Here is a 54,440-nt window from a genome sequence, read left to right as displayed (position 1 = left end):
TATTCCCCACTGCTGCCTCCCGTAGGAGTCTGGGCCGTGTCTCAGTCCCAGTGTGGCTGATCATCCTCTCAGACCAGCTAAAGATCGTCGCCTTGGTGAGCTTTTACCTCACCAACAAGCTAATCTTACGCGGGCTCATCTCAGGGCGATAAATCTTTGGTCCGAAGACATTATACGGTATTAGCTCAAATTTCTCTGAGTTATTCCGTACCCCAAGGCAGATTCCCACGCGTTACGCACCCGTGCGCCACTAGACCCGAAGGTCTCGTTCGACTTGCATGTGTTAAGCATGCCGCCAGCGTTCGTTCTGAGCCAGGATCAAACTCTCAAGTTTGAGTAACCAACATGCCTGACGCGGAAAACCGCTGATCAGACAAGCCGGAACTTCAAGGAGCCGTTCCTGCACAAATCTTTTTACGTAATGGATACGTGAAGGACATGTACGTGAATTAATAAGGCGAACCTTATCAAGCCACTGGAACGACTTGGCTTACCGGAAGATTGCGGCCTTGAATTCCGCATTTCCGGGCGCCGTCGCCCACATGTCCCTTCATCTACATTCTAACAATGTCAAAGAGCCATCCAACAAAAGAAGCGGACACCGATGGTTCCCCGATCTCTTACTAACCGGGGGACTGGTTGTCCGTTTATGTTGGCGACCAACGTGGAAGCGCTGAACGCTCAGCGCCGCGTCGGTGAGAAGGCATATATGGCTGGCTTCTGATTCCGTCAACACACTTTTGCAATTTTATTTCAAAAATTTTTGCAAAGTTGCGCTAGGGCGGTTGCTGCAATCAGGGCGCGCCGAGCCAATAGCGCCAAAAACCGGGATTTTGCTTAGCATATGGCAGATGAAGAGAGCATGAAGCACGGCGATAAAGAGCAAAATGCCGCGCCAACACCAGCCGTTGAGAGCGATGCGACGTTCGGCGCCAAGGTGCGCTCTGCCGTTTTCTGGCGCTCAGGCAGCCAGATTCTCGCGCAAATCATCACCTGGGGTTCGACTCTGGCGGTGATTCGAATCCTCGATCCGTCAGACTATGGCCTGTTCGCCATGACCCAGACGGTGATGGTGTTTCTCGCCTTTCTGAACGGTTACTGGTTTGCGGGGTCATTAATCCAGTCGCATACAGTAACCCAAAAGGAGGTTCGCCAGGCCTTTGGCTTGCTGATCCTGCTCAATTTCGCGCTGGCGCTGGTACAGATTGTCGGCGCGCCGCTGGTTGCTGCCTATTATCGACAGCCCTTTATCACCGACATGCTGCGGGTGCAGGCGCTGATCTATCTCGCCACTCCCTTCATGGTGGTGCCCGAGGTACTGATGAGTCGCCAGCTCGATTTCCGGCGGCAAGCTTTTGCCAATCTTGCCGCGGCGATTGCCGGTGCCGCTACCGCATTGGCCTGTGCTCTCAGCGGCTGGGGTGTATGGACATTGGTCGCCGCACCGATCGCCCTGTTCTGGACCCGTGCCGCTGGGTTGATGCTGGCGGCCAAGCTTTGGGTCTGGCCCAGCTTCGATTTTCGCGGCACCCGCAAGATGCTCGGATTTGGCTCGACGCTGTTGGCCAGTCACTTCTTCTGGATCATCCACAGCCAATCGGACATTTTCATCGCCGGGCGTCTTCTCGACCCCCATGCCCTCGGCCTTTATGCCGAAGCCCTGTTCCTCGCCCAGGTGTTCGCCGCCAAATTCGTGCCGCCGCTCAACGAGGTCGCCTTCCCTGCCTATGCTCGACTACAGCAGGAGCCGGCCAAGCTGAGCTGGGCCTTCCTCAAGTCCATGCGGCTGATTCTGATGATCAGCTGCCCGCTTTATCTCGGCCTGTGTGTCACTGCCGAACCGCTGGTCTATATTTTGTTTGGCGAGAAATGGCTTGGCATGGTGCCGTTCATCCAGTTGCTCAGTCTCGCCATGCCGTTCATGACCTTCCAGATCCTGTTTGCCCCGGCCACCAACGCGCTGGGTGCTCCGAATATCACTCTGCGCGCCTCGATCTTCGGCGCCGTCATCATGCCCAGCGCCTTCGCCATCGGCATTCAGTTTGGCGCCATTGGTCTCGCCGCAGCGTGGCTGATAGCGTTCCCGATCTTTGCTCTGTTCACCTGCTGGCAGGCACAATCGCTGATCGGCTTTACCCTACATGGCCTGTTGCAAGCACTATGGCCGGGCCTATCGGCTTCGATTGCAATGGCAGCGCTGGTCTATCTGGTGAATCACTTTATCCTTGTCGGGCTGGCAAATAGCGGCATCGACATGCTGGCGCGGCTGGTGGTGATGGTGGCAAGCGGCGGCACGGCCTATGTGTTGCTGCTCAGGATATTGGCGCCGACCAGCCTCAGCGAGATGATCCGGCTGGTGATTCGCCGGCGCGCCCCTGAAGCAGTCGAGGCGATGGCTGAGAAAAGATCGGAGAAGAATGGCGAGCACAATGTCTCACCGCAGCACGCCAGATCTTAAGCGCCCAACCTGGCCAGCAGCGCCGCAGTCGCCTCGTCGACCAGCTGCCACACTTCGGCAAAGGCGCCCGCATTTCCGCCATAGGGGTCAGGCACATCACGCCGCGATTCGTGCGGATGATAGTCAAGCAACAGCGACAGGCTGGCCTTTGCCCCGGCAGGTTGTATCCGCTGCAGCTCGGCAAGGTTGTCGCGATCCAGTGCAACAATCCGGTCGAATCGGGCAAAGTCGGATGGCATGACCTGCCGTGCTCGCTGGGCGGTAATATCGATCCCTGCAGCAGCGGCTATGGCCACAGATCCCGGATCGGGCGGACGTCCGACATGCCAGCGCCCGGTACCGGCCGAATCGATGATCATATTCACCCCTTCATTCTCCGCATGGCTACGCATTGCAGCTTCAGCGAGCGGGGAGCGGCAGATATTGCCGAGGCAAACGAACAGGATCGATGATGAATCGGATTTTTTGGCGACCATTGCTGTCATCATAATCAGGCAGTGGCCAAAGGTGAACTGGTTTTCAACTTGCGCTTGTCCGCCGACCTGCTAGCCAGAAAGAAAAATTCGAGGGGAAAGACTGATGGCTGACATGGACGCGACCCGGGAATCCGGGAGTGAAGCGAAGGTCAGTGCCTCATCCTATAGCTGGTATGTGCTCGGCATCCTGTTTCTCGTCTATGTGCTGAATTTCATTGACCGCCAGATCATCTCGATCTTGGCCAACGACATCAAGGCGGATCTCGGCCTGACCGATGCCGATCTCGGGTTTCTCTATGGCACTGCCTTTGCCGTTTTCTACGCCCTGTTTGGCATTCCGTTCGGCAAACTGGCCGATAGCTGGAACCGCACATGGCTGATGACGCTGGGCCTGTCGCTATGGTCGGCGATGACCGCTTTCTCCGGACTGGCGCAAAATGGCGTGATGCTGGCCGCGGCCCGGCTTGGTGTCGGCATAGGCGAGGCTACAGCCAGCCCTTCCGCCTACTCACTGATATCCGACTGGTTCCCGAAACAGATGCGCGCCACGGCCCTGGCGATCTACTCTGCCGGGCTGTATCTCGGCGGCGGCATATCGCTGGCCATTGGCGGGGTCATTGTCGAGCAGTGGAACGCCGCCTATCCCGGCGGTGGGGCGCTGGGCCTGGTCGGCTGGCAAGTGGCATTCATGGCGGTCGGAATACCGGGGCTGCTGCTTGCTGTCTGGGTGTATTCGCTGCGTGAACCAGTACGCGGCGCCATTGATGGGATTCCGGCAAAACCGGTCGATAAGCCTTTTGCCGGATTTCTGCGCGAACTGTTCGCGATCATCCCTCCCTTCACGCTGCTATCGGCAGCCCGGGTGGGCGGTCGCACACTGACAGTCAATCTGTTTGCGGCCGCAGCAATTGCGCTGATCGCCTTTGGACTGATCCGTGCCACCGGCTCGGTGTTGCAATGGATCGCTGTCGGTATTGGCTATTATGCTATCGTCTCCTGGGCTGATACGCTGCGCACGCGCGATGCCCCTACCTTCAAACTGATCTGGGGCACGCCAGCCTTTCTCTACACCATATTGGGCTATGGCTGTGTCGCCTTCATCTCCTATTCGATTTCCTTCTGGGCCGCGCCCTATGCCGAGCGGGTGCTCGGCGAATCGAAGAGTGTCATCGGATTGATCATCGGCGGCGGCGGCGCGCTGGGCGGATTTCTCGGGGTGATTATCGGAGGGCGGATCTCGGACTGGCTGCGTGAGCGTAATCCATCCGGACGCGTTCTGGTGATTGCCTTTGGTCTTTTGGCGCCGGTTATCCCGATCCTCATTGCCTTCACAACCACCAATGTGCCGCTATTCTACGCCCTGAATTTCGTCAATTCGCTGTTGGGCAGTTCCGCGCTGGGTGCCGCTGCCGCCACAACCCAGGATCTTGTGCTGCCGCGAATGCGCGGCGTGGCGACAGCGACTTTCTTTCTGGCAACCACGCTATTCGCGCTGGCGCTTGGTCCCTATATGGCCGGCTATGTTTCGACAGTGGCGGCCAGCCTTTCGACTGGCATATTATCGGTGCTGATCGTGGCACCATTGGGCACGGTTATGCTGATCCTGGCCTATCGCGCCATACCCATCGCCGAAGAGCAGCTGGTGGAACGCGCCAAATCGGCTGGTGAAGTTATCTGATCCTGGCCAGACGATCACGCCTGTCAGCGGCCAACGCTGTGATATTCGAGGCCGGCACCGCGCGCTTCATCCGGATTGTAGATATTACGCAGATCGATAAGTAAAGGCTGCGCAGCAATTCGGGCGATATGTGCAAGATCGAGCGCGCGAAAGGCATCCCATTCGGTGACGATAACCACAGCATCGGCGTCGGTTGCCGCTTCATAGCTCGATGCGGCCATGGTCACCTCGGGCATCAGAGCGGCTGCGATTTCCATGCCCTCGGGATCGAAAGCGGTAATCTCGGCACCGGCATCGAGAAGCGCCTGAACAATTGCCAGCGAAGGCGCATCGCGCATATCATCGGTATTCGGTTTGAAGGTCAGGCCCAGAAGCGCAACCTTGCGCCCGCGCGCCTTGCCGCCAAGAGCATCGATCACTTTGCGCCCCATGGCGCGCTTGCGATTGTCATTGACCTTGACCACCGACTCGACGATGCGCATCGGGCTGTCATGGTCCTCGCTGGTTTTGAGCAGCGCCAGCGTATCCTTGGGGAAACATGAACCGCCATAGCCGGGGCCAGCATGGAGAAACTTCGCGCCGATGCGGTTATCCAGCCCGATCCCGCGAGACACATCCTGTACATCGGCACCAACTTTTTCGCACAGATCAGCGATCTCGTTGATGAAGGTGATCTTGGTCGCGAGAAACGCATTGGCAGCATATTTGATCAGTTCGGCGGTGCGACGACCGGTGAACAGAATCGGGGCCTCATTAAGGAACAGGGGGCGATACACTTCACGCATGATCCCCTTGGCCTCTTCGTCCTCGCAGCCGATAACGATACGATCCGGGCGCTTGAAATCGTTGATTGCAGCGCCCTCGCGCAGGAATTCCGGATTGGAAACGACCCAGCTTTGTACCGTGGAATTGGTTTCCGAAAGAATACGCTCGACTTCATCGCCAGTGCCCACCGGAACCGTCGACTTGTTGACGATCACCGTCGGCTTTTTCAGATTCTCGCCAATCTCCCTGGCAGCGGCGTGGACATAGCTGAGATCTGCATGACCATCACCACGGCGTGAGGGTGTCCCCACGGCGATAAAGATTGCATCGGCATCGCCAACCGAGACCCCGAGGTCAGTGGAGAAGCTCAACCGGCCTTCCGTCATGTTGCGTTCGACAAGGGCATCCAGGCCGGGCTCGTAAATTGGCATCCGGCCTTCACGCAAACCCGCTATCTTGGCTTCGTCCTTGTCGACACAGACAACACTATGGCCGAAATCGGAGAAGCAGGCCCCGGATACCAGCCCGACATAGCCCGATCCGATCATCGCGATTTTCATTAACAATCCCCCAGCATGAATGACGGCGAACAACCTGTCGTCACGCTATAGTCACGCTGCGCAAACAAAAAAAGGGCCGGTCCGAAGACCAGCCCCTTCTTTTCCGACAAGGCGGAGAAAATCACATGCCGGAGCCAGGTCCGTAGGTGATTTCAACGCGACGGTTCTGCAGTTCGCGAACACCGTCTTCGGTCTGTACCCGCGGCATCGATTCACCGAATGCTTCGCTCGAGATCGCACCATCGGGAATACCCCGCGAGGTGAGATAGGCGCGAACCGATTCGTTACGACGCTGCGACAGGCCAACATTGTAGCTCTGCGAACCCGAACGGTCGGCGTGGCCGGCCAGCATGATCGGAACACTGTCACAATTGCCATAGGCTGCAACCGCATTGTCCAGAATGGTGGCTGCTTCCGGTGTGATGTTCGACTGGTCAAAGTCGAAGAACACAATGTACGGCCCCTTCTCGCATACCGGCGGCGGAGGCGGCGGCGGCGGAGGTGGCGGCGGCGGAGGCGGGGGTGGCGGCGGAGGCGGTGGCGGCGGAGGTGGCGGAGGAGCTTCTTCCTGACCACCAAAGTTGTAGATCAGGCTGCCGAGCAGGCTGTGGGTGCGGATGCGACCGTCAAGCTGACGACCAGCGCGATCCACGACCGACAGAGCATCGGAGTTGAAATACCGATATTTGAAACCGACATCCCAGCTATCCGAGATCGGAGCACGGACACCTGCCAGCAACTGCCAGGCAAAGCCGGTGTCCGAGTCGTCGAGACCCGGGCCGCCATCAGCGGTCTGGGCGGTGTATTCAGCGTCGGTGCGCGCGATACCGACACCACCGCCGACAAAGCCCTGCAGGCCGTCATCTTCACCGAAGTCGAGAAGACCGTTCAGCATGAATGCAAGAACGTTGGTGTCACCAGCAACGCCGGGGAACCGGCCACCGGTTACCGGGACGGGGAAGTCACCGACAGGGAAACCGGAATTGCCGCTCAGGAGGTTGGGATCAGCTTCGCGGAAGCTGACTTCACCTTCAAGACGAAACGGGCCGAAATCATAGCCGACATAGCCACCAAAATCGTAACCTGTGTCGTGCTCGGCAATTACGCCGTCATTAACGATACCGACATCGTATCCGATATCCTCAATAATGGTAACACCACCATCAACGCCAACATACCACTGGCCGTCACGTGCATAGGCAGGTGCGGACAGGGCGGTCGATGCCAGTGCCAGTCCAATGACCAACTTGCGCATGTACTTTCCCCTTTGCGGACTAAATGCAAAACTCAGGCACAGTTTCTAACGCGATGGCTGGCAGCGCGCAAGCCGACAATTTCGTGAAGTGTTGCAAAAATGTCGCCATTTCCATGTTTTGGCAGGAAAACATGGCCATGTGCTCTATGTAAAAACATGGTTCACCATTCTGGTCACCCCAATTGCAGAAAACCGAGTCTTTCAAGCGTTTCACTCAGCGCCACAACCGCAGCCCGCGCCTCGCTGTCGACGGTAGCGCCACCCTGCGGTGCAGAAAAACCCTCAGCATCCTGCCAGCTTCCATCGCGATACACCGTTCGCGTCTGGCTGGCGATGATGTAGAGCAACTGGCCTTCGCGGGGTAACAGATAAATCCAGTCATTTTCCAGAAACGCTGCAATCTGGCCCTGTCTTTCGGCCCATATGCCGCTTGCCGTGGCGGATATCAGCCAGCTCTGCCCTGGTTGCGGGGTAAGGGAATCGGGAATGTCCGCCACATCCTCCACCGCAGCGCCCATAAGCAGATCGATTCGTGCCAGCGCCTCATTGTGCGCCACCTCCTTGTGCGCCTGCCCGGGGTAAAGCAGCGGCAGGCCATGGCGCGATGTTTTGCCTCCAGACGTTCCGATCTCGGCCATGATGTTTTCTCCTTGTCATGATGTCCCGTGACGAGTCTTTGCGACTGATGCCTTGGTGCTTTTGCAAACAATCAACCAATGGTGCAGCGCGCCGATTCGGAAACGGCAAAGTCGCCAATATGCTGCACCGAAACCACAAGGGCACCATTTGCAGCAGCGCGCAAATCTGCCATCTGGTCTGCTTCCAGCGACATTTCAGCGCGGTTGCTGTCGAATATGGCCAGCAGCGGCTCGCCATTGACTGCATCATCGTCTGCAAAGCTGATGCGATAGCGCTCCTCCGACTCGGCCATCGCGCCAGCCGGACCATCGGTCCATGCAGGACGATGGCGATCGCGACGGGTCCATTGCAATGTCAGGTCACCAGCAGCGTTGAAAACCGCGTCAAGATGAACCGGGGACAGTGGTTTCAGCGCGCGTGGCTCACCCTGGACTTGCAATAATGCAGGTTCGCTGGCGGCAGGACTTGTGGCGGCGAAATAAGACGCCCCATCCACAGCAAAACTGCTGCTTTCAACTGGCATGAGCGCTCTATCGAGAAGGATCAGCCGCGCTCCGGCCACATGGCCATCATGAGCGCCCCTCCCATCGCCCAAAGCGCGGTAGATTTCCGATAGTCTGTAGCGTCCGTCACCCAGCCATTGCACCTTGCAGAACTGGATCAGCTCATCATCCAGAATAGCGATGTTAACACCCGCATCAATGCTGGCGGCATCGATCGATTCAAGCTGCGGATCGGCAGCGCCAAAATCGACATCGACACTGACTGCTGATTCGAAATAAAGACCGCTCGCGGCTGGGAGATCATTGAGCGCCAGGCCCATGGCCGCCGGGCTGCGAATGCGCCCGAGTGGATGCAGCAGACCACCATCCTGTGTCGCGCGGAAAATATCAGCATGCCGCCAGCCGCTCCCCGCATCCACAGTACCATCTGCAGCTACAGGCCATGCTGCCGCAAGCAGCCGACGTTGCGTTGCAGGCTGGTTCGGCAGGCCGGGCAGATCGTGTAGTGCCCAGCCAATATCAGAAGCCGGATAATCGGGCGGACGAATACTGCGTCCGGCACCAAGGGAACCGCCATGCAGCAACCACGCACCGCCGTTGCTGCGAACAAGGTCGAGGCGGCAGGCTATGGTCGACCCATTGCCAGGAGCGATATTCTCCAACCCCCACCGCGCTATGCGCCACAGGCCAAGGCTGTCTGCCAACCGCACCATCGTGCCCGGTCGCAAAGCTGGGTCGACCCTGGCAAGATACAATGTCCGCTCGCCCAGCTGTGCGAGCTGGTCCAGATAGAGCCGCTGCACGACATTCTGGGCATTCGTGACCGACAATGCTGCAGGGAGGTCGACCTGCCTGGCCTTCACATTGCCGCCACTGCCACTGATCATCGACACCGAGCGCCTGAGTCCTGCCTGATAGTCACGCTCGGGCTCATAATAACGCAGGATCAGACTGGCAGGATGGCGGTGCGTACCGGTGCGTATTTCGCATCGCAGCTATATCACTGCATTTTCCAGCGGCGCCGGCGAATCACAATTTTCTGATGATGCGCTTTTGTAACCTTATAGCGTTACGATGTCAACTCTTTTTATCCTATTTGGATATAAGTGCCGAAAGGTCGGCATTTCCGGCCACCTGCTCGGCAACATAATCAGACGCCTTTTCTGCCTGTTCACGCCCCAGATGCCAGTCGAGAATCTGCATGCCCTCGATAATCGGCGGCTGCAGCAATATATCGGTCTCGCTCAGCATCGAGCGCGAGGCGATACGGCTGGCGACCACCATTGAGCGCGACATGATATCGACAATTGACGGGAAATCATCGGGCGCTGGACGGCGCAGCAGCACATCCCATGCCAGCCGCCCGCGTGAGCGCAGCGCCTTATAGCCCGCCTCGATGCGCCAGGCGGCATTGGCATCGCCCAGACTGACAACGATATTCGGTCCGGGCTTGATCTCCCGCATCACCGTTACCGGGATATTGTCGAGCACCCCGCCATCGATGAGAATATTGCCGTCACTATCGATAAAGGGTGGCAATATGGTGGGCAGCGATCCGCTCGCCCGTACAGCTTCCCATAAGGGGCCATGGCGATGCACAAACAGGTCATTGGTCGAAAGATTGGTGGAAATGGCAAAAAACCCAATTGGCTGATCGGCAATGTCCTTGCGTGAATAGCGCACTGCCAATTCGTGATCGAATACAGCCGGATCGAGCAGTGAATGGACCGGAACAGTGAATCGCTTCATCGCCTTTGCGGTGATGAACATTGCCTCCATCTGGTCCAGAGTCTCCTCGACACTAAGCCCCTGGGCGATGGCCCCGCCCATCGCCGCGCCAGCACTGGTGCCGCCGATATAATCGATCGGCACGCCCGCCTGACGCAGACCCTGCACAATGCCAAGATGCGCGCAGCCCAGCGCCCCGCCACCGGCCAACACCAGCCCAATCGCATTACCGGTCAGAAACCGTGCGAGCCGACCCAGATCGGCATCGCTGTCGAGCGCGACATGATGGTGCAGATGCGGTGTGCGCCCTGCCAGCCAGTCGAGACTGCCGCCAATTGGAGCATCGCTTGCACCACGCAGGAACACCAGGGTCCGGCTATCGGCATCGATGGCTGCCATGGCGGCTTGCTCATTGTCGCTCGGCGCCGGGTCTGCCGCTGCCGGATCGGCAAAAAGTAGCAGCGCATCGGCATTGCGTGTCACCCGTGCCGACCATGCCGCATCGCCGCTGGCATCGATCAGCAGCCATTCACCGGCGGCTTCACGACTGTTGAGCCATTGCTGATAGTCGCCGTCGCCCGATATCGTCACATCCTGCTGATGCACCACATACACGCCCGGACTGTCGCCAATTATCGCGCGCATCTGCAGCGCCAGCCGCTGCAGCAGATCATCGGGGATGCGACTGTTACCCGCATTGAGGCAAGCGATTACCCGCGGGGTGCGGGTCGCCATGGACGGGGTCTTTGCGGTAACATCGGCGAGCCGCTTGGACACCGCTTTCAACAGCGCCGTGGTGATCTCGGGATGTTCGTTCGCAGCGCGATCATAAGCGGCGCGGTCGAGCGCGAGCACCTGGCTGTCACGGCTGGCCTGAAGCGAGGCCGTACGTGTGCCGCCGGCGAAAAAAGCCAGTTCGCCCACCGGCTCGCCCGATTCGATATGCGCGACGATTTTCTGCTGCCCGGCATCATCGGTGATGATGACGCGGAACCGGCCGGTGGCCACAAAATAGAGGGTATCTGCCGGATCGCCCTGACGCACCAGATAATCGCCGCCCTCGATGATATGGCGTTCGGCGGCTTCGGCCAAGGCATCAAGCGCCGCTGGAGACAGATCGGCGAATAACCGGCTGCTTTGCCAGATAGCCGTATCGTCTTGCCCTGAATCCGCCATCACGCACTCCCCATCCATTCCAGCATTGGCTCCGCCCTACTTGGGCAAGGCGGGAATCGGCGCGACCTGATTGCTAAACCATCTAACTGGCTTGGGGCGCAGCGACAATGACCGTTTGAATTTCAACGCAAATATAACTGCTGCAAGGCGATTGCGCAGCGGCGACCCGAGCGCTCAGAAACCGGCGACGATGCCGATATCCGGCTTCACTTCACCGCCGACCATTGCGACATAGGCATCGCGCACCGCCTCGGCCCCGTGATGCGTCTCCAGCGTAATCAGATCGCTGGCGCTTTCGGCAAAGCCGTTCCAGCGTATCGCCAGCGCCTGGGCAAAGCCCGCTGGCCCGAGTTCGTCGATCACCGCCTGTGCCGCAGTCGGCGCAAAAAACAGCATCGGCTCCGGCCCGGCGAGATTTTTCGCGCCGCTACGGGCATCGACATGCGTCGCGCCCACCAGCATCGAATAGCGTAAATTGTCGCGCCAATGGCTGTGCAGTCGCTTCAGTACCGTGCCATTGCCGGCAAAATCGACAGTCACCACCGGGCGCCCCGAATCAAGGCTTTCCAGCTCATCATAGGGCAGCACCTGATCATACAGGCCGGTCTGCTGGACAAAGTCGGCATTGCCCGGCGAGGTCAGCCCGATGCGGGTGACACCGGGGCTGGAAGCACGCAGCACATGCGCCAGCGCCAGCGCGGTTTTCGACGAGGCGCTGGTGAGGATCGCTGCACCGGCACCGTAAAATGCATTGCGGCGAAACTGGTCCTCGATCAGGAAGCTGGTCATGAACAACGGCTCGAAAACGGCGCGGCCGCCTTCGAAATCACCATCATGCGCCGGATCATTCGCCAGCCGGCGATAGCGATTATAGACATCGGCCAGTCCCTGGCGGTGTTCGACCGCGTCCATGAATCCACCCCTGCCTATTTCTGCGGGAGTCAGCACAACATGGCTGGCCATTGGCCAATAGCCGTAAAGCCGCTCGCCCTCGGATATGTCGGGATGCTGCGAGACACTCACCCGCGCATGGCCCCAGACCGGCACAATACCCTGGCTGTCATCTCCGGCAGGGAAGAAACGCCAATAGCCCATAGTCTCGCCCATAGCGGCGTAGGTGATATTGTTCGCTGTAATCGCAAAGGTCTCAATGGTGCAGAGAATCTGGCCTTCACCAATGTCGGGCAGTGCCTGCTCGCTGATGGTGGCGCGATTGATATCGGCCTTGTCGACATGGATGGCGATATTCTGACTCATGACCCTGCTCCTCTTGCTGTGACTTTCTTCCCTGTCATGAAGCGCGCTGCCAAACAAGCAGCAAGCCGATGCAAACCGGGCAAAATGCTTGCCAATCGCGACTTTGCTGTTAGGCAATGGCAAATTTTGCGCGATGCCCGGGTCGCATCGCAGGGGAGAGAAACAAGGTGAGTGCGAGCAATAACGCAGAACTGAGCTTTGCCGAGCGACTGATCGAACCGGTCACCAACATATCGGACTTTATCTGGGTCGGCACCTGGAATGGCCAGGAAGTCATACCCTTCCCGCCCATGGCGCTGATGCTGCTCGGGGCAGGGCTGTATCTTATGATCGGGCTGAAACTGTTCCCGATCCGCCAGCTGGTTTCCTCCTTTGCCGGCCTGTTTCGCAAAAGCGCTGGCGGAGCCGGCGAAATCTCCCCCTTTGCCGCTCTGTCCACCGCCCTTTCTGGCCAGGTCGGCACCGGCAACCTGGCCGGTGTCGCCACTGCCATCGCGCTGGGCGGTCCCGGTGCCATCTTCTGGATGTGGGTTACCGCCTTTGTCGGCATGGCACTGGCCTTTGCCGAGGGCGCGCTATCGATCCGGTTCCGCGAAAAGACCGAAGAGGGCACTTATCGCGGTGGCCCGATGAGCTACATCACCATCGGCCTCGGCCCGAAATGGACCTGGCTTGCGGTGTTCTTCTGCATCGGTACGCTGTTTTCCGCCCTGGTGACCGGCAATGGCATTCAGGCCAATTCGGTGGCGGATTCGATCCAGGAACTCACCGGCCTTGACGAGTGGATAGGCGGCCTGATTGTCGCAGCGGCGGTGTTCATTGTCATCATCGGCGGCATCAAATCCATCGGTTCGGTGGCGGAAAAAATTATCCCCAGCATGGCGGTGCTCTATATCCTGATGGCGCTGACCGCGCTGATCCTGAACGTCAGCAGCATTCCGCAAGCCTTTGGCTGGATCATCGACGGGGCCTTCAACCCACAGGCGGCAACTGGCGGCTTTGCCGGGGCGGCGATGATCATGGCGATCCGCTGGGGCGTGGCGCGTGGGCTGTTCTCCAATGAGGCGGGACAGGGGTCGACTCCGATCGCCCATGCGGTTGCCCAGACCAATGACCCGGCGATGCAGGGCCGGTTCGCGATGATGGGTACCTTTATCGACACCATCATTATCTGCACGATGACGGCGCTGGTGATCCTGACAGTGAAGGGCGACTTCACCCATATCGATGCCACCGGCGCGACGATTGCCGTCGATCATGCATGGCAGTCCGATCTGGAGGGCTTTCTGATGACTTCGGGTGCTTTTGCCCAAGCCTTCCCGTTCACTGTGGGCAGTATCCCCATCGGCACATTTATCGCCTCGCTGGCGCTGATCCTGTTCGTGTTCACCACGTTGCTCACCTGGAGCTATTATGGCGAGCGGGCGATCACCTATATTTACGACCTTGTGCCGGGCTCGAGCATGAGAGGCGAGAAGATACTGCACATGATCTGGCGGATCGTGTGGTGCCTGGTGATCTTTATTGCGTCATTCCAGGATCTCGATCTGGTCTGGCGTCTCGGCGATATCTCCAATGCCGCAATGACCTTCCCCAACCTTGTCGGCCTGCTCGCACTATCCGGCGTGGTGTTCGCGCTGGCGAAGGGCAATCGCACCGCCGGCACGGATCATGGGCGCGAGACACCGGCGGAGCTGTCCGAAGAAATACACGGCGCACCCGGCGGGCATTGAGCCCCTATAGCCAATGAGCGAAAGCACTTCCCCATGCTGAAACGGCTCTACCAATGGACGCTCGACAAGGCGGCGCATGAGCAAGCGCCGCGATGGCTCGCGGCGGTCAGCTTCATCGAGTCCAGCTTCTTCCCGATCCCGCCCGATGTGATGCTGGCACCCATGTGTCTCGCCAGACCAGACCGTGCGCTATACTATGCCTTTATCTGTACCCTGGCTTCTGTGGCCGGTGCGTTGCTCGGCTATGCCATCGGCTTTTTCCTGTTCGAAACGGTCGGCCAGCCGATACTCGGCTTTTATGGACTGAATGAGAAATTCGCCGTCTTCTCGTCTGATTTCAACGAGCAGGGCTGGATCATTGTATTGCTCGCCGGCTTCACCCCTTTGCCGTTCAAGGTCATCACCATCGCTGCAGGGGCGACGGCAATGCCGCTCTATGTGCTGCTCGGCGCATCCATTATCGCCCGCTCGGCGCGCTTCTTTGTCGTCGCCATATTGCTCAAACGCTTCGGGCCGCCGATGAAAACATGGATCGATAACAATTTTGCACTGGCAACCACTATGGTCGGAGTGCTGTTTGTCGGTGGCTTTGTCGCACTGCGCTATCTTTTCTGACCTGGCGTTTGTGGCGAGGCATCAGTCTGTCGCAAAAATCCGGCGATCATCGGCAAAGCATTTGAATTCCAGTCCATTACCGCTTGGATCGGTGATGAAGAAGGTTCCCTGCTCGCCCGCCTGGCCGGCAAAACGCAGCCGGGGCCTGATGAGATACTCGATACCGGCAGCATCGAGCCGCTGCACCAGCCTATCCCAGTCGGCGCGCTTCAGGATCACCCCGAAATGGAACACCGGCACTGCATCGCCATCGACCGCATTGGTGCCGCCATTGCCCGACTCCATTGCAGGGTCGTGATGGGCAACGATCTGGTGCCCATACAGGCTGAAATCGATCCAGCTTTCCGAAGAGCGTCCTTCGCTGCAACCCAGCAGACCAACATAAAATTGCCGTGCGGCTCCCAGATCATGCACCGGAAAGGCGAGATGAAACGGGCGTAGCACCGGGTTACCATCACTCATGGCTTTGCCAGCTCGAAACAGGTCTCATAGTCGAGATTGGGGCTCTTGCCTTTGGCCTCCAGCGCCGCCGCCTCGGCCGCGATCTGGGCCTTGAGCGTGCCCAGTGTCACATCGATCTCGGTCCCCGACTTACCCTCTGCGCGCAGGCTGTCACGCGCCCGGCTGTCGAGTACCATTGCCAGGGTTTTCAGGTCTCTCGCTGTCGAAGACAGGCCTTCACGGGCGAAGACTTCATCATAGGCCAGCGACAATATAGCGGCGCATTGCGGCAGACTCGGCGGCGGCGGAGGCGGCACTTCGGCATCGAGCCGCATCAGGCATGGCGTCATGACCGCATCTATGGTCGAATCGGGATCCTTGCTTCGCTTGGCCGCATCCTGAAATGCCACAACCTGCTCGACCAGAAGGGCGCGAACCATTTCCTTGCTGCGTCCGGTATCGGCTACCAGCGCTGCACCAAGATCGATGAAAAACTCCCGACCGCGCGGTTCCATGCCCGGATAGGCCAGTGCCGAAGCAACGCCACGCTCCTGCTGCCCGGCGATGATGGCAAAGGCAGCGGCACAGCGTATATCGCCTTTCTGCTCCAGACTCAGCGGCGGCGGCTCCTCTGTGTCATCGGTCTCAGGAGAGGATTCAATGGTCACCGGCTGGGCCATCAGACTGAGGGGCAGGGCGAGCGTAAGGGCAAATTGGATAGGCAACATGGATTGCTCACTATCGGCACCCAAGCTGAATGTCATGTGAAATGGAATGGCCATAACACCGGATCGCAACACCACAACCGATTGCCAGCGGCTCGCTTTGGCGGCATAGCGACAGCCATGCAGTCCGTGATACGGTTCTTTAACCGGTTTCCCGCCTTGATAGCCCTTGCCCTTGGTGCCCTGGCAGCTCTCGGTTTTGCGCCCTGGCATGTCTGGCCGCTGACCCTTGCCGGGCTGATCGGGCTGCTGCATATGCTCAGCCGGATGCCGGCATCTGCAGCATCGAATCTCACCTATTGGCGCATCGGTTTCGCCTTTGGCCTCGGGCATTTCTTCGTGATGCTGTTATGGATTCCCGAGACCTTCCATTTTCAGGACGCGATGCCGGTCTGGTATGGCTGGCCGGCACTGGCACTGCTCAGCGCGTTTCTCGCCTGCTATCCCGCCATTGCCATCCGCAGCGCATTGTGGATCGGCGGTGACCGGCCATTGCCATTGACTGTCGCCATGGCAGGCTGCTGGGCGATTGCCGAAATGCTGCGCGCCATATTGTTCACCGGCTTTGCCTGGAACCCGATCGGTATCGCCATGGTCGATGCCGCCTTGCCGGCGCGCTGGATCGGCAGCTATGGCCTGTCGGCGCTGCTGGTGCTGACTGCTGGCGGGCTATGGCTGTTGCTGCAACGCCAATGGCGCAGCGGAACGGCGATCTTTGTGCCGCTGGTGCTGCTCTGGACAGGGTCGTGGCTGATGCTCAGCGGGAAATTGCCGTTCGCCGAACCTGCAGATTATGGCACCGATATCCGCCTCACCGTGGTGCAAAACAATATCGGCCAGGATGTCGACTGGACCGATCCCATCGTGCTGGCGCGCAACCGCGAATCGCTGCTGCGCCTTTCGCGCGATATTGCACCGGACGATCCGCGCCCGCGCATCCTGTTCTGGAGCGAAGGCGTGGTCAACGATCCGCTTGAGGACGGCTATCCTGAATATTTCGCAGCGCCCAATGAAGCACGCGCCTGGCGTTCGCTGTTCACCAGTCCGTTACGGCCGCAGGACCTGCTGATTACCGGCGGGGTGAAATTCGAGTTCGATGACCGGCCACGCCTCAAATCGGCACGCAACAGCGTGTTCGCGATTGACGGGATGGGACGCATGGTAGCGAGCTATGACAAGTTTCACCTCGTGCCCTATGGCGAATATCTGCCTTTCGCATCCTTGCTCGGGCCATTGGGCCTCGACAAGCTGACCGAAGGCACGGTGCCCTACACACCGGGCCCGGGACCGCGCAGCCTGAACCTCGGCCCATTCGGCAAAGTTGGCATACAGGTTTGCTACGAGATTATCTTTTCCGGCGAGACCATTGACCGCAACGACCGTCCGGACTTCATGTTCAACCCCAGCACAGATGACTGGTTCGGTCGCCTTGGTCCGCCGCAGCAGCTCGAACAGGCACGGCTGCGCGCCATTGAGGAGAATCTGCCGGTCATTCGGGCAACGCCAACCGGAATCTCGGCGGTCATCGACCGCCATGGTGCGGTGCGCGCCAGCATCGCCTGGCACGAAGAAGGGCGCATCGATACCGCGCTGCCGCCGGCGGGCGAACCGACGCTGTTCAGCCGCCTCGGTTACATTGCTCCGGCATCACTCTCGCTGCTGCTGTTGCTGATCGCTGTTGCCTTGCGCAGACGCCATCGTTAAAGGCGCATATAACGTTTCCTTTATATCTTTTCTGCCCGTCAGCAAGGCGGGCTTTGAAAGGCAGGCATATCGATGCGCAACAGCTATCTCTTCACCTCCGAATCCGTCTCTGAAGGCCATCCCGACAAGGTTTCCGACCAGATTTCCGACGCTATTGTCGATCTGTTCCTGTCCAAGGATCCGGAGGCGCGCGTGGCTTGCGAGACGCTGACCACAACCCAGCGTGTGGTGCTGGCAGGCGAGATTCGCGGCAATGGCATCATGAACAGCCAGGGTGAATGGGAAGGCGGTGTCCAGCAGGAGATCGAAGACGCCGTGCGCCAGACGGTGAAAGAGATTGGCTATGAACAGGATGGCTTTCACTGGGAAACACTGACCTTCGAAAACCATCTGCACGGTCAGTCGGCGGAAATCGCCCAGGGCGTTGATGCCGGTGAAGACAAGGATGAAGGCGCGGGCGACCAGGGCATCATGTTCGGCTATGCCTGTGACGAAACCCCGGACCTGATGCCGGCGACACTCGATTACAGCCACAAGATCCTCGAACAACTCGCGGCTGATCGCAAATCGGGGGCCGCGCCGTTTCTCGAACCCGACAGCAAGAGCCAGGTAACCCTGCGCTATGTCGACGGCAAGCCGGTCGAGTGCACGGCGCTGGTGATCTCGACCCAGCATGCGCCTGAATATTATTTCCACAAGGGCGAGGGCAATGAGGCCAAATATGCCGAATTGCGCAAACATGTCCTTGCCGTTGCCGCCAAAGTCATGCCCGACGGCTTCATCACCGAGAACACCGCGATTCACGTCAACCCGACCGGTCGCTTCGAGATTGGCGGCCCCGATGGCGATGCCGGATTGACCGGACGCAAGATCATCGTCGATACCTATGGCGGCGCCTCGCCCCATGGCGGCGGTGCGTTCAGCGGTAAGGACCCGACAAAGGTCGACCGCTCGGCTGCTTACATCACCCGCTATCTGGCCAAGAATGTGGTTGCCGCAGGGCTGGCCAAGCGCTGCACTATCCAGCTTTCCTACGCCATCGGCGTGGCCGAGCCGCTCTCCGTTTACGTCGATCTCGACGGCACCGCGGCAGACGGCGTCGACGAGGCCAAGCTGGAGGCAGTGCTGCCAACGCTGGTGCGGTTGACGCCGCGCGGCATCCGAGAACATCTGGGCCTGAATGCGCCAATTTATCGCGCATCGGCAGCCTATGGCCATTTCGGACGCACCCCCGAGGGCGCGCTTTTCCCATGGGAACGGACCGATCTGGTTGATCAGCTGAAAGCGGCCCTCTAAGTACAGCGGCACGAAAGGGGAAAGGGCCGGATATGCAACAGCCCACTCCCTTCCCTGCAGAACGGCCAACACAACCCCCGGCGCAACGTATTGTTGAACTCGACGCGCTGCGTGGCGTCGCCATACTCGGTATCATCGTGATGAATGTGCTGTTCTTCACCATGCCGACCATCGCCTATTTCAACCCGCGCGTCTGGGGTGGTATGGACTTGGCCAATCAGGCGGTATGGCTGCTGAGCTTCGTGCTGATCGAAGACAAGATGCGCAATCTCTTCGCCATGCTGTTCGGCGCCGGTGTGCTGATCATGCTGGGCAAGCTGCCGGGCCATGATAAGCCGGACGCGACACTCTCCCGCCATGTCGCGCGTATGCTCTGGCTGCTGGTTATCGGCCTCGCCCATGCGATCCTGCTCGCCAATAATGATATTTTGCGCGTCTATGCTGTGGCCGGGCTCATATTGCCGTTATTGGCCGGTCTATCGGTGCGCTGGCTGATAGCACTGGCAGTCATATGCATGGGGCTGCATCTCGCAGGAGGGGCCTATTATGCGCTGCCTTGGCTCGAGCTTTACTGGGACAGCGAAGCCCCGGCGCGCGCCGAGAGGCTGGCCCCGGCAGAGACGCTGTTCGGCGCCGACCCTGCACGGCTGGAGCGCGAACTGGGCCGTCAGGCCGGACCCTATATATCCGTCATCATGCACCGGGCAGGCAATATTTCGGGCATATTCGGCTATGTCGCTGCGGCGCTACCGACGACATTGGCGGCGATGCTCAGCGGAATGGCGCTGCTCAAATCCGGCTTTCTGAGCGGTCAATGGCAGAGGCGAGACTATGCCAAAGCGATGCTATGGGCCGGTCTGGTTGGCCTGCTGCCTCTATCGGCACTTGGCTATAGCACCGTTGTCAGCGGCTATCATGCCGTGGTGGTGGCCGGCAATGCGCTGGTCTGGTCTGCGCCGTTCGATCTGTCGCTGGCAATCGGCTGGGCAGCGTTGCTCATCCAGCTGGTGCAGCACAATATAGACGCCCCACTCACCGTCAGGGTCATTGCCGCCGGTCGTATGGCACTGACCAACTATCTGATGACCAGCCTGGTGCTGGGTTTCGTGTTTTTCGGTTTCGGCCTCGGCCTGTTCGGCAGCGTCAGCCGCATCGGTGCAATGGCAGTTGCCCTGGCGATGATGATTCTGATCCTCGCCTGGTCGCGGCCATGGCTGCAACGCTTCGGCCAGGGGCCGATGGAGTGGCTGTGGCGCGCCCTTGTCCGCAGAAGCATCGGGCATGGCGTAACGCGCTAGCAGCACCCTTGCGCTGCCGCCGATCTCGCCATATGCGGCAATGCAATGACCGACAGCAGCAAAACCCCCGAGGCCCGGCGCGACCCGGCCAGCATCCGCCGTCTCTACGGCCGCAGCCAGGGGCACAAGCTGCGCGTGGGTCAGCAAAAGCTGGTCGATGAGCTATTGCCGGTCCTCTCACTGCCCGAAACCGGACCGGTAACGGCAAAAACACTGTTCGGCGATGATCGCGCGCTGCATTTCGAAATCGGCTTTGGTGCTGGTGAGCATCTGGCTTATCGCGCAGATTTGCTGCCTGACCATGGCTTTATCGGTGCCGAGCCATTCGTAAACGGCGTAGTCGGCGCTTTGCAGCATATCCGCGACGGCAATCTCACAAATGTCCGCCTGCATATGGGCAATGCTCTCGACGCCCTTGAGCGGCTGCCCGATGCCAGCTTGCGCTTTGTCTATCTGCTGCATCCCGACCCATGGCCCAAGGCGCGCCACGCCAAGCGACGAATGATGAATCACGGGCCGCTCGATATCATTGCTGCAAAGTTGCAGCTCGGCGGCGAGTTTCGTTTCGGTACTGATCATCCGATCTATCTGCGCCATGCCATGATGGTGATGCGGCAGCGATCGGAATTCAAATGGCTGTGCGACAGTGCTGCGGATTTTGCCAATCGCCCGGGCGGATGGCCGGAAACCCGCTATGAAGCCAAGGCCAGGCGCAAGGGGCATGAGGTGTGGTACTTCCGCTATATGCGGCGTTAGCTTCACCCCGCCTCTTGTCAGAGGCTGCTTCTATGCCGCTTGCCTTGAATGGCGCGCATAACCTATTACACCACCATGCCACTGTCCCCGAACCTCGGTTTTCTCACTCCTGAGCGGCTGCAAGACGATGAAAAGCAGCGGCTGGCAGCGCTGCAAAGCTACAATATTCTCGGCAGTCCGCCCGAGCGCATGTTCGATGACCTGATTGATCTCGCCCGGCTGATTGCCGATGTGCCAATTGCCTATATCTCGCTGATCGACAGCGATCGCCAGTGGTTCAAGGCAGCGCATGGCCTGCCCGTCCCCGAAACGCCGCGCGACATTGCCTTTTGCGACCATGCCATTCGCAGCAAGGATGTCATGGTCGTTCTCGACGCGCATGAGGATCCGCGGTTCTGCGACAGTCCACTGGTCACCGGCCCACCGCATATCCGCTTCTATGCCGGTGCGCCGATCATTACTCCCGAAGGCTATGCCGTCGGCACGATCTGCCTCTCCGACACCAAGGCGCACCCCGATTTTACCGGCCAGCAGGAACTGGCGGCGCTGGCACGACAGGCGGCGGCATTGCTCGAACTGCGTCGTTCACTTAGCCAGCAGGCGGTTGCCGCGCGCATGGCGAGCGATCAACGCGACCGGCTGTGGGACAATTCGCTCGACATGATGCTGATCTCGCGCCCCGATGGCCAGCTGGTCGCCGGCAATCCGGCCTGGGAGGAGATGTTCGGGCCGATAGCCGAAGATGGCAGCGCCAATATCATCGATTATCTCGCCCCTGGTGAGGACCGCAGCCCGACACCGATGGTCAATGGCCAAAAGGATATTCAGGTCGAGCGCGAGATGGTCAACCGCAAAGGCGACACCGTCTATGCCAGCTGGAACCTGGCACGCGAAGATGACATGATCTTCGGCATTGCCCGCGATATTACCCGTGCGCGCGAAGCCGAAGCACAGCTGGTCCATGTCCAGCGCATGGAGTCGGTGGGTCAGCTCACCGGCGGCATCGCCCATGATTTCAACAATCTGCTTACCATTGTGCTGGGCAATCTCGACGTGGCCGAACGCCGCCTCGCCAAGGGTGAAAAGGACCGGGCACTGGCCGCGATCACCAACGCCAGGGGCGGCGCCAACCGCGCCGCCAGCCTGACCCAGCGCCTGCTGGCCTTTGCCCGTCGCCAGTCGCTCAGCCCGGTGCAGATCAATGCCCGCGAACTGATCGACGGGCTGATGCCGCTGGCCCGGCAAGCACTGGATGACCGCATTTCCTTGACGCTCAACATTGCCGAAACCTTGCCTGCAATCCGCATCGACCCGGGCCAGCTGGAAAATGCGATCCTCAATCTGATCGTCAACGCTCGCGATGCCATGGCCGATAATGACCAGGGCAAGGGCGAGATCGCGCTGCACGCCAGCGAGCGGACGATTGATGAGCGCGAAGCCGAATCGCTCCATTCCAATGCGCATGCCGGGCATTTTCTGAGGCTGTGCGTTTCTGATAATGGCTCAGGCATAGCACCCGAAATTGCCAAGCGGATTTTCGAGCCCTTCTTCACCACCAAGCCGTCGGGGAAGGGCACCGGACTGGGACTGTCGCAAGTGCATGGCTTCATCGCCCAGTCGGGTGGTTTCGTTACCATGGACAGCAAGGTCGGTAGCGGCACCACCATATCGCTATGGCTCCCGGTCGATCATGGCGGTGCGGTGACCCCCGAAAAACCGCAAATGGCCGAGGTCAACCGTCAGCACCCGCAGCCAGACCAGCCAGCACGCCATATATTGCTGGTAGAGGATAATGAATCGGTGCGTGCGCATGTCGCGGAATTGCTCGACGAGGAGGGCTATGATGTGGTCAGCCTTGTCGACGGCCAGGCAGCGGTCGCGCATCTGCAGCAGTCCGGCAGGCAGCCCGATCTGGTGCTGAGCGATATCATGATGCCCAATCTCGATGGCCATGGCCTCGCCCGCTGGGTGCGAGATCGGCACGCTACCATGCCGATTATCCTGATGACCGGCTATGCCGGGGGGGATTTGCCCGCCGACAGTCCACATGATGCGCTGATCAAAAAGCCCTTTTCGCCACAGGATCTGCTAAACACCATTTCCGAGGCACTGAATATCGGCGATAGTGTCGAAAGCCCGATCGCGGTCAGCTGACCACCCCGGCCGAGGCCAGCACCGCAAGCGTTACCAGTTCGGAAGCGGTAGACGACATGGTGGCAATCTGGACCGGCTTTTCCAGGCCAAGCAGCATCGGCCCGATCACCGAATCACCACCCAGCTCGCGCAGCATCTTGGCCGACAGATTGGCCGATTGCAGGCCCGGCATGACCAGGACATTGGCCGGGCCGGACAGGCGGCAGAACGGGTAGTTGGCCATCAGCGCCGGGTTCAGTGCAACATCCGGTGCCATCTCGCCCTCATATTCGAAACGTGGCGGACGTTCATCGAGAAGCGTCACCGCGCCACGGATATTTTCCAGCCACTTGCCCGGCGGGTTGCCGAAGGTGGAATAGCTCAGAAAGGCAACGCGCGGTACATGGCCGAGACGGCGCGCCACCGCCGCCGACTGCTCGGCAATGGTTGCCAGCATCTCGGCGCTTGGGCGCTCGTTGATCGTAGTATCGGCTAGGAAAATCGTATGGCTCTGGCCCACCATGACATGAATGCCGAAGGGCAGCTCGCCTTCGCGCGGGTCAAGCACCCGGCGCACCTCCCTTATCGTCTGGGCAAAGGTGCGGGTGACGCCGGTGATCATCGCATCGGCTTCACCCAGTTGCAGCAGCGCGGCGCTGAAGATGTTGCGATCCTGATTGACCATGCGCTGAATGTCGCGGCGCAGATAGCCGCGCCGCTGCAGCCGCTTGTAGAGCATGTCCACCATCTGTGGCACGAATGATGAATTGGCGCTGTTATGTATCGCAAATTTGTCGGGATCATCGACCCCCATTTCCTGCAGCTTCTGACGCACCTTCTGGTCACGGCCAACCAGAACCGGAGTGCCATAGCCACCATCGTGGAACTGGATCGCTGCGCGCAGCACCACCTCTTCCTCGGCCTCGGCAAACACCACATGCTTGGGGTCGGCCTTGGCGCTGTCATAAACCTGGGTCAATACCGCCGTAGTCGGGTTGAGGCGTGCCTTCAGTTCCTGATGATAGGCATCGAAGTCCTCGATCTGCTTTTGCGCCACGCCGCTATCCATCGCCGCCTTGGCCACGGCGGCGGAGACCACCTCCATCAGGCGCGGGTCAAAGGGGGCAGGGATGATATAATCTTCACCAAAGGTCTTGGTCTCACCGCCATAGGCTGCAGCCACTTCTTCGGGCACCTGCTGGCGCGCCAGCTCGGCAATGGCGGCGGCCGCAGCCACTTTCATCTCGTCATTGATCCGCGTCGCCTGGACATCAAGCGCGCCACGGAAGATGAACGGAAAGCCAAGGACATTATTCACCTGGTTGGGATAATCCGAACGGCCGGTAGCGATAATCGCATCGGGCCGCGCCTGCTTGCAATCCGGCGGTGAGATTTCCGGATCGGGATTGGCCATGGCAAAGATGATTGGCTTGTCCGCCATCGTCTTGACCATTTCCGGTTTCAGCGCCCCTGCAGCCGAAAGCCCGAGGAAGAGATCGGCACCTTCCAGCGCCTCACCCAATGTGCGATGATCTGTCTCGATCGCATGGGCCGATTTCCACTGGTCCATCTTCTCTGTGCGGCCCTTGTAGATCACCCCGGAACGGTCGCACATGATCACATTGTCATGGCTGACGCCCATGGCCTTGATCAATTCGGTACAGGCAATCGCCGCTGCGCCCGCGCCATTGACCACCACCTTGATATCCTCGATCTTGCGGTCGGTCAGCAGACAGGCATTGATGACACCGGCGGCGGTGATGATTGCGGTGCCATGCTGATCGTCGTGGAATACCGGGATGTTCATCCGTTCGCGCAGCGCCTGTTCGATGATGAAGCAGGCCGGTGCACCGATATCTTCCAGATTGATGCCGCCAAAGCTGGGCTCGAGCAATTCCACGGCTTCGATAAACCGGTCGACATCCTCGGTCTTCACCTCGATATCAATCGAATCGACATCGGCAAAACGCTTGAACAGCACCGCCTTGCCTTCCATCACCGGTTTCGAGGCAAGCGCGCCGAGATTGCCGAGGCCGAGAATCGCGGTGCCGTTGGAAATCACCGCAACCAGATTGCCCTTGGCGGTATAGTCATAGGCCCTTGCCGGGTCATCGGCGATCGCGCGCACCGGAACCGCCACGCCAGGAGAATAGGCAAGGCTGAGGTCGCGCTGTGTCGCCATCGGCTTGGAGGCGACAATCTCGATCTTGCCGGGGCGGCCATGTGAATGAAAATGCAGCGCTTCGCGCTCAAAATGCAGTGGTTCCCGGTCCGGAAAATCGACTCTGCTGCGGTCCGACATGCTTTCCCCCTTATGGCTTTGTTATAAATGGCTTGAGCCTCGCGCGTCTCTACCGCTTTTCGGAGGGCCAGAGCAAGCAATGATCATCTTTTCACGGCATGAAATACCGATAACCGCCGTTACGGCATCGGGCACCGCAATCCACAGTTCTGTTCAGGTGAATCTCGCCCGGGCTTTTATCACTCGCGGCAAGTGGCTATCTGCCATCTTCTATGGCCAGCGCATCGTCCCCGACAAAGAAAGCCGGAAAGGCAGCCGGTTCCGCCCCGACCCCGATGATGGCGCAATATCTCGCGCTCAAGGAACAGGCTTGCGACTGTCTGCTCTTCTATCGCATGGGGGATTTTTTCGAGCTGTTTTTCGACGACGCCAAAAAGGCAGCGGCGACACTCGATATCGCACTGACCAGCCGCGGCGAGCATCAGGGCGAACCGGTGGCGATGTGCGGTGTTCCGGCGCATGCCGCCGAAGCCTATCTGGCGCGACTGATCAAGGCCGGACACAAGGTTGCCATTGCCGAGCAGACCGAGACACCGGCAGAAGCCAAGGCGCGCGGATCCAAGGCGCTGGTGGCGCGCGATATCGTGCGCTTTGTCACTGCGGGCACACTCACCGAGGATACCCTGCTTGATGCCCGTTCGGACAACATCCTCGCTGCTATCGCCGAGGTGCGCGGCGATATTGCCATTGCCAGCGCCGATATCTCCACCGGCGTGTTCCGGGTGGAAACGGTAGAGCCATCGGCGCTCGACGCAACATTGGCGCGGCTCGATCCGGGAGAGATACTGGTATCGCCGCATGGCCCACAACCACGCAGCGACTGGGAAGCACGACCGGCGGAGGATTTCGACAGCGAAGCAGCGCGCGGCATATTGCGAGAACGCTTTGGCGATTGCGACACTGGCTTTAGCCGCGCCGAACTGTCGGCACTGGGTGGTATATTGGGCTATCTCGGCCATGTCGGACGCGGTGGCGAGGCATTTCTTACCCCGCCCGAGCGCCGCGAGACCCAAGCCTTCCTCTCCATGGATGCGGCGACACGACAGAGCCTGGAGATCACCTCCAGTGTCTCAGGCAACCGCGCACTCAGCCTGCTCGGCACCATCGATCGCAGCGTCACCGGCGCCGGGGCGCGTCAGCTGGCACGCGATCTCGCCGCCCCCAGCTGCGACGGGACCACGATCAGCGCGCGCCACGACGCCGTCGCCTGGCTGCATGACGATCCATTGCTCCGCGAAGCACTGGTGGATGCGCTCAAGACCATTCCTGATATTGGGCGGGCGTTGGGCCGGGTTATCGCCGGGCGCGGCAGCCCGCGTGATCTGGGGCAGATTCGCGATGGTCTCAACGGCGCGCGGCTGTTGCGCGAACAGCTCGGCAACACGGCCAATCTGCCAACGCTGATCGCGGGTCTGCTGCCCGCCATGTCCGGCCATGGCGCACTGACTGACCTGCTCGACCGGGCGCTTATCGAAAGCCCGCCAACCGATCGCAGCAAGGGCGGCTATATTGCCAGTGGTCATGACGCCGCGCTGGATGATCTGCGTGACACCAGTCGCAATGCGCGTCAGGCCATTGCCGCGCTCGAGGCACGCTATCGCGGCGACACTGGCATCGACAATCTGAAGATCAAGCATAATGGCGTGCTTGGCTATTTCATCGAGATACCGCCGCGCCATGCTGACCCGCTCATGGCGGCGAACTCCGGCTTCACCCATCGCCAGACACTGGCCAATGCGGTGCGCTTCAACGCCCCGGCACTGCATGAGGAAGCATTGCGGATTACCGAGGCGGGCGGCCGCGCCCTGCTCGCCGAAGCGGCGCATTTCGAGGAGCTGGTCGCCAGGGTCGCGGCATCTGTCGATGCGATTGCCGGCACCGCCGATGCGCTGGCGCGGATCGATGTCACACTCAGCCATGCCCGCTATGCTGCTGACCATGGCTGGGCCCGACCCGAAATAACCCTTGGCCATGAACTGCACATCGAAAGCGGCCGCCATCCCGTGGTCGAGGCGGCGCTGGCCAGACAGAGCGAAGCTTTTGTCGCCAACAGTGCCGCTCTGGACCGCAATGAACGGGTGTGGCTGGTCTCGGGTCCCAATATGGGCGGCAAATCAACCTTTCTGCGCCAGAATGCGCTGATCGTCATATTGGCGCAATCGGGGGCGTTCGTGCCCGCGGCCAAGGCTGTTATCGGCATTGTCGACAAATTGTTCAGCCGGGTCGGCGCATCGGACAATCTGGCACGCGGCCAATCGACCTTCATGGTCGAGATGGTCGAGACCGCGGCTATCCTCAACGCCGCGACCGAGCGCAGTTTCGTTATTCTCGACGAAGTCGGGCGCGGTACCTCGACCTATGACGGGCTGGCACTGGCCTGGGCCGTGGTCGAGGCCGTGCATGAGGTCAATCGCTGCCGCTGCCTGTTCGCCACCCATTATCACGAACTGACACGCCTCGCCGAAACGCTCGACGCGCTCAGCCTGCACCATGTCCGCGCCCGCGAATGGCAGGGCGATCTGGTGCTGCTACACGAACTTGCCCGCGGCCCGGCCGACCGCAGCTATGGTCTGTCGGTTGCCAAGCTGGCCGGGGTGCCGGAAAATGTCCTGGCCCGAGCCCGGGCGGTACTCGACAAGCTGGAGGAGGGCCGCGCCGCGACGGGCGGCCTCGCCGCCGGACTGGGCGACCTGCCGCTGTTCGCCGCCATGGAACAGGTCCCAACGGAGCAGAAAGATGCTCTGCGCGAAGCGCTGGAGGCGCTTGATATAGATGCGCTTAGCCCGAGAGAGGCTTTGGACAGGTTATATGCGCTGAAAGCTTTGATCGACAACTAAAGCCTGGCGGTCAAGCTGAGCCGATCATGATGGCATCCTGCGTCTTGTTCTCACAGAACAGCATCGGACTTTGGTGGCGGTCGGTCAGCGCTTCAACCTCCTTGCGGACATAGTTCGCAAACTGTTCAACCGTCATGCCTGGACGGCCCAGTGCATTGGTCAGCGCAATGGCAAACGGACTGCGCCGTTGGCCCGGCGCAGCATCAAGCGCGGTCTGATAATAGCTTGCGGCAAACAGAACAGAACATTGCGGATAAAGATCATCTCCGTAATCATAGGGTCGCAATTCATCGAGAATGCCGCGCCTGGTCATCCTGTCGTCAAGACCAAGACTCGGTTTCCAGGCCTCATCCAGCCCAAGATCATCAAGACAGAAGTCACACAAAAGATGTACGTTTTCAAAATCGAAAGCAGCAATAATGTCTCCGACACCAATAAGCGTAACTCCGTAAAATGGATCGTCTTGCTGCTTTCCGATACCTATTCCGCGCAGCACCGGTTGAGTACTGCAAACGGGCATTCCCGATTGAGCTTCCTGCGGCATGAACATCCACGCATCGCGATCCATGAGGCCGCCCTGTCCGGCGAGATACACGAACCGTCGTTCCAGCGGTTTAGCGGCAAGCTCTGCACAACTGGCAAGCAGCTCATCGCGCGATGGCTCGAGAAGCAGGGTCACTTCGGCTCCCAGTTCTTCGAAATCCGCAGCCAGTCGGCGGGCATCTGAATGCGGCGTCATCAGCCTGGCCAGTTTCGAATATCCGCAATAGCGTTCGATGCCGACAATGATGGCTCCGCTATTGGCGAGCGTTCCCCGAGCCGATCTACGGCTGCGCCGCGGCGGGGCCTTCCGGGCATCCAATCTGATATCGCGCCCCGCCTGATCGTATATTGCAGGGCACTGGTTACGTCCTATGCTCTGAGCATCGGCCAGAACCGATTCACGCGTCGACTTGATGATATCATCGATCAGGACATCAGGGGCCATCTGGCCCAGCAGATGACGGACGAAAAGGCCGTTGGGATGAGTGTCGTTATCCCCCATATGATCGATAGCATATTGACCTGCGCCCGCCGAATAGGTGACGTAAAATCCGCCTGGCGCATTGGTCGATACAAAGCCGTCGCCGCGACCGTCCAGCGTTACATCCAGCGGCTCATCGCGACAGGCATCGAGTATGACAATAGCCTGACTCGGTCTCGCGGCGGCTATGGTTTCAAACAGGAAACCCGTTTGTATGGCTGATTCCAGCAGGGCATCGCCTTCGCTGCGTGTATCTGCAGGCAAAATGAAATTTGTCCCGCTCGCCTGAATTCCATGCGCGGCCAGATAGAGAAAGACCGCACTGCCCGGTTCCAACCGCTCGAGAAAGCGGCCAAAGCCTGCAAAGAAATCTTCGCTCCCAGCGTTTTTGACGAGCTCCACATCATAGCCGAAGCTGTCGATTTTCCGCGCTACTGCTTCGGCATCGGCTACCGCCCGCTCCAATGGACGAAGCTGCTGATAGCGGTCAATTCCAAGTATGAATGCCGCTAACTTGTTTTCGGCGGGCTGCGCAAATAGCGCTGATTGGGCCCATGGGCCAGCAAGTCCGGAAACGGCAGCCGCGGAGAGAAAAGTACGGCGATCAAGCAGGAATTGCGAATGCCCCTTCATTTGTCACTGGTTTAGCACCTTTTCCGGGTGCATGCCATCGACATAGCCCATGAACGGTTTGTGGATATTATAACCCAGCAGCTCGCGAACCCGTTGCGGATAGCGCGCCGCCATTTCCTTAGGCACGGCCAGCAGCTGCTGTTCCAGCGGGCGGCACCAGCCGGCACAAAATTGCGGCGTGACAATCAGCCGCGGCGCGTTGCTGTGATTGGCGCCGCCGCGATGCCATAGCGTCCCCTTGGCGATCATCAGCGAACCGGCGGGCATGGTTGCCTTGATCGCCTGCGGCGTGTCGCTGCTTTGCCCCTTTTGCTCAGTAAAGCTGCCGGTCACAAAGTCGCCTGCCCTGTTCGCTCCTTCGGGTTGCTCATCGCCCCATTTGTGGCTGCCGGGAATGATCTCGGTCGCGCCATTGTCCTCGGTGGTATCGGTAATCGACCAGAAGGTAGACATGCTCAGCGGTGCGCGAGGACGCGGCAGGCCGCAATGGCTGTCATCAAAATGCCAAGGTTGAACGGTTTCGTCGGGGTGCAGGTTGATCGCGAGACAGGCATAGAGCAGCATCGTCTCGCCCAGTTCACGTTCGCCAAAGGCCAGTTGCAGCGGATGGCTGATCAGATCGGCAAACACCGGATTCTTGGCCAGCATGGCATAGACCCGGTTGGATTTCTCACCCTCGAAATTGTTGCGACCGCGAATATCAGCCTCGATCCACGGTTCAAGCGCCGCGCGCTGCGTCTCGAGCTGTTCGGGCGAGAGGGCATTTTCGAAAATCACATAGCCCTGCTCCTGAAATTGCTGCCAGCATGCCTCGAAAGTCCGGCCATTGAGATAGCGGCCAATATCTGCCGGTGCGGGTATAATCTTGCGTTCCACGTTCATACCATCATCCTCTCTCGGCCTGTTCTACCATATTGCGCACCAGCCGGTTGAATTTATCGAGCGCGCCTTCAAAGCGGCCAAAGGTCACATGATCATTGGCGCCGGATTTGAGGCCGGACTGGATGCTCTCGCCAATGGCGAAATCCTCATCCAGCGTCACCGATGTGATCCTGTGATTTTCCTGCCAGTGCCGCTCTTCATCCCAGCTCAGCTCCTCACCCACCCGGGCCAATGTGCTGATCCGCACCCGGGTGCTGTCCGGTGCCAGCGGTTCCATCTGGATCCACGCCAGATGGTCCTGCAGCAACAGCAACTGGCTCTCCGGGAAGACAGAATAGAGGATATTGCTGTGCGCGCGTACATCCCAGTCATTTTCCGGCTGTTGGGGCAATTTCGTGATCGAGGTGCGCGGCAGAACCGAGCGCAAATGCGGGCCGAACAGTTCATGGCTCGACAGATTGTCATTGAAATGTGGCCCGATGGTTTTGCGATGGACGATCTTGAAATGATAGGCCTCTATGCCGCCCTCGACCAATATCTTCCAGTTGACCGGGCGCACCGATTCGTCGCTGTGCAGCAGCCGCAGATCATCGGCACCGAACCAGTGGAAATCGCCCCCAAGTCCTTCAAGATAGGCTTCGATATCCAGCGCAACTCCTTCAACCGGCGACACCCAGATCCAGCCATGGCTCTCGACAGCCGGCAAACGCTTCAGGCCAAAATCATCGCGGTTCATATCGGGAAAGCCCTGATCGCCATGCGGTACGCCGATCAACTTGCCCAGATTATCCCATGTCCAGGCGTGATAGGGACAGGAAAAACGTTTCCTGCAGCCGGACATATCGTCGACCAGCCGGGTGCCGCGATGGCGGCAGACATTGAGAAAAGCGTGCACCTGTCCGTCACCATCACGCGTCAACAGCAGAGGCAGGCCCGCCATATCACGGCGCAGGAAGGATCCCGCCTGCGGCAACTCGCTTTTATGCGCCATCATCCGCGGCAGTGCGCGGAAAATAGCCTGCCGCTCACGGGCAAACCATTCGCTGCTGGTATAGTATTCAACCGGGTTGGTTGCGGTGCTTTGGTCAAGAAAAGCGGATTTCTGCTGCTTAAGGTCGATCAACTTCTTCAGCGCATTGTGCAGCTGCGGATGCTCAATGGTCATCATGTCTCTCCATCCATGAGGATCTGAGGGGCAGCATGTGCATAGGGATTTTTTGAATTGAATTCAATTCAAAAAATCCCTAATATCAAAATATGCAGAATATTCTATGGATGATGCGATGAGCGAAAGCGTCAGAACCAGTGAGAAGCCCGATCGCAAGGTGCTAAAGGCCGCGCGGATATTGGCCGCTGCGGAACGGATATTGCGTCATGGCAGCGGCGAACTCGAGATGAGCCAGGTAGCCAGCAAAGCCGGTGTTTCGGTCGGCCTCGCCTATCATTATTTCGGTTCCAAATCGGGGATGCTGGCGGCAATCATCCATGCCTTTTATGATCGCTATAATGCGGTGGTGAACCAGTATATCGACCCGGATATCCGCTGGGGCGTGCGCGAACGCGAGCGCCTGCAGGCAGCCATAGAGTTTCTCTATGCAGACCCGATGGCACCGGTAATTTTGGGCCGCATGGCACACACCAACCAGGTGGCTGCGGTCGAATCCTCACGCCATGAAGAGATGATCGAGATGGCCACCCGCAATATTGCGTCCGGCATCAAGCGTGGCGATATCGGTCAGCATATCGACCCCGCCATCGCCGGCGCAGCGATCACCGGCGCGATGCGCAGCGCGATCATGCACGCCATGGCCATGGAGCCGAGACCGGCTGCGGAGAAGCTAACGCATCAGCTCTGGGGCATGATCACCGGCGCGCTGGATCTGGAGCGATCGTGATCAATATCTGAGCGTCGGTAATCATGCCGCTCCGCTGGCTCCGCATATTGCCTTGCACCAGATGAGCCATTGACATTACTCTGCTTTGCACCTGTATTGTCCGGTAAATCCATTGCAGGGGGGCAAAATGAATTCTCGGCTAATTTTGTGTTCCAGTCTGGCGCTGCTGTCGCTTGCGGCATGCTCTGACAACAATAATCAGCAGCAACAATATCCGCCGAATAATCAATATGCCCCCAATCAGGCTTATGGACCTGCTGCGGTCGGGCCACAGCCCAATCAGGGGCAAAGACTGGCTGTCGTGCCGCGACAAGGCTATGCTCCGGTACAACCACCACCGCCCAATTATGGCCCTGCAATCGAAGATGTGCTCAAGCAGGATGATCGCATTGGTCAGGCCGGCAGGGTTGACCGTAACCGTGTCAGGCAGATGCGTGCCATCAGCCTAGGCAACACCCCTTCCGATTTCAGGGTCGCCTTCATGGACCATATATTTGCCTGGGAGCGGCGGGTGAAGGCCGAAGAGGCCAAAGAGGCGTTGGACAATAAAGATCCCGGCGGCTTAATTATCGGCGGTATTATCTGTGAGGCGGTCGACTGCAGGAACAACCCGCTCGACAGCCATAGCGAGGCGTATGATCGGGTGGATCGCGAAATCCGCCTTGCCCGTGATGAGGTCAGCTCTACCTGGCAGGACGTACAGCGCGTGGCCGTGTCGCATGGCGCTGACCTCAACCGCGCAATCTCCAGCCAGTAGTGACCAATAGCGCTGTTTGCGTCATTTGCGTCGCTACTAGCCCAGTGACAGGAACAACCCCGCCAGCGCAGCGCTCATCAGATTGGCGAGTGATCCCGCTGCCAGCGCCTTCAGCCCCATTTTTGCAATCATCGGACGCTGATTGGGGGCAAGCCCCCCTGTGACCGCCATCTGGATCGCAATCGATGAGAGATTGGCGAAACCACATAGAGCAAAGGTGACAATCGCCACCGATGCCGGTGACAGTCCGCTCGCATTGCCGAGATCGATAAAGGCGACAAATTCGTTGAGAACCACCTTGGTGCCGAACAGGCCACCGGCCTGCAGCGCCTCTTCCCAGGGCACACCGATCAGATACATGATCGGCGCAAAAATATAGCCGACAATCTCCTGAAAACTGAGATCGGGATAACCGAACCAGCCGCCGACCCCGCCCAATATCCCATTGGCCATCGCGACGAGCGCGACAAAGGCCAGCACCATGGCCCCGACCATGACCGCCAGCTTGACCCCTGTCTGCGCCCCCATGCTGGCCGCCATGATGAGATTGGCCGGCGTCTCCTCCTCATATTCGACATCCAGCGCCAGCGGCGGCGCATCGGCCAGGTCCTGCGGGTCGTCGGGCATGATGATCTTGGCCATGACGATACCGCCCGGCGCCGACATAAAGGCTGCGGCCAGCAGATAATCGATGCGAATACCCATCGCAGCATAGGCGGCGAGGATGGTGCCGGCGACACCGGCCATGCCGACGCTCATCACGGTGAACAGCTGCGCCGGAGTCAGGCTGGCAAGATAGGGACGAATCACCAGCGGAGATTCGGACTGGCCAACAAAGATATTCGCGGCAGCGCACAGCGATTCCACCTTGGAGATGCCGGTGACTTTCTCGATCGCGCCCCCGACCCATTTGATCACCAGCTGCATGATCCTGAGATAATAGAGGATCGACACCAGCGAGGAGAAAAAGATAATCACCGGCAATGCAGCAATGGCGAAGCTGTTGCCGCCAATCTCCGGCGTCGCCAGCGGACCGAAGATGAAGTTCGTCCCGGCAGCGGCATAGCTCAGAAGCTGCGAGACCCCATTGGCCATGCCCTGGATCACTGCCTTGCCCGCCGGCACATAGAGCACCAGCAGCGCAATCCCGGCCTGCAGCCCGAAAGCGGCGGCGACAACGCGCAACCGGATATGGCGGCGATTATGCGACAGCAGCAAGGCTATGCCGAGAATCAGCACCATCCCGGCCAGCGAGAGCAGCGGTCCTGTCATGCGTGATTATCCCCTTGGCAGATGCGCCCGGAGCTTAGCGTTAGCGGCAAAGCACCACTTGGGGAAGCGCGCATAGAGCGATTTTCCCCGGTGAAACCCTGATCTTGACCCTTCCCCAGCGCAAAAAAAGCCGATAACGCGCTGTCATGAGTGACCAAGCAACAGCCGCAACACCTGCTGCAACCACAGCATCGCCTTCATCCGCGAATGGAGCAATTCCGCGCTCGCTCTTTGCCTTTTCGGTATTCTATGGCGGCATGGTGTGCCTTGCCGGCATACTCGCCAACAAGCAGGTGACCCTTGGCCCGCTCGAAGTAGAGGCCGGTATCTTTGCTTTTATCATTCTCGTCATGCTCTCCAGCGCGGTAGCCGAACTGCATGGCCGGGCAGCAGCCAACAAGCTAGTGGCATTCGGCTTTGCACCACTGATCTTCTCGATCATCCTGACGCTTTTCGTACTCGCACTTCCGGAAGCGGAGAATGATCCTGTGCGGCTCGAAGCCTTCAACACCATCATGATGGCCACACCGCGTATCTGGATAGCCGGAATTGCAGCCTATGGTGTCGGCCAGTTCCTCAACGTTTACCTTTTCTCCCGGCTAACGGCAGCGACCGGCAACTGGATCGCATTGCGCGGGGTTATCGCCGGTGTATTGTCGCAGCTTGTCGATACCATCATCTTTATCACCGGCTCATTTTATGGCGAGTTCCCTATCATGGACCTTCTTGTCGGCCAAGCCATCGCCAAGGTCGTGCTGGCGATGATCGTAGTCCCGCTGCTGATCGTGTTCATCGTCAGGCTGGGCAAAAGGATTGACGCGGCATGACCGATACCCATCACGACCCGGCGCTGCTTGCCAAGGCAGAGACGCTAACCGAGGCCCTGCCCTATCTCCAGCGCTATGCCGGCGAAACCTTTGTGGTCAAATATGGCGGCCATGCCATGGGTGATGCAGAACTGGCGCGCGCCTTTGCCGAGGATGTGGTGCTGCTCAAGGCGGTTGGCATCAACCCGGTGGTGGTCCATGGCGGCGGACCGCAAATCGGGGCGATGCTGGCCCGGGTCGGCGTGGAGAGCACCTTTGTCGATGGCCTGCGCGTCACCGACAGGGCCACCGCAGAGATTGCCGAGATGGTGTTGTCCGGCGCGATCAACAAGGAGCTGGTCGGGTGGATTGGCGATGCCGGCGGCCGCGCCATCGGCATCAGCGGCAAGGACGGCCATTTTGTTCGCGCCCGCAAGATGCGCCGCACCCGCCGCGACCCCGACAGCAATATCGAGCGCATTGTCGATCTTGGCTTTGTCGGTGAACCGGAGCATGTCGACCCGGATGTGCTCGAAGCGTTGAGCGGTGCCGATATGATCCCGGTAATCGCACCGATCGGCATTGGCGATGATGGCGCCACCTACAATATCAATGCCGATACTATGGCCGGAGCTGTCGCGGCGGCAATGGATGCTGCACGACTTTTCCTGCTGACCGATGTGCCCGGCGTGCTCGACAGCGAGGGCGCGCTGATAGCCGAACTGGATCTGGGCGCAGTGGAGCAACTGACCCGGGAAGGCACTATCAGCGGTGGCATGATCCCCAAGCTGGAAACCTGCACCAGAGCGGTGGATGAGGGTGTCGATGCCGCTGTCATTCTCGATGGGCGGGTGCCGCACGCCATGTTGCTGGAATTCTTTACCGAACAGGGCATAGGCACGCTGATACGCCGATCCTGATCGCACCGGCTATGGCCATGGCGGCGTTTGTCGAAAAAGCGGCGTATCGCCATTGCACCTTTGCAGCTGCATCACTAAGGGGTATTAGCAGGGCAAGACACCTGAAACCTGTTGGCGGCCATGCGCTAGAGGCTTTACAGCCATCCCCGCACTCGCGATATCCCCGCCAGGGAGTGAATGATAATGCTGCTAATGATAGAAATCCTGTCGATATTGATGAATGTGCTGGTGACGATTGTCATCGTCCAGTTCATCATCGGCCTGCTGATCATGTTCAATGTCATCTCGATGAACAATCAGGCAGTCTCTGCCATCTATTCCTCGCTGAACATGATACTCGACCCGATATTACGCCCGATACGCGCGATTCTCCCGGATACCGGAGCGCTGGATTTCTCTCCGCTGGTGCTCATCATCGGGCTCAATATCCTGCAGCGCGTGCTGGTGCATATGGCATTGCAGACGATGTAGGACGCGCTCGGAAACGGGCTTATTTCAAGGGGTGGGGGAGCATATGGCTGGGGATCAGCCTCAGATTATCGATGGCAAGGCCTTTGCTGCTACATTGCGGCAGTCCGTAGCCGATGCAGTCCCCGCCTTTCGTGCCGCGACCGACCGCGCGCCCGGGCTCGCCGTGGTGCTCGTCGGCGATGATCCGGCCAGCGCCGTTTATGTCCGCTCCAAGCACAAGGCGACAGTTGCGGCCGGAATGGAGAGCTTCGAACATCGCCTCGACAGCAGCGTATCGCAGCAGGAACTGCTGGCACTAATCGGGCAGCTCAGCCAGGACAATACTGTTGATGGCATATTGGTACAGTTGCCTCTGCCCGATCATATTGACGACAAGGCGGTAATCGCGGCCATTGATCCGGACAAGGATGTCGATGGTTTCCATGTCATCAATGCCGGTCGGCTGGCGGTGGGGGAAGAGGCGATGATACCCTGCACCCCGCTGGGTAGCCTGATGCTGCTGAAACACCGTCTCGGAGATCTGAGCGGTCTCGACGCGGTGGTGGTTGGGCGCTCCAATATCGTCGGCAAGCCGATGGCCCAGCTGCTGCTCAACGAGAATTGCACCGTCACCCTGGCGCATAGCCGTACCCGCAACCTCGCTGATGTTGTGCGCCGTGCCGATATCGTGGTCGCCGCTGTCGGCAGGCCCGAAATGGTACGCGGCGACTGGCTGAAGCCGGGCGCAGTCGTCATCGATATCGGCATCAACCGTCTGCCGCCCACCCAGGGGGCGGAGAAGGGCCGACTGGTCGGCGACGTTGCAACCGAGGAAGCGCTGGGCGCCAATGTCGCCGCAATTACGCCGGTTCCCGGTGGCGTCGGGCCGATGACCATTGCCTGTCTGATGCGCAATACGCTGGTCGCCGCCTGCCGCCGCGCCGGGCTCGACGACCCCGCTCTGGCGGACCCGAAGGGAGCGTAAATGCTCGAGCTCTTTATCTCCGCCTTTGTCACCTTCTTCGTGGTGATCGACCCGCCAGGCTGTGCGCCAATCTATGCCAGCATGACCGGTGCCGCATCGGCCAAGGCACGCCGCGACATGGCGGTGCGGGCAATCGTCATTTCCTCGGTGATTCTCGGCGTCTTTGCCGTGTTCGGCAACAATCTGCTTGGCGCGCTGGGAATCACCCTCGACAGTTTCCGCATCGCCGGTGGCATCATGCTGTTCATTATCGCGCTGGAAATGGTGTTCGAAAAACGTACCCAGCGACGCGAGGATCGCGCCCAGCAGGTTGTCGATGATGCAGAAGTCGAGGATGTCTCGGTCTTTCCGATGGCGATGCCGATGATCGCCGGTCCCGGCTCGATTGCCACCATCATGCTGTTGTTCAACGAATATTCGACCCTGGAGCAGCATCTGGTGATCGGCGGCGCGTTGCTCGCGGTGCTGGTGCTTACACTGCTGGCGCTGCTCGCCGCAGGGCCGCTATTGCAACTGATGGGGCAGCGGCTCGAAACGGTGATCACGCGGCTGCTCGGCGTCATCCTGGCCGCACTGGCGGCACAATTCGTTATCGATGGTCTCAAGGCGAGTTTCGCCTGAACCTGCATCATTGCAGGGTAACGCTATCCTCGTCGCGATCGCGTCGGGCGAAAAATTGCATCAGCTGGATCAGCAGCTCGGTCCGCTGTGACAGCGTTTCGGCCTCCAGCAACGCCTGTTTCGCGGCGCTGTCGAATGGGGCGATCTGGGCAACGCCATTGACCATCGACACATCGTCGAGCCGCGCCACCGAATCCCAATCGACGCTGTACCCCTGGGCATTGGCGAAGCGCTTTGCCTCCTGCTCCAGCGCCGCGCGCTCGGCACTCGCCAGCGCCTCTTCCGGCTCCGCAATCAGCTCTCCCTCAACCTGGCGGAACGGAGTGGTGACATCGAGTTCACGGATCAGGCGAAAGCGGGCAACGCCATCGAGCAGCACATTATAGCGTCCGTCATCGAGCGCCTCGACATCGGCAATGCGCCCGAGACAACCCATTTCGAACAGCGCCGGCGGCTCTCCTTCACGCTCCGGTTCGCGCGGCTGGATCATGCCGATCTGGCGGTCGCGCGCCATGGCATCGCTGACCATCGCGCGGTAGCGCGGTTCGAACATGTGCAGCGGCAGTTGCAGTCCCGGAAACAGGATGACACCGGGTAGCGGGAAGATCGAGATTCGCTGTGCCGTCACGACGCTCACCCGAATAGCGCCGCGGAAAGCTTGCGCCGCGCTCCGGCGACCCATTCGTCCTCCAGACCGACCGCCTCGAAAATCTGCAGCAGCCGCTGGCGTGCGGCGCCTTCATTCCAGTCCCTGTCAGCCCGGACAATGGTCAGCAGTTGTTCGACAGCGCCATCGCGATCACCGGCACCCCACAGTGCATTGGCATAATCCAGCCGAACCGCATGGTTATCGGGTTCGCGCTGCAGCTGCTGCGCCAGCACATCGGTGCTGCCATGATCGGCGGCACCATCCTCGGCCAGGGCCAGCACTGAAAGCGCGCGCTTGACCGCTTCACTGCCGCGCTGATCTTCAGGCAGTGCCGCGAGAATGGCCTTCGCTTCGTTGAGGCGCTTATCCGCGATCAGCGCCCGGGCCAGACCGCTGACGGCGGCATCGCTTTGCGGCTGCATCTCGACAATCTGGCCGAAAATACCGGCGGCGCGATTGGCGTCACCACCGGCCAGAACCTCCTCGCCCATGGCCAGTAGCGGTTCGATATCCTGCTGCTCGCTGGCACCACCCGCGTCGATCGGCAGCTTGGCAAGCAACTGATCCAGTGCGCCCTTTACTTGGCTTTCACTGCGGGCATTGGTGAGATTGGCCACCGGCTGGCCCTGGAAAATCGCGTAGACGGTCGGGATGGACTGCACCTGAAACTGGCTGGCGATGAACTTGTTTTCATCGACATTGATCTTGGCCAGCACCACGCCCTTGTCGGCATAGTCGGCGGCGACCTTTTCCAGAACCGGGGTCAGCGCCTTGCACGGGCCGCACCATTCGGCCCAGAAGTCGAGTATGACCAGCCTGGTCATCGATGGCTCGACAATGTCGCGCTTGAATTCTTCCACGGCTTGCTGCTGGTCGCCGGTCAGTCCGAGAGTGGCCAAGAGTCTATCCTTTGTCTGTTTCCCGCTATGTCAGTCGCAATTGTCATGACCCGGGCAATGGCTTTTCATGCTGTCCTATCATTTTGGGTGCCCGGCGGGCAATGCCAAGCCCGGATTTGTCATGAGCCGTGATATTGCCGACGGAAATATCGGTCGGATTATCGAGGCAAAGCTGCAAAAAGCCTCTTGCGGCCCATGAAAACGCATGCTAACCGCGCGCCTCACCTGCTGATGGGCCAGTTAACTGGTATCAATAATCAGCCGCCGAGCGGGCGTAGCTCAGGGGTAGAGCACAACCTTGCCAAGGTTGGGGTCGAGAGTTCGAATCTCTTCGCCCGCTCCAGATTTCAGCTTCACATTGCGATCTGACCGTTTATCCATCTGCATGACATTTTCATATGTGCAGCAAAAGGGATCAGCATCGTGCAGAATTGGCCAGACATTCCCTATCAGTCCTGGAAAGCCACTGGCGAGAGCCTGCATATGTGGTTGCAGATCGTGGGGAAATTCCGGCTGGCGCTGACGCCCTGGGTCAACCATAGCTGGCACGCGACCTTCTATGTCACATCGCGCGGCCTGACGACGTCACCTATTCCCGGTCCGGACGCCGTTTATACCGTGGATTTTGACTTTTTTGACCATCGGCTGGTCATCCGCTCGACCAGTGGTGATATCGAAGCGCTGACACTGCATCCGCAATCGGTTGCCGAGTTTCACGGCCATTTTATCGCAGCACTGGATGCCATCGGCGCACCGAGCCGTTTTCACGGCGCACCCAATGAACTGCCCGAAGCGGTGCCCTTTGTGCAACAGACCGCGCTGGGCAGCTATGAACCCGAAGCCGCGCATGACTATTGGCGCGCGCTACTGGCAATTGATCAGGTCTTCCACCAGTTCCGCACCGGCTTTCTCGGCAAGGTCAGCCCGGTGCATCTGTTCTGGGGCAGCATGGATCTGGCGGTGACGCGTTTTTCCGGGCGTGCAGCTCCGGTACATCCCGGCGGCATACCCCATCTGCCCGACCCGGTCACCCGTGAGGCCTATTCGCATGAGGTCAGTTCAGCCGGTTTCTGGGCCGGGGGTGGCGGCTTGGATTATCCGGCATTTTACAGCTATGCCTATCCCACTCCTGACGGCTTTAAAGACTATATCAAGGATGATGCGCCGATCTTTTTCGATGAGGCTCTGGGGGAATATATCCTGCCCTATGATGCGGTACGCACCGCCGCCGACCCGGAGCAAATATTGCTCGATTTCCTGCAGGCCACCTATCTGGCAGCAGCCGAGACCGGCGGTTGGGATCGCGCTGCGCTGGAATGCAAGCCCGACATGATTGGACGGCCAAGGAAGATTGGCTAAGGCCAGGCTTTATTCCGCAGGCGTAGCGACAGCCGCATCTGCATTCTTCACGGAACCGCGAACCAGAGGCCAGAGCAGCTGTTCACCGACTCCGACATCGGGCAGATTCTCCACTCCGTACAGCTCGGGATAATTGCGGGTGATCCGCGCGGTACCGAACAGCACGTCCCAGAAGAACAGAAGATTGCCGTAATTCCCCTTATAATGGGTCGCGGGATCGCTGGCATGGCGGCCATGATGGGCAGCATGGGTTGCCGGTGTGGAGATCATCCGCTCCACCAGCCACATTACCGGTGACAGCCAGCCGATCCGGTACAGCTTCTCGTCCCAGCGAAAGGTGCTGTGCGCGCCAATAATCACCGCCATTTTGATGACGATATAACCGGCATAGACCCAGCCGAGACCGAGATAGATCAGCGCACCGGAAATCCACAGACCTGGCATCATGGCATAGTAGAACAGGTTGTTGCGGTAGACGATGCGTACGCTCATATAGCGCGCATCATGATGCGGCCGATGCAGTTTATAGAGCCAGGGCGTGGTATGTGACAGTCGATGCCACCAATATTGTGTCATATCATCACCGATCAGCAGCAAGCCGATCTGGAGAAGGATCGGCAGGCCGATAAGCGCGTCCTTCGCATCGGGGAAAGCCCAGGCCGTCGCCGTAAAGCTGGCGAGCAATATCATCGGCTGGGTGAAGCCGATGAGTGTCACCGTGCTCACGGCTTCGACAATAGCATCTTTGGTGCGCTGCTCCGGCTTGCGCCAGAAGCCACCGCGAATGGCTTCCATCACCGCGAAGAAGATAAAGATAGCCAATATCGCCAGCTTGTCATTCGTCATTATCGCTCTCCCGTGGATGATGATTTTAATCAGCTTCTTGCTCAAAAATACCAACCAGTTTACATTTCATATATGGAAGACAGCCGATCAACCGCGATACCGCTGCAGTTGCAGAGCTTTTTCGGCTCGCTGCCCGATGATTTGCGCGCCGCCGTCGCCGCTGCCGGTCAGGCACGCGACTATGCCGATGGTGCAGCCCTGCATCGGCGTGGTGACAAGAGCATAGGGCTGTCGGTGATTGAGCGCGGCGCGGTGCGTTTCACCCGTGTCGACAGGGAAGGCGCGATAGCGGCGCTGACGACATTGCAGGCCGATGATGCCTATGGCGAGTTCACCGTTTTTGGCGAGCTGCCGCGTGCCTATGATGCCGAAGCCATGGGCGAGACGCGGGTGCGGCTGATCCCGGCGGCAGCGCTGGAGCGACTGATGGACAGCATGCCGGACCTGCGCAAACATATTTTGCGGCATCTGACACGACAGCTTTTCCGTGCTCTCACACTGCTCGACGATCAGCGCCAATTGTCGCTGGACCAGCGCATTGCGAAAGCACTCACCGCCCGCACCCGAGCTGATGGCGACAGTATCACCATCACCCAGCAGGCCCTGGCCGAGGATATGGCGGTATCGCGTGTCGGGCTCGGCAAGGCGTTGAACAAGCTGATCGACGCCGGACTGGTGACCACCGGCTATCGTCGGCTGACCATATGCAATCATTGCGGACTGCAACGCTGGTGGAAGAACTAGATCGCTCTCTTGCCTTCAATGCTGATCGCCTCCGCAGGCCGGGCGCATAAAAGACCGAAACACAAATAATGTGCGAAACGGCGCATAATGTTCTATATTCTCATATAACATTGCGACACGCATCAGAGACAACACATATGGAACAGCTGCTGATCAACCCTGACGATAACACCCATGGCGATATCGACGTATCGGCCATACCCGAACTGCCCGACGACGTATTCATTGCACCGCTGGCCAAACCTGCTGGGCTGGGTGCCGACTGGCTGGAGCCGCAACAGCGTGTCTACACTATCGAAGAGCATGGCATTTGGGACGACCTGTTCGCGCAGCAAATGGATATCCTGCCCGGCCGTGCATGCACCGCTTTCATGCAGGGCCTGGAAAGGCTCGACCTCGGGCGCGGCGGCGTCCCCGATTTCGCCGAAATGAGCGAGGAACTGAAAGGCATTACCGGCTGGGAAGTGGTGCCAGTGCCGATGCTGATCCCCGATCATGTTTTCTTCTGGCACCTTGCCAATCGCCGCTTCCCCGCGGGCAATTTCATCCGCACCCGTGAGACGTTCCACTATATTCAGGAACCCGATGTCTTCCATGACGTCTTTGGCCATGTGCCGTTGCTTACCGATCCGGTGTTCGCCGATTATATGGAGGCTTATGGCCGTGCCGGCTGGAAGGCGCTGAAATATAACCGTCTCAAGGCGCTCTCCGCGCTTTACTGGTATACGGTCGAGTTTGGCCTGATCTGCGAGGAAGGCGAGATGCGATCCTATGGCGCGGGCATTTTGTCGGGACCAACCGAGGCGGTCTTCGCGGTCGAAGCCAAGTCCCCCAATCGCATCCATCTCGATGTCGACCGGGTGGTGCGCACCGATTATACCATCTCCGACCTGCAGCCGACCTATTTTGTCATTGAGAGCTTTAGCGAGCTGTTTCACATGACGGTAGAGCGCGATTTCAACGATCTGTATGAACGCCTCGGCCCCGGTTTCACCTATGCCAATCAGGCGGTGCTTGACTGCGATCGTGTCTATCAGATCGGCACCCAGGAATATGCCCAGCGTGGCGGCCGCGGATCCGGAGCAAAGCCTGTCTGACGCGTGTTATGGCATTGCCAATACTGATAAATTCCTTTTAAGTAGCAAGTGTTCCTCTCGCTGCACCGCTCTGGTGCAGCCTGGTCTCCATATCCGGTTTCTGTGGTGATGCGCTATGAAAACAGGCCCCGTCAAACCCTTCACCATCGCCATAGCGCAGCCAGCGCTCGATGATCTGATTGCCCGGCTATTCCATGCCCGCCTGCCCGAAGCCGAAACGGTGGAACAGTGGGAACAGGGCATACCGCTCGACATCGTCCGGGATTTCCTCAGCTATTGGTGCGATTATTATGACTGGCGCCATTGCGAGGAAGAGCTCAACGCGCATCCCAATTTCCGCGTCAAGATTGACGGCCTGCCGATCCATTTCATGCATATCCGCTCGCCGCATGACGACGCGCGGCCATTGCTGCTGACCCATGGCTGGCCCGGTTCGGTGCTGGAGTTCATGGATGTCATCGCGCCGCTGACCCAGCCCGAAGATCATGGCGGCAGCGCCGACCAGGCATTCCATCTCGTGATACCTTCGCTGCCGGGCTATGGCTTTTCGGGCAAGCCGAAAAAGCCCGGCTGGGACATCGCCAAAATTGCCGAAGCCTGGGACATGCTGATGCGCACTCTGGGCTATGACCGCTATTTCGCCCAGGGCGGTGACTGGGGTTCGGTGGTTACACTGGAGATGGCTCGGCAGAATCGCGGCGCGCTGGCGGCAATCCATAGTAATATGGTACTCGCCCCGCCCGACCCGGAAACCGTCGGTGAGCCGACCAATGCCGAAGCGGCAGCACTCGAGCGATTGCAATGGTATCGCCGTGAAGACAGCGGCTATGCCAAGATACAGAGCACCCGGCCGCAGACCATAGGCTATGCCCTGACCGATTCGCCGGTGGGGCAGATGGCGTGGATATTGGAGAAGTTCCGCAACTGGTCCGATGCCGGTGACGATATTGCCACGGCATTCGGCTATGACCGGCTGCTCGACAATGTCTCGCTATACTGGTTCACCCGCAGCGCCGCCTCTTCGGCAAGGCTTTATTGGGAAAGTTTCGGGGGCAATGCGATGGAGCCCATCACCATGCCGATGGGTGGCACCATTTTCCCCAAGGAGCTGTTCCAGACATCACGGCGCTGGGCCGAGAAGCGCTTCAGCAACATCATCCACTGGTCGGTGGCTGATCATGGTGGCCATTTTGCCGCGTTCGAACGGCCCGATATTTTCGTTGAGGAGCTGCGCGCCTGTTTCGACAAGGCCGGTCTCTAGGGCCGCAGCACCTGTCATTCGCCCTATATCGCAAGAGTCATTGCCGCATGTTTCGGACACAGCGCTGCTTGTGGATGACGCAAGGCAGGGTATAGGGCGCAGTGATGGCCAATCGCCCCGCCCACTACCGCAAGGACCATGCCCCCTTCGTGCTGCTTGATGATGCATCGGGTGCGCAGGCAGCCCGCCTCTATCGGCAACCAGTGGAAGAAATTGCCGTCTGGCAGGCGCAGGATGTCATTCCCGCATTGAAGCGGCTGGAAGAAGCGACGCAGAACGGTCTGCATGCCGCAGGCTATCTGGGCTATGAGGCCGGGCTGGCGCTTGAGCCCAGGCTGGCGCAACGGCCACGTGCCAATGCCTCGGCTGATGCGGCGCCGCTGATGTGGTTCGGGCTGTTCGAGAATTATCAGTCGCTGCCACCCGATACGGTCGACAGCTGGCTTGCCGGACAGCAGACCGCCAGCCGGGGCGAGAAAATCCGCAGTGGTGCCTTTGCCATGGCCGATGACGCAGAGGATTATGCTTCGGCATTTCAGGCATTGCAGCAGGCGATCAGGGATGGCGACATCTATCAAGCCAATCTGACCGGTCGCGCCAGCGCCCATTTTGCCGGTGATCCGATAGCGCTTTATCACTGCCTGCGTCGGCCGGCCGCAGCCCGTTATGCGGCGCTGGTGCATCATGATGATAACTGGTTTCTGAGCCTCTCGCCCGAGCTGTTTTTCACCTGCCATCAGGGGCGTCTTACCGCCCGGCCGATGAAGGGCACGCTGCCCGCCTGTCCCGACAGACCCGACGATGCGGCAAAGGCGCTGGCGCATTTCGCGGCCGACAGCAAGAACCGCGCGGAAAATCTGATGATCGTCGATCTGCTGCGCAACGATCTGTCTCGCATTGCCAGACCGGGAAGCGTCACCGTGCCCGACCTGTTCCATGTCGAGCACTATCCGACGGTGCATCAGATGGTATCGACAGTGCGTGCAGAACTGACCGAAGAGGCAGGGATCAGCGATATCCTGCAGGCTATCTATCCCTGTGGCTCGATCACCGGTGCCCCGAAGATTCGCGCGATGGAGCTGATTGATGCCATCGAGCCGGAGCCGCGCGGCATCTATTGCGGAGCGATTGGCCGGATCGACGCGACAACACCGGGCAATGGCCCCTGTGCCGCCTTCAACGTCGCGATTCGCACCTTGCATTTTTCGCCGCATCGGCAAAAAGTGATGCTGGGCTTGGGGTCAGGAATAGTCGCTGACTCCGACGAGGCGCAGGAACGCCGGGAATGTCTGGACAAGGGGGCTTTTGCGATGAATGCAGCGCGCACGGTCGACCTGATCGAGACCATGGCGCTCGACCCCAGAACCGGGATTGCCCGGCTCGAGGCGCATCTGGCGCGGATGAAAGCCAGTGCCGAGCAAATGGCCTATGCCTTTGATCGCCATGCCACGCGTAACACCATACAGGCCGCCTGTTTCCATCTCGATCAACCCTCGCGCATTCGGCTGATGGTCAGCCGCCACGGCAATATCGCCATCGATATCGCGCCGCTTGAACCACTGGGCGATGATGATGCCCCGCTAAAGGCAATAGTCCAGCCACTACCGGTGCATCCGGATGATCCCCGGCTGAAACACAAAACCACAGACCGGGCCTTTTACGATGACAGCCGCAAAACGGCGCAGCGCACGCATGATGTTGACGAAATCCTGTTCACCGACCCGAATGGCTTCCTCACCGAGGGCAGTTTCACCCATGTCTTTGCCGAGCGTAACGGACAATTGCTGACACCTCCGCTCAGCCGGGGGCTGTTGCCCGGCATATTGCGTGCCGAATTGCTCACATCCGGCAAGGCTTGCGAGGGCGACGTCACCCTCGATGACCTCGCCGATGGATTTTTTGTCGGCAATTCGGTGCGTGGTCTGCTCCCGGCCCGGCTGGCGCAATGAAACAAGTCTTTTTTGGCTAAGCCCAAGCCAAAATATATTGGCATTCCGGTTCCGCACACCCAAATGCAGCCTCAGAGACAGGCCGTGGCCCATAATTCCGCCGCGAAGATGAACAGCGCACTGTGTGCTTGTTCACATCCGCTTAGGGTGATTCGGGTTAGAGGCATGATCATGTCGGCAGGAGGTTGGGAGTTGCCGACAGTGTAACCGGAACGATGCCGGCAGCGAAACATGGGGAAAGGCTGTGCGGCGATAGCGATAACGAAAGACAAGATGATGGCCAGTTTCCTCAAATCCGACATGATCCGCAATTTTGTTATGGGTTTCGCCATTGGTGCGGCGGCGCTGTTCGCGCTGCAGCCACACGAAACCCGTGCGGAAATTGCCCAGGACATCGCCTCGGTTTATACCGACGTGCAGCAACGCCTTTCCTGATCCCCTGACGCCAGCAAAAGGGCAGTTCATCATGGCACGCAAGCACAGCGCGATTTCGCCCACCATACGCCCCGCAAAACACAAGGCGCTTACCCTGGCCCTGGCCGGTGGCGCTACGGCACTGCTGTTCAGTGCGACACCGACACTTGTCGGTGCCCCGGCAGTAGCGGCCGAAAAGGCCTATGATGTACCGGCGGCAAAGGTGACTGCACGCGAACCCAAAAAGCTGCAGGTAGCGATATTCGCTGGTGGCTGCTTCTGGGGCGTCGAAGGCGTGTTCAGCCATGTCAAAGGCGTGCGCAGCGTCAAATCCGGCTATCACGGCGGCAAGAAATCGACCGCAAAATATGATCTGGTGGCCTATGGCAAGACCCGTCATGCCGAGGCGGTTCGCATCGTCTATGACCCGACCCAGATCCGCTATACTGATTTGCTGCGCATCTTTTTCTCGGTCACTGCCGACCCGACACAGCTCAACCGCCAGGGCCCGGATCGCGGTGCGCATTACCGCAACGCCATCGTGCCGCTAAGCACCGAGCAGGCCAAGGCCGCGCGCGCCTATATCAGCCAGCTCAAAGCCGCCAGAATCTGGTCGAGACCCATCGTCACGAAAATCGAGAAATATACCGGCTTCTACGCCGCCGAAACCTATCATCAGGACTTCATGTTCAAGAACCCGATCCACCCCTATATCGTGCGGTGGGACCGGCCCAAGGTGAGCAATCTGAAGGCCAAGTTTCCGCGCTATTACCGTCGCAACCCGGTGCGCGGCTAGGTCTCTATGGGCAGGCCATGCATCTTCAAGAAGGTCAGCCAATCCCAATAGCCTCGCTGAAAAGCGATCCTGCCTCACGCACAGTGAAAAAGCCGCAGCCACGCAGGCCCAGAGGGTCGATCCATTCCTCAACCACCTGTCTGGGTGTCATGCATTCCTCCTTGGCTGACGCATCGCATAGCCCAGCAATAGACTGACAGACGCCTGCGACACAGACAGCGCATGCGAGATTGTTGCCGCTCATGCGCAAACCGCCTATATCAGGGGCATGACAGAGACTGCTTCAGAAACAAGCGATCACCAAGCGGCGCATGATCACCGCGAGCATCACGGTGCTGATCTGGCGATAGCGGCGCAACGCAGGCTGGAAGAATCGGGGGAGCGCTGGACCGAGATGCGCGCCACCGTTTTTGCTGCACTCGCGGCCATAGACAAGCCCGCTTCCGCTTATGACATTGCCGATGCGGTGAGCCAGCGCCGCGGCAAACGCGCTGCGCCCAATAGCGTCTATCGCATCCTCGACCTTTTTGTGGAGACCAATCTCGCCCGCCGGGTGGAGAGCGTCAACGCCTATATCGCCAACAGCCATCCCGATTGTCTGCACGACTGCATCTTCATGGTCTGTGATATCTGCAAGTCGGTGGTCCACCTCGATGATGACGAGGTCGCCGCGCATGTGCGTGGTGCGGCGAGCGACGCGGGATTCGCGGATATCCGCCCGGTAATCGAGGTACGCGGTCGCTGCAGCAAGTGCCGTTAGGCCCCAGCACCCGGCAATCACAGGAATATTCCAGCGCTATCAAGTGCCTAGACGAACAGGTCGAGTAGCGCCATGGTGTCGGCTTGGGGTTCGACATTCATGCATGAACGCGCTAAGCATAGACACGAAAACCGAGAGAAACTGGCGGAAAGTGTATCCGAACATATGACGATCGAAAGTAATGTGACCCCGAATCCGACTGGCGTTCTTGCCGAAACTCCGCTGCTGGACCAGGTCACCTATCCAGAGGATTTGCGCCGGCTCAAGCCGGAACAGCTGCGCCAGTTCTGCGATGAATTACGCAGCGAGGTCATCTCGGCGGTCTCTGTTACCGGCGGGCATCTCGGTGCCGGACTCGGCGTCGTCGAGCTCACCGCAGCCATCCACTATGTCTTCAACACGCCGCGCGACCGACTGGTCTGGGATGTCGGCCATCAATGTTATCCGCACAAGATCATCACCGGTCGGCGTGACCGTATCCGTACCCTGCGCAAGGGTGGCGGCCTGTCCGGCTTTACCAAGCGCACCGAGAGCGAATATGATCCGTTCGGTGCAGCGCATAGCTCGACCTCTATCAGCGCCGCGCTCGGTTTCGCCACCGCCAACAAAATGGCCAACCAGCCTGGCAAGGCCATTGCCGTGATCGGCGATGGTGCCATGTCCGCCGGCATGGCCTATGAAGCGATGAACAATGCCGAGTCTGCAGGCAATCGCCTGGTGGTTATCCTCAACGACAATGACATGTCGATTGCACCGCCCGTAGGTGGCCTTTCCGGCTATCTGGCCCGGCTGATCTCGAGCAGCGAATATCTGGGCCTGCGCTCGCTCGCCAGCAAGATGACCTCGAAAATCTCGCGCCGGGTTCACAAGGGCCTCGCCAAGGCCGAAAGCCATACGCGCGGCATGGTCACCGGCGGCACCTTGTTCGAGGAGCTCGGCTTTTACTATGTCGGTCCGATTGACGGTCATAATCTCGACCATCTGATCCCGGTGCTCGAAAATGTCCGTGATGCCGAAGAAGGCCCGATCCTGATCCATGTGGTAACGCAAAAGGGCAAGGGCTATGCTCCGGCCGAAGAATCGGCGGACAAATATCATGGCGTTGCCAAATTCGACGTCATCACCGGCAAACAGGACAAGGGCAAAGGTGGTGGACCACCAGCCTATCAGAATGTCTTCGGCGAGACGCTGGCCAGGCTGGCCGAGAGCGACCCGAAAATCTGTGCCATCACTGCCGCCATGCCTTCGGGAACCGGCGTCGACAAATTTGCCAAGGCGCATCCTGATCGCGCCTTTGATGTCGGCATTGCCGAGCAACATGGCGTGACCTTTGCCGCCGGTCTGGCGGCGCAGGGCATGAAGCCATTTGCTGCCATTTATTCGACCTTCCTGCAGCGTGCCTATGACCAGGTGGTGCATGATGTGGCGATCCAGAACCTGCCTGTACGCTTTGCCATTGACCGCGCCGGGCTGGTCGGGGCCGATGGTTGCACCCATGCCGGTTCGTTCGATATCACCTATCTCGCCACCCTGCCCAATATGGTGGTAATGGCCCCGAGCGACGAGGCCGAGCTGGTGCATATGACCTATACTGCGGCCGAATATGATGACGGCCCCATCGCCTTCCGCTACCCGCGCGGTGCTGGTACCGGCGTTCCGCTGCCCAAGGTCCCGGAAAAACTGGAAATCGGCAAGGGTCGCATCGTTCGCGAGGGCAAGAAAGTGGCGATATTGTCGCTCGGCGCGCGCCTCTCCGAAGCGCTTAAGGCCGCCGATACACTCGATGCCAAAGGCCTCTCCACCAGCGTCGCCGATCTGCGCTTTGCCAAGCCGCTCGATGAAGAGCTGATCACCAGGATGCTGACCGGTCACGATGTCTGCATCACCGTGGAAGAAGCAGCCGTTGGCGGTCTCGGTGCGCATGTGCTCACCATGGCTTCGGATGCCGGGCTGATCGATGCCGGGCTCAAGCTGCGCACCATGCGGCTGCCGGACACATTCCAGGACCAGGATTCACCGGACAAGCAATATGATGAGGCCGGACTCAACGCCGAGCATATGGTCGAGACAGTGCTCAAGGCGCTGCGCCATAACAGTGCAGGCGTGGAGGAAGCCGATATCGATGATGCCTGTGCCGGGGCTCAGGCTTGATCTGACAACGCTTTTTTGAGACCCTTCCATGCATAAGGGGGAGGGCATTATGAGAATTGTGATCGCAGCCGGCACCGTTGCCGGTATGCTGCTGGTATCGGTGCCGGCACAGGCCCAGCGCGGCGTCGCCAAGCGGCTCAACGGCTGGCAGCAGACCATGCTGTCCATAGCCGATGAATTGACTCAGGGCATCGACTCGGAAAATTTTGTCGTCGAATATAATTCGAGTTTTGGCGGCATCGAATATGGCACCATATTGGCGCCAAGCAATCGCGGCGCCTATTCCTCGCTGAACATTATCGGGCGTTGCCGCTTCGCCACGGAAGACGTCATTACGGTGGAGAGCTCACCTTTCCCCTCGGGCAACAGCACGGGCGGCTTCAACCTTGGTGGTGGGGCCGGTGCGCCGGGATTTCTCGCGCGCATTGGCGGTTTTTTCGGATTCCGCATCCAGAAAAAGAAGGCGATGAGCTACAGCTTCGATGACATTTCAGTCACCCAGATCAGCGAGTTCGCGCTGGACCAGAAAATTACCGAACCGTCCTGCCAGCGGCAGTTCAACAACCGGCGCGCGGTCTATGTCGTGCGCGGAAATTACAACATGAAACTCAGCCTGTCGCAGGGCAAGTCATCAGGATTCGGGCTGTCTGTCGACGGCTATAGCCGCCAGAATTTCGCCGACCCCACGCGCCGGGGCTTCAATGTCGGCTATAACTCTACCCGAGACTGGAAGATCAGTCAGAAAAAGGCGCGACCCTGGTTCCGTATTGTCTCACGCTATGTGCGCCAGAGCGATGGCAGCTATGCACGCGAAGCCATCCGTCCGGTACAGTCTCTGCCACGCTGAAGCTATTGCCCCGTCGGTATGATTGTCGCCTGCGCTGCGGCAACATGGCTTGGTTCCTTGCCGTCCGCTTCGGCCCAGACGTCGGCCCGCACAATCAACTGCCGCCTGCCTGCTTTCACTACCTGCCCTTTGGCGCGCAAATGGCTGCCAATGGCCGGATTGAGAAAATTGATGGTATAGCCACCGGTGACCACATCGCCGGTCAACGATGCCCCGGCCCAGGCACAGGCATTGTCCGCCATCAACCCGACAATCGCGCCATGCGCGAAGCCGTGATGCTGGGTCATATCCTCCCGAACCGTCAGCACCAGTTCGGATTCACCCTGCCAACAGCGAATCGGTTCAACGCCCAGATGACGCGAAAAGCCCGACCCCTGCACTGCAACTTTCTTCATATACGCTACGGCTTCGTCATTATTGGCAAATCGGCGGCGAACCGGGGAATCGGACATGATACACTCCTTTTAAGTCTGTAATAAAGACTTATTGCCTTGCCTTATCTCTTGGCTCAAGCCATTTATCTTTGATGATCGATAAAAGAGCCTCTTGTGCCTGAATATCGCGCCTCGCGCTCACCCTGCCCGATCGGCCGCGCCTCACGGGTGCTGGGCGACCGCTGGGCTATGCTGATCCTGCGCGATGCGCTGCTCGGCGAGGAACGATTTGAAGGGTGGATGGCACGACTCGATATCTCACGCGCGGTGCTCACCGACAGGCTGGCCATGCTGTGCCAGGCCGGGCTATTGCAGCGCGACCCACCGGGCGGCAAGCGCGCCCATTACCGCCTCACCGAAGCCGGGCGCGCGCTGGCCCCGGTCTATGCCGAAATTACCCAATGGGGAGATACACATCTGCCACGTGCAGACGCATCACCCGCCTCCTGATCGCAAGAATAATTGTCTGAGCTGCCTATTGCGGGATGCTGCTCTGTGCCTCGCGGCCATCGCCTTCAGGCGCGGCAATGATATCACGCACCACTGTGCCCTTGTCGACCGTGTCCGTATCGGGATCGGCGACGGTGGAACGGATCGCTGGATCGGCAGCGCCGGCACGTTCGATTGTGGCCCGTTCGGTGGCGCTGCGGGCCTGTGGTCCGCCAAACAGCGCTTCAAGCGCCTGCTCGCTCGCGCTGCTCTGCTGCGGACGCGCAACACCGGGACGCGGCGGCTGCAGGGCGAAATCGGGCGGGATGACCAGCGGCGCCTGGCGTGACACCGCAAATTCATCAGGCCGGTCACGATCAAAAATGCTGGTTGAGCCGCAGGCGGTCACGCCCATAGCCAGGCCGATCACCAAGCCGGCTTTGCCGACGCTGCGCACAATGCTGTGCATATCATCCTCCCAATTCATATTCCGCCCCCGGACATGTCCCGTTTCATTCGGCGGCTTCCCCCGTCGATGTCTGCCGCGCCTTGTCGCCGATCAGCAGCGCCCGGGCAAGCAATAACAGCACACCAAAGGTTATCGCTGCATCCGCGACATTGAATATCAGAAACGGGCGGAAATCACCAAAATGCAGATCGGCATAGTCGATGACATAGCCCAGCCGCGCGCGATCAAGAATATTCCCCAATGCTCCGCCCAGTATCAGCGCCAGTGCCCAGATATCGCCGCGCAATGTCTCGCGGAACATCCACACCAGCACGATCATGGCGATCAGGCCGGTCAGCGCCACCAGCAGCCAGCGTTGCAGCGGGCTTTCCGCCGTCAAAAACCCCATGGAGACGCCGTAATTCTCCGCCCAGGTCAGGTTGAAGAACGGTACAATCTCGACACTCTGCCGCGATTCCAGCGACAGCGGCACGACGACCATATATTTCACCGCCTGGTCGAGCAGAAAGACGAAGGCGGCGAGAAACAGCCCCTGCCGCCGATAGCTTTTTTCCTGGCTGTCCACCTGCCCCATGACCTTCTTATCCGTTCAACACGCTGCTGCAGCGGTCGCACAAGCCGCCGTCAAATGCCACATCGGGGATTAACCGCCAGCAACGACCGCATTTATGGTTGCTGGTTTTGCTGACGGACAGCTCTTTGCCATCAGCAACGCCGGCGATGATACAGATTTCAGCAAAGTCTTCCGGCGATACG

At 59.4% G+C, this 54,440-nt stretch carries 49 protein-coding genes, 1 tRNA gene, 1 rRNA gene and 1 pseudogene (1 of these 52 cut by a window edge); 29 read left to right on the top strand and 23 right to left on the bottom strand.

The features are described from left to right. A 16S ribosomal RNA gene (locus AAFX04_14695) occupies positions 1–334 on the bottom strand; the annotation flags it as partial. A 528-nt stretch (positions 335–862) separates the two neighbouring features. On the opposite strand from AAFX04_14695, the gene AAFX04_14690 reads away from it, so the two are divergent. Then, positions 863–2,458: a lipopolysaccharide biosynthesis protein gene (locus AAFX04_14690; protein ID MEO1046681.1), complete on the top strand. Its 1,596-nt coding sequence runs from the start codon at positions 863–865 to the stop codon at positions 2,456–2,458. Here the strand turns inward: AAFX04_14690 and AAFX04_14685 are convergent. Continuing rightward, complete coding sequence (locus tag AAFX04_14685; protein ID MEO1046680.1) at positions 2,455–2,946, bottom strand: low molecular weight protein-tyrosine-phosphatase; 492 nt, start codon at positions 2,944–2,946, stop codon at positions 2,455–2,457. The genes AAFX04_14690 and AAFX04_14685 overlap by 4 nt on opposite strands. 91 nt (positions 2,947–3,037) lie before the next feature. Here AAFX04_14685 and AAFX04_14680 point away from each other — a divergent pair, with 91 nt between their 5' ends. Next, entirely contained in the window at positions 3,038–4,612 is a 1,575-nt protein-coding gene (locus tag AAFX04_14680) for an MFS transporter (GenBank protein ID MEO1046679.1), read from the top strand. Positions 4,613–4,635: 23 nt separating this feature from the next. Here the strand turns inward: AAFX04_14680 and AAFX04_14675 are convergent, their stop codons facing one another. From AAFX04_14675 to AAFX04_14650, 6 genes are all read right to left on the bottom strand, one after another. Continuing rightward, the gene (locus AAFX04_14675) at positions 4,636–5,937 is read right to left on the bottom strand and encodes a UDP-glucose/GDP-mannose dehydrogenase family protein (GenBank protein ID MEO1046678.1); all 1,302 of its coding nucleotides are present in this window, start codon (positions 5,935–5,937) and stop codon (positions 4,636–4,638) included. 121 nt (positions 5,938–6,058) lie between these two features. Next, positions 6,059–7,192 (bottom strand): OmpA family protein, encoded by a 1,134-nt coding sequence (locus AAFX04_14670; GenBank protein MEO1046677.1) that lies wholly within the window; start codon positions 7,190–7,192, stop codon positions 6,059–6,061. 173 nt (positions 7,193–7,365) lie between these two features. After that, positions 7,366–7,830 (bottom strand): DUF2793 domain-containing protein, encoded by a 465-nt coding sequence (locus AAFX04_14665; protein ID MEO1046676.1) that lies wholly within the window; start codon positions 7,828–7,830, stop codon positions 7,366–7,368. A gap of 71 nt (positions 7,831–7,901) precedes the next feature. Next, a complete protein-coding gene (locus AAFX04_14660; GenBank protein ID MEO1046675.1) occupies positions 7,902–9,281 on the bottom strand; it encodes a phage tail protein in 1,380 nt (459 codons plus the stop codon). A 145-nt stretch (positions 9,282–9,426) separates the two neighbouring features. Further along, the gene (locus AAFX04_14655; protein MEO1046674.1) at positions 9,427–11,238 is read right to left on the bottom strand and encodes a cyclic nucleotide-binding and patatin-like phospholipase domain-containing protein; all 1,812 of its coding nucleotides are present in this window, start codon (positions 11,236–11,238) and stop codon (positions 9,427–9,429) included. 174 nt (positions 11,239–11,412) lie between these two features. Continuing rightward, positions 11,413–12,495 carry a DUF2855 family protein gene (locus AAFX04_14650; GenBank protein ID MEO1046673.1) on the bottom strand — a complete coding sequence of 361 codons (1,083 nt, stop codon included), beginning with the start codon at positions 12,493–12,495 and terminating at the stop codon, positions 11,413–11,415. A 167-nt stretch (positions 12,496–12,662) separates the two neighbouring features. Between AAFX04_14650 and AAFX04_14645 the strand changes: the two genes are divergently transcribed. Both AAFX04_14645 and AAFX04_14640 read left to right on the top strand, forming a co-directional pair. Then, a complete protein-coding gene (locus AAFX04_14645) occupies positions 12,663–14,228 on the top strand; it encodes an alanine/glycine:cation symporter family protein (GenBank protein ID MEO1046672.1) in 1,566 nt (521 codons plus the stop codon). Between the two features lie 33 nt (positions 14,229–14,261). Next, positions 14,262–14,843 carry a YqaA family protein gene (locus tag AAFX04_14640; GenBank protein MEO1046671.1) on the top strand — a complete coding sequence of 194 codons (582 nt, stop codon included), beginning with the start codon at positions 14,262–14,264 and terminating at the stop codon, positions 14,841–14,843. A 21-nt stretch (positions 14,844–14,864) separates the two neighbouring features. Here the strand turns inward: AAFX04_14640 and AAFX04_14635 are convergent, their stop codons facing one another. Both AAFX04_14635 and AAFX04_14630 read right to left on the bottom strand, forming a co-directional pair. Then, positions 14,865–15,305, bottom strand: coding sequence for a VOC family protein (locus tag AAFX04_14635; protein ID MEO1046670.1), 441 nt, complete (start codon positions 15,303–15,305; stop codon positions 14,865–14,867). Then, positions 15,302–16,048 carry a hypothetical protein gene (locus tag AAFX04_14630; protein MEO1046669.1) on the bottom strand — a complete coding sequence of 249 codons (747 nt, stop codon included), beginning with the start codon at positions 16,046–16,048 and terminating at the stop codon, positions 15,302–15,304. Before AAFX04_14630 ends, AAFX04_14635 begins: the two co-directional genes overlap by 4 nt. A gap of 81 nt (positions 16,049–16,129) precedes the next feature. On the opposite strand from AAFX04_14630, the gene lnt reads away from it, so the two are divergent. From lnt to AAFX04_14605, 5 genes are all read left to right on the top strand, one after another. Beyond that, on the top strand, positions 16,130–17,713 hold the full coding sequence (gene lnt / locus AAFX04_14625) for an apolipoprotein N-acyltransferase (GenBank protein MEO1046668.1): 1,584 nt from the start codon (positions 16,130–16,132) through the stop codon (positions 17,711–17,713). A 72-nt stretch (positions 17,714–17,785) separates the two neighbouring features. After that, positions 17,786–19,009: a methionine adenosyltransferase gene (metK, locus tag AAFX04_14620; GenBank protein ID MEO1046667.1), complete on the top strand. Its 1,224-nt coding sequence runs from the start codon at positions 17,786–17,788 to the stop codon at positions 19,007–19,009. Between the two features lie 32 nt (positions 19,010–19,041). Further along, entirely contained in the window at positions 19,042–20,307 is a 1,266-nt protein-coding gene (locus AAFX04_14615; GenBank protein ID MEO1046666.1) for a DUF418 domain-containing protein, read from the top strand. A 45-nt stretch (positions 20,308–20,352) separates the two neighbouring features. After that, complete coding sequence (locus AAFX04_14610) at positions 20,353–21,063, top strand: tRNA (guanine(46)-N(7))-methyltransferase TrmB (protein MEO1046665.1); 711 nt, start codon at positions 20,353–20,355, stop codon at positions 21,061–21,063. A gap of 75 nt (positions 21,064–21,138) precedes the next feature. Then, positions 21,139–23,217, top strand: a complete 2,079-nt coding sequence (locus AAFX04_14605; protein ID MEO1046664.1) for an ATP-binding protein — start codon at positions 21,139–21,141, stop codon at positions 23,215–23,217. Here AAFX04_14605 and AAFX04_14600 read toward each other — a convergent pair. Next, on the bottom strand, positions 23,210–25,498 hold the full coding sequence (locus tag AAFX04_14600; protein ID MEO1046663.1) for an NADP-dependent malic enzyme: 2,289 nt from the start codon (positions 25,496–25,498) through the stop codon (positions 23,210–23,212). The two genes, AAFX04_14605 and AAFX04_14600, sit on opposite strands and share 8 nt — an antisense overlap. A gap of 212 nt (positions 25,499–25,710) precedes the next feature. Between AAFX04_14600 and mutS the strand changes: the two genes are divergently transcribed. Continuing rightward, a complete protein-coding gene (gene mutS / locus AAFX04_14595) occupies positions 25,711–28,335 on the top strand; it encodes a DNA mismatch repair protein MutS (protein ID MEO1046662.1) in 2,625 nt (874 codons plus the stop codon). A 10-nt stretch (positions 28,336–28,345) separates the two neighbouring features. Here mutS and AAFX04_14590 read toward each other — a convergent pair whose 3' ends face one another. The 3 genes from AAFX04_14590 to AAFX04_14580 are packed head-to-tail and all read right to left on the bottom strand — an operon-like array spanning position 28,346 to position 32,042. After that, complete coding sequence (locus tag AAFX04_14590) at positions 28,346–29,992, bottom strand: caspase family protein (GenBank protein MEO1046661.1); 1,647 nt, start codon at positions 29,990–29,992, stop codon at positions 28,346–28,348. 3 nt (positions 29,993–29,995) lie between these two features. After that, complete coding sequence (locus tag AAFX04_14585) at positions 29,996–30,874, bottom strand: phytanoyl-CoA dioxygenase family protein (GenBank protein ID MEO1046660.1); 879 nt, start codon at positions 30,872–30,874, stop codon at positions 29,996–29,998. A gap of 4 nt (positions 30,875–30,878) precedes the next feature. Next, on the bottom strand, positions 30,879–32,042 hold the full coding sequence (locus AAFX04_14580; GenBank protein MEO1046659.1) for an SRPBCC family protein: 1,164 nt from the start codon (positions 32,040–32,042) through the stop codon (positions 30,879–30,881). A gap of 115 nt (positions 32,043–32,157) precedes the next feature. On the opposite strand from AAFX04_14580, the gene AAFX04_14575 reads away from it, so the two are divergent. After that, positions 32,158–32,769 (top strand): TetR/AcrR family transcriptional regulator, encoded by a 612-nt coding sequence (locus AAFX04_14575; GenBank protein ID MEO1046658.1) that lies wholly within the window; start codon positions 32,158–32,160, stop codon positions 32,767–32,769. 127 nt (positions 32,770–32,896) lie between these two features. Continuing rightward, positions 32,897–33,526, top strand: a complete 630-nt coding sequence (locus AAFX04_14570) for a hypothetical protein (protein ID MEO1046657.1) — start codon at positions 32,897–32,899, stop codon at positions 33,524–33,526. A gap of 36 nt (positions 33,527–33,562) precedes the next feature. Here the strand turns inward: AAFX04_14570 and AAFX04_14565 are convergent, their stop codons facing one another. Then, positions 33,563–34,798, bottom strand: coding sequence for a NupC/NupG family nucleoside CNT transporter (locus tag AAFX04_14565; protein ID MEO1046656.1), 1,236 nt, complete (start codon positions 34,796–34,798; stop codon positions 33,563–33,565). Between the two features lie 146 nt (positions 34,799–34,944). Here AAFX04_14565 and AAFX04_14560 point away from each other — a divergent pair, with 146 nt between their 5' ends. The 5 genes from AAFX04_14560 (at position 34,945) to AAFX04_14540 (ending at position 38,580) form a co-directional block, all read left to right on the top strand. Further along, the gene (locus AAFX04_14560; protein ID MEO1046655.1) at positions 34,945–35,625 is read left to right on the top strand and encodes a queuosine precursor transporter; all 681 of its coding nucleotides are present in this window, start codon (positions 34,945–34,947) and stop codon (positions 35,623–35,625) included. Further along, a complete protein-coding gene (gene argB, locus AAFX04_14555; protein ID MEO1046654.1) occupies positions 35,622–36,524 on the top strand; it encodes an acetylglutamate kinase in 903 nt (300 codons plus the stop codon). Before AAFX04_14560 ends, argB begins: the two co-directional genes overlap by 4 nt. 183 nt (positions 36,525–36,707) lie before the next feature. After that, on the top strand, positions 36,708–36,995 hold the full coding sequence (locus AAFX04_14550) for a YggT family protein (GenBank protein MEO1046653.1): 288 nt from the start codon (positions 36,708–36,710) through the stop codon (positions 36,993–36,995). Between the two features lie 43 nt (positions 36,996–37,038). Continuing rightward, entirely contained in the window at positions 37,039–37,959 is a 921-nt protein-coding gene (gene folD, locus AAFX04_14545) for a bifunctional methylenetetrahydrofolate dehydrogenase/methenyltetrahydrofolate cyclohydrolase FolD (GenBank protein ID MEO1046652.1), read from the top strand. Continuing rightward, positions 37,960–38,580, top strand: a complete 621-nt coding sequence (locus AAFX04_14540) for a MarC family protein (protein ID MEO1046651.1) — start codon at positions 37,960–37,962, stop codon at positions 38,578–38,580. Between the two features lie 7 nt (positions 38,581–38,587). On the opposite strand, the gene AAFX04_14535 is transcribed toward AAFX04_14540, so the two are convergent. Next, positions 38,588–39,217 (bottom strand): LON peptidase substrate-binding domain-containing protein, encoded by a 630-nt coding sequence (locus tag AAFX04_14535; GenBank protein MEO1046650.1) that lies wholly within the window; start codon positions 39,215–39,217, stop codon positions 38,588–38,590. After that, positions 39,214–40,128, bottom strand: a complete 915-nt coding sequence (locus AAFX04_14530) for a tetratricopeptide repeat protein (GenBank protein ID MEO1046649.1) — start codon at positions 40,126–40,128, stop codon at positions 39,214–39,216. Before AAFX04_14530 ends, AAFX04_14535 begins: the two co-directional genes overlap by 4 nt. A 268-nt stretch (positions 40,129–40,396) precedes the next feature. On the opposite strand from AAFX04_14530, the gene AAFX04_14525 reads away from it, so the two are divergent. Both AAFX04_14525 and AAFX04_14520 read left to right on the top strand, forming a co-directional pair. Further along, positions 40,397–40,471: transfer RNA gene (locus tag AAFX04_14525), tRNA-Gly, on the top strand. Between the two features lie 80 nt (positions 40,472–40,551). Then, positions 40,552–41,487 (top strand): DUF5996 family protein, encoded by a 936-nt coding sequence (locus AAFX04_14520; GenBank protein MEO1046648.1) that lies wholly within the window; start codon positions 40,552–40,554, stop codon positions 41,485–41,487. Between the two features lie 9 nt (positions 41,488–41,496). Here AAFX04_14520 and AAFX04_14515 read toward each other — a convergent pair whose 3' ends face one another. Next, positions 41,497–42,333, bottom strand: coding sequence for a sterol desaturase family protein (locus AAFX04_14515; GenBank protein ID MEO1046647.1), 837 nt, complete (start codon positions 42,331–42,333; stop codon positions 41,497–41,499). Positions 42,334–42,405: 72 nt separating this feature from the next. Between AAFX04_14515 and AAFX04_14510 the strand changes: the two genes are divergently transcribed. The 6 genes from AAFX04_14510 (at position 42,406) to msrA (ending at position 48,594) form a co-directional block, all read left to right on the top strand. Then, on the top strand, positions 42,406–43,077 hold the full coding sequence (locus AAFX04_14510; GenBank protein MEO1046646.1) for a Crp/Fnr family transcriptional regulator: 672 nt from the start codon (positions 42,406–42,408) through the stop codon (positions 43,075–43,077). 206 nt (positions 43,078–43,283) lie between these two features. Then, positions 43,284–44,174 (top strand): phenylalanine 4-monooxygenase, encoded by an 891-nt coding sequence (phhA, locus tag AAFX04_14505; GenBank protein MEO1046645.1) that lies wholly within the window; start codon positions 43,284–43,286, stop codon positions 44,172–44,174. 115 nt (positions 44,175–44,289) lie between these two features. Then, the gene (locus tag AAFX04_14500; protein MEO1046644.1) at positions 44,290–45,435 is read left to right on the top strand and encodes an epoxide hydrolase family protein; all 1,146 of its coding nucleotides are present in this window, start codon (positions 44,290–44,292) and stop codon (positions 45,433–45,435) included. 104 nt (positions 45,436–45,539) lie between these two features. Next, the gene (pabB, locus tag AAFX04_14495; GenBank protein MEO1046643.1) at positions 45,540–47,384 is read left to right on the top strand and encodes an aminodeoxychorismate synthase component I; all 1,845 of its coding nucleotides are present in this window, start codon (positions 45,540–45,542) and stop codon (positions 47,382–47,384) included. A 231-nt stretch (positions 47,385–47,615) separates the two neighbouring features. Continuing rightward, positions 47,616–47,819, top strand: a complete 204-nt coding sequence (locus tag AAFX04_14490) for a hypothetical protein (protein MEO1046642.1) — start codon at positions 47,616–47,618, stop codon at positions 47,817–47,819. 31 nt (positions 47,820–47,850) lie between these two features. Beyond that, on the top strand, positions 47,851–48,594 hold the full coding sequence (gene msrA / locus AAFX04_14485) for a peptide-methionine (S)-S-oxide reductase MsrA (GenBank protein MEO1046641.1): 744 nt from the start codon (positions 47,851–47,853) through the stop codon (positions 48,592–48,594). Here the strand turns inward: msrA and AAFX04_14480 are convergent. Beyond that, positions 48,591–48,727: pseudogene (locus tag AAFX04_14480) on the bottom strand (steroid delta-isomerase). The gene msrA and the pseudogene AAFX04_14480 sit on opposite strands and share 4 nt — an antisense overlap. Before the next feature lie 135 nt (positions 48,728–48,862). Here AAFX04_14480 and AAFX04_14475 point away from each other — a divergent pair. The 3 genes from AAFX04_14475 (at position 48,863) to AAFX04_14465 (ending at position 52,352) form a co-directional block, all read left to right on the top strand. After that, positions 48,863–49,354, top strand: coding sequence for a transcriptional repressor (locus tag AAFX04_14475; GenBank protein ID MEO1046640.1), 492 nt, complete (start codon positions 48,863–48,865; stop codon positions 49,352–49,354). 165 nt (positions 49,355–49,519) lie between these two features. Then, positions 49,520–51,505, top strand: coding sequence for a 1-deoxy-D-xylulose-5-phosphate synthase (gene dxs, locus AAFX04_14470; GenBank protein MEO1046639.1), 1,986 nt, complete (start codon positions 49,520–49,522; stop codon positions 51,503–51,505). 49 nt (positions 51,506–51,554) lie between these two features. Further along, entirely contained in the window at positions 51,555–52,352 is a 798-nt protein-coding gene (locus AAFX04_14465) for a hypothetical protein (protein MEO1046638.1), read from the top strand. A 2-nt stretch (positions 52,353–52,354) separates the two neighbouring features. Here AAFX04_14465 and AAFX04_14460 read toward each other — a convergent pair whose 3' ends face one another. After that, complete coding sequence (locus AAFX04_14460; GenBank protein ID MEO1046637.1) at positions 52,355–52,804, bottom strand: PaaI family thioesterase; 450 nt, start codon at positions 52,802–52,804, stop codon at positions 52,355–52,357. A 96-nt stretch (positions 52,805–52,900) separates the two neighbouring features. On the opposite strand from AAFX04_14460, the gene AAFX04_14455 reads away from it, so the two are divergent. Beyond that, positions 52,901–53,236 (top strand): helix-turn-helix domain-containing protein, encoded by a 336-nt coding sequence (locus AAFX04_14455; GenBank protein MEO1046636.1) that lies wholly within the window; start codon positions 52,901–52,903, stop codon positions 53,234–53,236. 25 nt (positions 53,237–53,261) lie between these two features. Here AAFX04_14455 and AAFX04_14450 read toward each other — a convergent pair whose 3' ends face one another. The 3 genes in view from AAFX04_14450 to ileS are tightly spaced (at most 43 nt apart) and all read right to left on the bottom strand, a layout consistent with a single transcriptional unit that may run on beyond the window. Beyond that, complete coding sequence (locus AAFX04_14450) at positions 53,262–53,684, bottom strand: DUF3035 domain-containing protein (protein ID MEO1046635.1); 423 nt, start codon at positions 53,682–53,684, stop codon at positions 53,262–53,264. Positions 53,685–53,727: 43 nt separating this feature from the next. Beyond that, on the bottom strand, positions 53,728–54,258 hold the full coding sequence (gene lspA / locus AAFX04_14445; GenBank protein MEO1046634.1) for a signal peptidase II: 531 nt from the start codon (positions 54,256–54,258) through the stop codon (positions 53,728–53,730). Positions 54,259–54,265: 7 nt separating this feature from the next. Then, positions 54,266–54,440 carry the end of an isoleucine--tRNA ligase gene (gene ileS / locus AAFX04_14440; GenBank protein ID MEO1046633.1) on the bottom strand. 2,909 nt of this gene lie beyond the right edge of the window, so only the last 175 of its 3,084 coding nucleotides appear in the window; its start codon lies off the right edge, out of view; it ends in the stop codon at positions 54,266–54,268.

The organism is Pseudomonadota bacterium (genome assembly GCA_039818985.1).
Taxonomy (GTDB): domain Bacteria; phylum Pseudomonadota; class Alphaproteobacteria; order Sphingomonadales; family Sphingomonadaceae; genus Alterisphingorhabdus.
The sequence above is the reverse complement of the archived record's forward strand: the minus strand, read 5'-3'. Positions and strand labels throughout refer to the sequence as shown.

What these genes read in the sequence shown, in the direction of transcription:
- pabB (MEO1046643.1), top strand. Translation starts at nt 45,540, where the DNA reads ATGGCCAATCGCCCCGCCCACTACCGCAAGGACCATGCCCCCTTCGTG.
- lspA (MEO1046634.1), bottom strand. Translation starts at nt 54,258, where the DNA reads ATGGGGCAGGTGGACAGCCAGGAAAAAAGCTATCGGCGGCAGGGGCTG.
- AAFX04_14600 (MEO1046663.1), bottom strand. Translation starts at nt 25,498, where the DNA reads ATGTCGGACCGCAGCAGAGTCGATTTTCCGGACCGGGAACCACTGCAT.
- mutS (MEO1046662.1), top strand. Translation starts at nt 25,711, where the DNA reads ATGGCCAGCGCATCGTCCCCGACAAAGAAAGCCGGAAAGGCAGCCGGT.
- AAFX04_14690 (MEO1046681.1), top strand. Translation starts at nt 863, where the DNA reads ATGAAGCACGGCGATAAAGAGCAAAATGCCGCGCCAACACCAGCCGTT.
- AAFX04_14490 (MEO1046642.1), top strand. Translation starts at nt 47,616, where the DNA reads ATGGGGAAAGGCTGTGCGGCGATAGCGATAACGAAAGACAAGATGATG.
- AAFX04_14615 (MEO1046666.1), top strand. Translation starts at nt 19,042, where the DNA reads ATGCAACAGCCCACTCCCTTCCCTGCAGAACGGCCAACACAACCCCCG.
- AAFX04_14630 (MEO1046669.1), bottom strand. Translation starts at nt 16,048, where the DNA reads ATGACATTCAGCTTGGGTGCCGATAGTGAGCAATCCATGTTGCCTATC.
- AAFX04_14580 (MEO1046659.1), bottom strand. Translation starts at nt 32,042, where the DNA reads ATGATGACCATTGAGCATCCGCAGCTGCACAATGCGCTGAAGAAGTTG.
- AAFX04_14565 (MEO1046656.1), bottom strand. Translation starts at nt 34,798, where the DNA reads ATGACAGGACCGCTGCTCTCGCTGGCCGGGATGGTGCTGATTCTCGGC.
- AAFX04_14590 (MEO1046661.1), bottom strand. Translation starts at nt 29,992, where the DNA reads ATGAAGGGGCATTCGCAATTCCTGCTTGATCGCCGTACTTTTCTCTCC.
- AAFX04_14570 (MEO1046657.1), top strand. Translation starts at nt 32,897, where the DNA reads ATGAATTCTCGGCTAATTTTGTGTTCCAGTCTGGCGCTGCTGTCGCTT.
- AAFX04_14685 (MEO1046680.1), bottom strand. Translation starts at nt 2,946, where the DNA reads ATGATGACAGCAATGGTCGCCAAAAAATCCGATTCATCATCGATCCTG.
- AAFX04_14605 (MEO1046664.1), top strand. Translation starts at nt 21,139, where the DNA reads ATGCCACTGTCCCCGAACCTCGGTTTTCTCACTCCTGAGCGGCTGCAA.
- folD (MEO1046652.1), top strand. Translation starts at nt 37,039, where the DNA reads ATGGCTGGGGATCAGCCTCAGATTATCGATGGCAAGGCCTTTGCTGCT.
- AAFX04_14575 (MEO1046658.1), top strand. Translation starts at nt 32,158, where the DNA reads ATGAGCGAAAGCGTCAGAACCAGTGAGAAGCCCGATCGCAAGGTGCTA.
- AAFX04_14640 (MEO1046671.1), top strand. Translation starts at nt 14,262, where the DNA reads ATGCTGAAACGGCTCTACCAATGGACGCTCGACAAGGCGGCGCATGAG.
- dxs (MEO1046639.1), top strand. Translation starts at nt 49,520, where the DNA reads ATGACGATCGAAAGTAATGTGACCCCGAATCCGACTGGCGTTCTTGCC.
- metK (MEO1046667.1), top strand. Translation starts at nt 17,786, where the DNA reads ATGCGCAACAGCTATCTCTTCACCTCCGAATCCGTCTCTGAAGGCCAT.
- AAFX04_14475 (MEO1046640.1), top strand. Translation starts at nt 48,863, where the DNA reads ATGACAGAGACTGCTTCAGAAACAAGCGATCACCAAGCGGCGCATGAT.
- AAFX04_14550 (MEO1046653.1), top strand. Translation starts at nt 36,708, where the DNA reads ATGCTGCTAATGATAGAAATCCTGTCGATATTGATGAATGTGCTGGTG.
- AAFX04_14450 (MEO1046635.1), bottom strand. Translation starts at nt 53,684, where the DNA reads ATGCACAGCATTGTGCGCAGCGTCGGCAAAGCCGGCTTGGTGATCGGC.
- AAFX04_14665 (MEO1046676.1), bottom strand. Translation starts at nt 7,830, where the DNA reads ATGGCCGAGATCGGAACGTCTGGAGGCAAAACATCGCGCCATGGCCTG.
- lnt (MEO1046668.1), top strand. Translation starts at nt 16,130, where the DNA reads ATGCAGTCCGTGATACGGTTCTTTAACCGGTTTCCCGCCTTGATAGCC.
- AAFX04_14670 (MEO1046677.1), bottom strand. Translation starts at nt 7,192, where the DNA reads ATGCGCAAGTTGGTCATTGGACTGGCACTGGCATCGACCGCCCTGTCC.
- AAFX04_14650 (MEO1046673.1), bottom strand. Translation starts at nt 12,495, where the DNA reads ATGAGTCAGAATATCGCCATCCATGTCGACAAGGCCGATATCAATCGC.
- argB (MEO1046654.1), top strand. Translation starts at nt 35,622, where the DNA reads ATGACCGATACCCATCACGACCCGGCGCTGCTTGCCAAGGCAGAGACG.
- AAFX04_14465 (MEO1046638.1), top strand. Translation starts at nt 51,555, where the DNA reads ATGAGAATTGTGATCGCAGCCGGCACCGTTGCCGGTATGCTGCTGGTA.
- AAFX04_14515 (MEO1046647.1), bottom strand. Translation starts at nt 42,333, where the DNA reads ATGACGAATGACAAGCTGGCGATATTGGCTATCTTTATCTTCTTCGCG.
- AAFX04_14560 (MEO1046655.1), top strand. Translation starts at nt 34,945, where the DNA reads ATGAGTGACCAAGCAACAGCCGCAACACCTGCTGCAACCACAGCATCG.
- AAFX04_14540 (MEO1046651.1), top strand. Translation starts at nt 37,960, where the DNA reads ATGCTCGAGCTCTTTATCTCCGCCTTTGTCACCTTCTTCGTGGTGATC.
- msrA (MEO1046641.1), top strand. Translation starts at nt 47,851, where the DNA reads ATGGCACGCAAGCACAGCGCGATTTCGCCCACCATACGCCCCGCAAAA.
- AAFX04_14460 (MEO1046637.1), bottom strand. Translation starts at nt 52,804, where the DNA reads ATGTCCGATTCCCCGGTTCGCCGCCGATTTGCCAATAATGACGAAGCC.
- AAFX04_14500 (MEO1046644.1), top strand. Translation starts at nt 44,290, where the DNA reads ATGAAAACAGGCCCCGTCAAACCCTTCACCATCGCCATAGCGCAGCCA.
- AAFX04_14610 (MEO1046665.1), top strand. Translation starts at nt 20,353, where the DNA reads ATGACCGACAGCAGCAAAACCCCCGAGGCCCGGCGCGACCCGGCCAGC.
- AAFX04_14510 (MEO1046646.1), top strand. Translation starts at nt 42,406, where the DNA reads ATGGAAGACAGCCGATCAACCGCGATACCGCTGCAGTTGCAGAGCTTT.
- AAFX04_14680 (MEO1046679.1), top strand. Translation starts at nt 3,038, where the DNA reads ATGGCTGACATGGACGCGACCCGGGAATCCGGGAGTGAAGCGAAGGTC.
- AAFX04_14675 (MEO1046678.1), bottom strand. Translation starts at nt 5,937, where the DNA reads ATGAAAATCGCGATGATCGGATCGGGCTATGTCGGGCTGGTATCCGGG.
- AAFX04_14585 (MEO1046660.1), bottom strand. Translation starts at nt 30,874, where the DNA reads ATGAACGTGGAACGCAAGATTATACCCGCACCGGCAGATATTGGCCGC.
- AAFX04_14655 (MEO1046674.1), bottom strand. Translation starts at nt 11,238, where the DNA reads ATGGCGGATTCAGGGCAAGACGATACGGCTATCTGGCAAAGCAGCCGG.
- AAFX04_14635 (MEO1046670.1), bottom strand. Translation starts at nt 15,305, where the DNA reads ATGAGTGATGGTAACCCGGTGCTACGCCCGTTTCATCTCGCCTTTCCG.